The sequence below is a fragment of the Bacillus sp. EKM208B genome (genome assembly GCF_011800725.1).
In the GTDB taxonomy this organism is placed as follows: Bacteria; Bacillota; Bacilli; order Bacillales; family Bacillaceae; genus Bacillus; species Bacillus velezensis.
On record NZ_JAANHO010000004.1, the window covers coordinates 346,028 to 403,698 of the forward strand.

Sequence of the window (57,671 nt, forward strand, 5' to 3'; positions counted from 1 at the left end):
GACACGTGTCGCATCTGGCTGCGGTTCACCGATAGATACAAGCTTCACGATCAGCGTTTTTCCGCGCTCGATTTCCACTTCAATTTCTTCACCGAGCGTCATCCCGTAGAAGAAAGTCGGTGTGTCTAATACGGAAATATCACCGAAGCGTTCAGCCGTTTTAACATATTCAGTAAACACCTTCGGATAAAGAGCATACGCGATTGCGTCCTGATCACTCAATTCCATCTGATGTGTTTCTTTCCATTCTTCTTTAATACCTTCAAAAGATACCGGTTCAAGCAGCTCACCCGGTCTTACCGTGATCGGCGTCTGTCCTTTCAGAACGAGCTTTTGCAGTTTTTCCGGAAATCCGCCGTGCGGCTGGCCGATCTGCCCTTTAAAGAGCTCAACGACTGAATCCGGAAAATCAAGCATTTCGCCTTTATCATAAACATCTTGTTCTGTTAAATTGTTTTGCACCATGTAAAGCGCCATATCTCCGACGACTTTGGAAGAAGGTGTTACTTTCACGACGTCGCCGAACATGCGGTTGACGACGCTGTACATGTCTTTCACCTCATTCCAGCGATCACCCAGGCCGACTCCTTTTGCCTGCTGTTGCAGATTGCTGTACTGGCCGCCCGGCATTTCATGATTATAAATCTCAGTATGCGGAGACTTCATCCCGCTTTCAAATTCACTGTAATACTGACGGACGGATTCCCAATATTGTGACAGTCTTTCCACCTGGCGGACATCCATTTCAGGACGGCGGCTGTTTCCTTCAAGGGCATGATAAAATCCGCTTGCGCTCGGCTGTGAAGTCAGACCCGCCATTGAGCTGACGGCGACATCCACGATGTCCACACCCGCTTCAACAGCTTTGGCATAGAGAAAGACGCCATTGCCGCTCGTATCATGCGTGTGAAGATGAACGGGAATATCAATCGTTTCCTTCAGCGCTGAGATAAGTTCGTATGCGGCTTGAGGTTTCAAAAGACCGGCCATGTCTTTAATGCCGAGAATGTGCGCACCAGACGCCTCAAGCTCTTTCGCCATAGAAAGATAATACTTCAAATCATATTTCGTCCGGGTCTTATCAAGAATATCTCCCGTGTAACAAATCGCAGCCTCCGCCACTTTTCCGGTTTCACGGACGGCATCGATGGCCAGCGTCATCCCTTTTACCCAGTTCAGGCTGTCAAAGATCCGGAATACGTCAATACCTGACTCCGCTGACTGCCGGACAAATTTTTGGATGACATTGTCCGGATAGTTTGTATAACCGACGGCATTTGATGAACGAAGCAGCATCTGGAACAATGTGTTCGGCACTTCCTTGCGAAGATCTTCAAGGCGTTTCCAAGGGTCTTCTTTTAAGAAACGGTACGCTACATCAAATGTCGCGCCTCCCCACATTTCAAGGCTGAACAGTTCAGGCCACAGGGCAGCCGTAGGATTCGCGATTTTTTTCAAATCATTGGATCTGATCCGTGTTGCGAGCAGGGACTGATGGGCATCCCTGAACGTTGTATCGGTCAGGAGCACGGATTTTTGCTCTTTCACCCAGTCTGCAAGCCCCTCGGCGCCTCTTTCATCAAGGATCTGTTTCGTACCGCTTGCCGGCTTTTCCCCGATATCTAACGTAACGGTCTGAGGCTTATCAAATGCAGGTTTTTCTTTTTTCCCGATTCCCGGAAAACCGTTCACCGTGACATTGCCGATATAGGAAAGCATTTTTGTTCCGCGGTCCTTCTGTTTTGGGAAAACAAACAGCTCAGGCGTTGTGTCGATAAACGATGTGTCATATTGGCCCGTCAGGAATTTTTCATGCTTTGCCACGTTTTCAAGAAACGGAATATTGGTCTTAATGCCCCTTATCCTGAATTCCTGCAGGTTGCGGACCATTTTCGCTGATGCCTGTTCAAACGTCAGCGCCCATGTCGACAGCTTGACGAGCAATGAATCATAATAAGGCGTAATGACGGCGCCCTGGAAGCTGTTTCCCGTATCAAGGCGGACGCCGAAGCCGCCGCCTGAGCGGTAAGCCATAATTTTACCCGTGTCAGGCATAAAGTCATTCAGCGGATCTTCAGTGGTCACACGTGATTGGATCGCATACCCGTTTGTAAAAATGTCTTTCTGCTCAGGGATATTGACGGCACGGCTGTGCAGTCCGTGGCCCTGCGCGACGAGGATTTGCGTCTGAACGATATCAACCCCCGTTATCATTTCCGTAATCGTATGCTCCACTTGCACGCGCGGGTTCACTTCAATAAAGTAAAATTCACCGCCCGCTACGAGAAATTCCACGGTCCCCGCGTTAATATAGCCGACATTTTTCGCAAGCGCCACAGCCGCTTCACAGATTTCGTCCCTTAATTCAGGCTGCAAAGATACACTCGGCGCCACCTCAATGACCTTTTGATGGCGTCTCTGAACGGAACAGTCCCGCTCATACAGATGGACGACATTGCCTTCTTTATCTCCGATCACCTGAACTTCAATATGCTTAGGATTTTCGATCAGTTTTTCAACATACACTTCATCGTTTCCGAATGCGGCTTTCGCTTCTGATTTGGCCCGCTCAAACGATTCTTTCAATTCGCTTTCGCTTCGGACGATTCTCATTCCGCGGCCGCCGCCTCCGAGCGATGCTTTAATAATAAACGGAAATCCGTGGACTTTTGCGAATTGTTCGACATCTTTTAATGTTTCAGCCGGTCCGTCACTCCCCGGAATAACGGGGATGCCGGCTTTTTCTGCCTGCTCCCTTGCCTTTACCTTATCTCCGAACATATCCAAATGCGCTGACGTCGGTCCGATAAATACGATGCCCTCTTCTTCACAGCGCCTCGCAAATTGGATATTTTCAGAGAGAAATCCGTAGCCCGGATGAATGGCATCAACGCCGTTTCTTTTTGCGATCTCAATAATCCCTTCAATATCAAGATACGCGTCAATCGGTTTTTTGCCTTCTCCCACAAGATAAGCTTCATCCGCTTTATAGCGATGATAGGAGCCCGAATCTTCTTTTGAATAAACGGCTACCGTTCTGATGTTCAATTCTGTGCACGCCCGGAAAATCCGGATCGCAATTTCTCCCCTGTTTGCTACTAACACTTTTTGGATGGATTGTTGTGACAAACTTTTCTCCCCCTTGGCCTAATAAATATGTAGTTTATAATAAAGGAATATCCGTGCTGTGTATACACTTGTTTTTTAGAGATACACAGATTTTTCCGTCTGCCGTCTTTTTACCCCCTTAGACGGAACGGGCTCCCTCTTTTTCTTCTTTTCTGAGTACTTGACATGCATGCTGACATTCACCAATATACCGGCGCTCGTTAATAACAAAAACATTGATGAGCCCCCGTAGCTGATAAACGGCAGCGGAACACCTGTGATCGGAATTAAACCGCTGACACCGCCGAGATTGATAAAGGTCTGAATCGCAATCATGCTGGATATCCCGATTGCCAAAAGGCTTCCGAACGGATCTTCACATTTTCTCGCAATATAAAAACCTTTTAACACGACAAAAGCCAGCAGTACAATGACAAACAGGACGCCGAAAATGCCGAGCTCCTCTGATATAACCGCCATAATAAAGTCTGTATGCGATTCAGGCAGATAACCGTATTTTTGAATGCTTTCTCCAAGACCGAGACCGAAAAAACCGCCTGAGCCGATCGCATAATACGAATTTATAATCTGCAGGCCTGATGTGCTGGCGTATTTAAAGGGATTTTCAAGACTTTCAAACCGGCTCATACGCCCGGGTGTCAAAATATCGTCCCATTTCAGATAGATGATCGGGCTGACAAGGAGCAATACGATTCCCGCCATGAGAACCAGCTTGAGCAGGGTCCTTCCGCTGAATCCCGAACACATAATGACGCAAAGCGCGATCAGACCGATAATCATCGCCGTTCCGAAATCAGGCTGAATGGCGATAAGCGCACAAATGACTACGGTGACGATCACCGGCGGCGCAACCCCCGTCAAAAGCTGATCGATATAGCTTTGTTTCTTTGCGTATACCGCGGCAAGGTACAGTATCAGGGTCAGCTTGACAAATTCCCCCGGCTGAATGGCCATTCCGCCGATTTTAAACCAGCTTTGCGCGTTTCCGGCAACATGTCCGAAAACAAACAGCGCGCAAAGCGCAGCCACTGACGCAAGCAGTACGAATTTCTGAATCTTTTGATGAGCGAACACTTTGTACGGAAAAACGGCCGCGATAATAAACAGCACAAACCCCGCGATGACGGCGAACAGCTGCCGTTTAAAGAAATAGTCGCTGCTCACGCCGTAACGCATAACGGCGGTAATCATGCTTGAGCTGTATACCATGACCAATCCGAAACTGCACAGCAGAATGATAGCGCATATCAATGAATAATCGTAAGATTTTAACATTCTTTTAAACATAACATCCTCTTTCCTGCTTAAAGCTTACGTTTAATACCTATTGCGTATTATATTTTACTATAATTCATAAACAATTTACGCAGTTTCTTTATAGTTTTTCGGATGAAATGCAGATTAAGAGACCGTCTTACGAAAAGAAGATGCAAAAAAACGGTTTACGGTTATAAAAAAACCCAAACCGTTGAATAGTTTGAGTTTGATCATTTATTTTCCTGTAAACGCGTCATGCAAAGCAGACAGTTCTCTTTCAAGTCTGTCCAGCAGCTCTTTGCCGTCGTTTTCGTCAACTAATCCCAGGCGGACAGCAAAATCGATTTCCCTCGACAGTCCGAACATCTGAGTATCCAAGACCTCTTCATACAGAGGACATTGAGGCATCGTTAAGTTATCCATTTGTACTCGGATCAGCTTCAAAATCTTCTCAGCATCTAACTTCAACAGCTCGAATGCTTTCTGCTGATGGTCAACTATAATCTCTGAAGCCAAAAGTATCCCTCCGTTCCCCAGGCGAGTACCTAATTCTTCTATTTATCATAAAGGGTATCAGGTGAAATTGCAAGAGGATTTAAGCAGATGTTATGATAAAAAATGTTTCAAAAAATACTCAGCCTGTATTTCTCAGACATGATTTCCAAAAGCTTCACACCCGCGATGCTGTTGCCTTTTTCATCAAGCGCCGGGCCGAATATACCGATTCCGAAGTTGTACGGCGAAATGCCCATGATTCCTCCCGAAACGCCGCTTTTAGCGGGAATGCCGACCTTAATCGCGAATTCCCCACTCGCATTGTACATGCCGCAGGTCACCATAAACGTCTTGCAGATTCTCGCCACATCTTTTTTAATGACCTGCTCCCCGGTTTCCGGATGCTTGCCGTCAAGGGCGAATACACAGCCGATTTTGGCTAAATCCAGACTGCTCATCTTAATCGCGCACTGTTTTGTATACAAATCCATGACCCCTTCAACATCGCCTTTAAAAATGTCATACTGCTTCATGTAATAACACATGGCCCGATTAATCATGGAAGATTTGAATTCCGATTCCGCGACATGGCTGCAATATGTAATGTCCTGATTATTCGCAAGTCTTCTGATGAATCCGAGCAGGTAATCCAGGCGGCCTTTCGGCGAATGCCCTTTAATTAAACCCGTAACGACGAGGGCTCCCGCATTAATCATCGGATTTAAAGGCTTGCCCGGATTCATTGTTTCAAGCTTAATCATGGAATTAAACGGGTCGCCGGTCGGCTCCTGACCCACGCAGCTGAACACCTTTTCCTTTCCGTAATCCATCAGTACGAGCGCCAGAGAAAGCACTTTCGAAATGCTCTGCAGCGTAAATGTCCGGTCGGCGTCTCCTGCCGACAGACATGTATTTTCCGCATGATAAATCGTGACCGAAAGGCTGTCTTGTTCAGATTCAGCCAGAGCTGGAATATAGTCTGCCACTTTGCCTTCTTCGGTCCTTTTTTTCGCTTCCTGAACTAATGCGTCCAGCTCTTGGTAATGCCGGCATACCATGTCGATCACCCTCACTTCGCTGCCGTTGTATACATCTAATTTGCGACGCAAAGTGACAATTCATGCGAAAACTTTTATACTTTAAGTAAAGGGGGGCTTCACCATGAGCGTTATTCAAGTAAAAGGCAATGTTACATACCCGATTACAATTGATCCGAGTGTCTGGATTTTCGATGACCGTAAGTTTCCGTTTGAAAAAAATCAGCCCGTTCATCCGGACGGCTCTGCAGAAACCCAGGAGCATACGCTTGATCCGGAACGGGTGATCAGAGAAGGGCGCATTTCGCCGCCGACTTTAAAAAGCGAAAAACGTTATGAAAAAGAAAGACTGATGAACGGCAGCTTCGCCATGAAGCTCGGCGCTGTTTTAGCAAATGCCGAGCCGAAAGAAAGCGCTGTCCTGTGCGCATTTATTTCAAAATCAGAAAGAACCGAAGTGCCGCTCGAAAAGGCGATGGACGCAATCGCGCATTTCAGCGATGCGGGGAAACCCCTTCAAGACGGCGGCCCGGTCCATTTTTACGTGGACGGAGACTTTGAAAAACCAATAACGGGCGTCACAGAAATCGAAGTTTTATAACAAATCGGCGGCAAGCTGTGCAAGGCCGGATCTCTCACCTTTCACAAGCTTCACGCTGCCGGAGACGGTTTGTTCTTTAAACCGTTCTACAACATAAGCAAGTCCGTTGTTTAAACTGTCTAAGTATGGGTGATCTATTTGCTCCGGATCGCCCATCAGGACAATTTTGCTGCCCTCTCCCACCCGAGTCAAAAGCGTTTTGACCTCGTGCCTCGTCAGATTCTGAGCCTCATCAATAATAATAAATTGATCCGGAATGCTTCTTCCCCGAATGTATGTCAGCGCCTCCACCTGAATCGATCCGATTCCTGCCAAAATCGCTTCAAGTTCACCCGGCTTTTTCGCATTGAATAAAAATTCAAGATTATCAAAGATCGGCTGCATCCACGGCTTGAGCTTTTCCTCTTTTTCGCCCGGCAAATATCCGATATCCTTTCCCACCGGGACGATGGGACGCGCGACGATCAGTTTTTTATAAATACCGAGATCCTCCGTCTGCAGAAGCCCTGCCGCGAGAGCAAGCAAGGTTTTTCCCGTTCCCGCTTTTCCGATCAGGGTGACAAGCGGGATATCTTCCCTCAGCAGGAGTTCAAGCGCCATTGTCTGCTGGACGTTCTTCGGCCTGATACCCCATACGTGCTCATCATCGAAAACGAGTCTTTTTACGGTCTCGCCTTTCTTATCTGCCATGCCGACCGCAGACGAAGATCCTCCTAATTCATCTTTCATCAGCACAAATTGATTCGGATAAACCTGATGCTGCTGAAGCTCCTTGACTGAAATTTGTTTGTTTTTATAAAACGAGGCAAACCGCTCTTTATTCATAAATATATCTTTGTACCCGCTATATATTTCATCATGGTCAACGACTCTGTCGTTTAAAAAGTCCTCCGCCAAAAGCCCGATGGCATCCGCCTTTACCCTGACAAGCACATCTTTGCTGACCAGGATGACGAGGCGGCCGTTTTCTTTCGTTTCCTCCTCAAGGCTTAAATTTTTTGCCACCGCCAAAATGCGGTTATCATTCGTTTTTTCGATAAAAATTTCTTGGAGCTGGTGAAATGACCGGTGGTTCAGTTCAATTCTGAGCGTTCCTCCGCTTTCAAGCGGAACTTTCTCGTGCAGCCTTCCTTTCTCCCTGAGCCCGTCTATCAGCTTAGATACGTGCCTCGCATTTCTCCCGACCTCGTCCATATACCGCTTTTTTGAATCGACCTCTTCCAGCACGACGGCGGGGATGACAACTTCGTTTTCTTCAAAGGAAAAAATGGCGTTAGGATCCTGCAAAAGTACATTCGTATCTAACACATAAATTTTACTCAAGTCTCAGCCTCCTGAAATAAGGATCAAAGCCCATCGTGTGCTTCTCTTTCCGCGAAAAACGGGGATGCCTGCTAAAATATATGATTTGGTGAATAAAGATAGAAGGTTAATTCAACAATAAAATAAATGAAAGCATTCAAGGAGGAAATCTGACGTGCGAATTCTTTTCATTATCATACAAGCCTTGTTTATCCTTACCGGCTGCACTGCTGTACAGGACGGCCGCGGCCGCAATATTCAGAACGAATCAGCCGATCAGCGCGATGCAAAACCGATCCATGTGAAAAATACGGCTCCTGAGACAGCTGAAAATCCCGGCCGGACAGACATCGCTGAGCATCTCGTCGAGGTAACCGAAAAAATCCCCGGCATTTCAGATGCCACCGCGGTTGTACTCGGAAGATACTCCGTTGTCGGTATCGATGTGGATGACAATTTAGAAAGAAGCAAAGTGGAGAGCATTAAATACACGGTTGCCCAGGCGTTAAAAAACGATCCTTACGGCGCCAATGCCGTTGTCGTGGCTGATCCTGATACGGTTTCCCGTCTGAGAGGCATGGGCAGCGACATTAAGGCCGGCCGCCCCGTTTCAGGCATTTTGGACGAACTTGCCGCCATCGTCGGCCGCGTCATGCCGGAAGTCCCGAATGATGTGACCGACAATGAAAAAGAATCACCGACTCAATCGAATGATGATCAGCTGAACCAAAGAGACCAGAACAAGCTGCAGAACGAACAGAACGATCAATCGGATCATCATATGAAAAACCGCCGGTAAAAAGCAGCGCCCGCTCCAAAGGAAGGGCGCTGCTTTCTTTCCCTTTGGCAGGAGGGGCATCCATGATATAATGCTTGTCATAGTGAAAGAGGTGAAAAATCAATGAGAGTAAAATGTTCCATTTGCGACAAAATCGAACAAATTGATGATGAAACACTGACAGCCAAACGCCTCCGCAATCGTCCGATTCATACATATATGTGCCGGGAATGCCATGACCGAATCAAAGTCAAAACGGAGGCGCGGCTGAATACCGGACACTTTTCCTTTCATCCCGGACAAAAAGCGAAAAAAGATAAACTGAAAAAATAAACCGAATAAAAAAATGACCCGCCGGAAGGCAAGGTCATTTTTTTATTGCGGTTTAGCTGACTGGCTTTTTTTGGACTGGTGCAGACGGATTTTGTAAACGATCAAAATCAAGGCGGCGACAACAAGCCCTTCTCCGACCGGCAGAAACACACCGAAAAAAGTCAGCACGGTGCAGCCGAGCACGAGAAAGAGATAAACTGCCGCAGCCTTCAAAACCGGCAGCCGTTTGGCAAAGCCGAGTTTAAATACAATCACCGAAAGCACGACGATCGTTCCGTATAACAGCCACATTCCCGTCAGCGGATGCTCATCCACTTGGTAAAGAGCCGCAAAGAACGACAGCCGTTCACTTACTTCATTCAAAAGGATCCCCCTCCCCTTTTCCGTTCGGGTTCTACCTTTTCAAATTCTGCAAGTGATTAAGACATTCCTGCTGTTTTTTTCTTTTTCGCCGCTTTTTCACGTTCGTTTTTATTCAGGATTTTCTTTCTTAAACGGATGGATTCCGGCGTTACTTCACAGTATTCATCCTCGTTTAAGTACTCGAGTGATTCTTCAAGCGACATAATGCGCGCTTTCTTAATCGTAGTCGTTTGATCCTTCGTAGCGGAACGGACGTTTGTCTGCTGTTTCATTTTGCTGACATTGACGACAAGGTCATTGTCACGGTTATGTTCGCCGACAATCATGCCTTCATATACTTCTGTTCCAGGCTCAACGAAGATGACGCCGCGGTCTTCAATACCTTGAATTCCGTAAGATGTCGCTTTTCCGTTTTCCATGGAAACGAGCACACCCTGACGTCGGCCTCCGACTTGGCCTTTTTGCATCGGCTGATAGCTGTCAAACGTGTGGTTCAGGATACCGAAACCGCGTGTCAGTGACAGAAACTCAGTAGAATAGCCGATGAGTCCGCGTGAAGGTACGGTAAAGATCAGGCGGACCTGGCCGTTTCCGTTATTAATCATATCAAGCATTTCGCCTTTTCTCGCACCCATTGATTCCATAACAGAACCGGTATGCTCTTCAGGCACGTCAATCTGTACGCGCTCAACAGGCTCGCAGCTTACGCCGTCGATTTCCTTAATGATAACTTCAGGTTTAGACACTTGAAGCTCATAGCCTTCACGGCGCATGTTTTCAATTAAAATGGACAGGTGAAGCTCACCGCGTCCTGAAACAACCCATGCGTCAGGTGAGGCCGTCGGTTCGACACGGAGACTGACATCTGTTTGAAGCTGCGCGTTCAGACGCTCTTCAATTTTACGGGATGTGACATATTTGCCTTCACGACCTGCAAACGGGCTGTTGTTTACGACAAATGTCATTTGGAGCGTAGGCTCATCAATGCGCAGAACCGGCAGCGGCTCATGGTGTTCAGCCGGACAAACCGTTTCACCGACGTTGATGTCTTCCATGCCCGAAACGGCAACGAGGTCTCCCGCTCTCGCTTCTTCAATTTCCACGCGTTTCAATCCTTGGAAACCGAAGATTTTCGTTACGCGGAATGATTTTACCGTTCCGTCAAGTTTCATCAATGAAACCTGCTGACCCACTTTCATCGTGCCGCGGAAAACGCGTCCGATACCGATACGGCCGACATAATCATTGTAATCAAGCAGCGCCACTTGGAATTGAAGAGGCTCTTCGGCGTTATCTACCGGGGCAGGGACATGTTCAAGAATCGTTTCATACAGTGATTCCATATTTTCGTCCTGCTTTTTCGGATCCAGACTTGCCGTTCCGTTAATCGCAGAAGCGTAGACGACAGGAAACTCAAGCTGTTCTTCGTTTGCGTCAAGCTCGATGAACAAATCAAGCACTTCATCAATGACTTCTTCCGGACGGGCGAAATCACGGTCGATTTTGTTTACGACGACAACCGGATTTAAGTTCTGCTCAAGGGCTTTTTTCAGTACGAAACGGGTTTGCGGCATACAGCCTTCATATGCGTCAACGACTAACAGAACGCCGTCAACCATTTTCATAATCCGTTCTACCTCTCCGCCGAAGTCGGCGTGTCCCGGAGTGTCCAAAATATTAATGCGTGTATCTTTATAGTTAATCGCAGTATTTTTCGCAAGAATTGTAATACCGCGTTCACGTTCAAGATCGTTTGAATCCATTGCGCGCTCGGCAATATTTTCGTTGGCACGGAATGTTCCGGCTTGGTGAAGCAATTGGTCTACCAAAGTCGTTTTCCCATGGTCAACGTGGGCAATAATCGCGATGTTGCGAAGATCGTTTCGAAGTTTCACATTTTCATCTCCTAAAAAAATTAGATAACTTTCATATTATACCACACATCCTCTTTAAAAGCGTTACGTTTTTCTGTAAACTGAAAGTATGACGTTAAAGGGGATGGAAATATGAAAAAATTGAATTGGCTCTTATTATTATTTGCATTCGCAGCAGTCTTCAGCATGATGCTGATCGGCGTATCAATCGCTGAGAAAAGCGCATGGGGCATCATCGGAAGCATTGTTCTCGTTATCGCCATGATGGGAAGCGGTTTCACCGTAAAGAAAAAAATGCGCGAACAGGGACTGCTTGATTAAAAGCATGACCCTTTGCAAAATTCCGTAAACATGAAAAGCACACTATCTAATAAAGCCTGAATCAAAGATTCAGGCTTTTTCACATCCTCAAAACAGGCTTTAGATGTAAGGCTTATCTCCCCCGCCGCTTAGTCAGGAAGCCGGAAATGACAGCTCCCATTCTAGTTACATCAGCAGATTCCCTCAGAAGATGCAGTCTGAAATAGTCCGGCATCGTTATGCAGAAAATACCATACCTCCTATTTCAATTCCATCATTGTCTTTTTATACTTGTGGCTGTAAGCAAATACACATGACAAGGAGAGAACGAAATGAAAACATCTTTTTTGAAGAAAACCGCTGTAACTGCCGCCGCAACCGCCTCAGCCGCCTTGCTTGCATTCAGTCCGCTTGATTCTGCCGGCGCAAAAACGATCCAGGCAAATGAACCGCATATCCTGCAGGCTTCCGCAGAGAAAACACCGGAAGACGCGGCAAAACTCATTGACATCATCAGCCAATCGATTTACGAAAAAGACGGTGTCTATTATTTTGACGGCGAAAAAGCGGTGGAATTGGGATTAGATCAAGAACAAGCCCAGATCATTCAAAAGCTGTGGGACAGTTCAACCGAATTTTTAACCGTCCTTTCCCAATGTATTGAGAAAACGGACGGCGAATATACATTTAATAAAGAAAAAGCGGTGGAGCTCGGCTTTACGGAAAAAGAGGCCCTTATCGTTGATCAGCTGTTCACCGCTTTTTCCCAAAGTCTTCATATCCTTCAATCTGCGCTGATTGAAGAAGACGGTGAGTATACGTTTGATCAGGACCTTGCTGAAAAAGCAGGAGCAGGAAAAAAAGAAGCAAAGCTGTGTGCCGGATTCTTTAATTCACTGCCCCAGGAATTGCTTGAAGGCATTTATACAGCCTTTCATCCGGCTGAGTAAACGGATTAAAACGCCCGGTCATTCAGCCGGGCGTTTTTTTAAATCAGCAGTTTAAGGATCAGCATGATAAAGAAAACAGCGCCGAACAAACAGGCTGCTTTTATCAGCAGCTTCCCGTAATACCGTTCCTTAAACCGCCTTTCTTCTTCTGCATAACAGGCTGGCGCCTTCATCTCAGGGCTGCCGAGGTCAAGCGGCTCCTTCATCATATGATATAAACTCCCGCACTTACCGCATGATTCAAGATGGCGGGAAATAAACCGCTCCGTTTCTGTTTCACAATCGCCTTCAATATATAAAGGGAGTAAATCTCTCACTAAACAGCAAGTCATATCTGTCCGTCCTTCCTTTTTTCCGCCAAGTGCTGTTTCAGCTGCATTCTTGCCCTGTACAGGGTGCTCTTCACCTTCGAAAGACTCCAGTCCAAAACATCAGCAATCTCTTCGTAAGACAGCTCTTGAAATATCTGTCGAAATGCTGAATAAAATGACTGAAAATCTCTGACATCTGAAACAATCCTTTTCGTTTATTAAGGCCTCACCCGTTTAGACAAACGGCTATAAAAAAAGTTTTACAAATCGGAACATTTTTCCCCTATCATTTTTCCCGACTTCATTTGTCATTTTTTTCAGAATAAATCGCATCATTCGACTCATGTCTGATTCAACACGTGCCTCTCGGCTTATACCCCGATGCTGGCCGCCGGAAGCCTTTCCGGGACGATTCTATCAATTCATCAGCGGAGTCTAGTTTTATATTGCAGAATGAGAGAATGCTGGTTTATTATAACAATATAAGTTTTCATTATTTTCAAAAAGGGGGATTTATTGTGGGTTTAGGTAAGAAATTGTCTGTTGCTGTCGCCGCTTCCTTTATGAGTTTAACCATCAGTCTTCCGGGTGTTCAGGCCGCTGAGAATCCTCAGCTTAAAGAAAACCTGACGAACTTTGTGCCGAAGCATTCTTTGGTGCAATCTGAATTGCCTTCAGTCAGTGACAAAGCAATCAAGCAATACTTGAAACAAAACGGCAAAGTCTTCAAAGGCAACCCTTCTGAGAGACTGAAGCTGATTGACCACACGACCGATGATCTCGGCTACAAGCACTTCCGTTATGTGCCTGTCGTTAACGGTGTGCCTGTGAAAGACTCGCAAGTCATTATTCACGTCGATAAATCCAACAATGTCTATGCGATTAACGGAGAATTAAACAACGATGCTTCTGCCAAAACGGCAAACAGCAAAAAATTATCTGCAAATCAAGCGCTGGATCATGCTTTTAAAGCAATCGGCAAATCACCTGAAGCCGTCTCTAACGGCAACGTTGCAAACAAAAACAAAGCCGAGCTGAAAGCAGCGGCCACAAAAGACGGTAAATACCGACTCGCCTATGATGTAACCATCCGCTACATCGAACCGGAACCAGCTAACTGGGAAGTAACCGTTGATGCGGAAACAGGGAAAGTCCTGAAAAAGCAAAACAAAGTGGAGCATGCCGCTGCAACCGGAACAGGTACGACTCTTAAAGGAAAAACGGTCTCATTAAATATTTCTTCTGAAAGCGGCAAATATGTAATGCGTGATCTTTCTAAACCTACCGGAACGCAAATTATTACGTACGATCTGCAAAACCGACAATATAACCTGCCGGGCACGCTCGTATCAAGCACTACAAACCAGTTCACAACTTCTTCTCAGCGCGCTGCCGTTGATGCGCATTACAATCTCGGCAAAGTGTACGATTATTTCTATCAGACGTTTAAACGCAACAGCTACGACAATAAAGGCGGCAAAATCGTATCTTCCGTTCATTACGGCAGCAAATACAACAACGCGGCCTGGATCGGCGACCAAATGATTTACGGTGACGGTGACGGCTCATTCTTCTCGCCTCTTTCCGGTTCAATGGACGTAACGGCCCATGAAATGACACACGGTGTTACACAGGAAACAGCCAACCTGAACTATGAAAATCAGCCGGGTGCTTTAAACGAATCCTTCTCTGATGTATTCGGATACTTCAATGATACTGAGGACTGGGATATCGGTGAAGATATTACGGTCAGCCAGCCGGCTCTCCGCAGTTTATCCAATCCGACAAAATACGGACAGCCCGACCATTACAAAAATTATCGAAACCTTCCGAATACTGATGCCGGCGACTACGGCGGCGTGCATACAAACAGCGGAATTCCGAACAAAGCCGCTTACAACACGATTACAAAAATCGGCGTGAAAAAAGCGGAGCAGATTTACTACCGTGCACTGACGGTATATCTCACTCCGTCATCAAGCTTTAAAGATGCAAAAGCAGCTTTGATTCAATCAGCGCGGGACCTTTACGGCTCTCAAGACGCTGCAAGCGTAGAAGCGGCCTGGAATGCGGTCGGCTTGTAAACAAGAAAAGAGACCGGAGAAATCCGGTCTCTTTTTTATATCTGAAACATTTCACAATGGCTTCACCATGATCATATATGTCTTTTCCCGATCGTCTTTTTCAAGCTTAAGCTGTTCAAAGCCGCATTGGCTTAAAAACAAAATCCATTCCTGCCTGTCCAGGGGAACGGCTGAAAACATCGCTTTATGCTCCCCTCTCAGCCGGCCCGCAATCTCTTCAATGACCGCGCGTCCGATTCCTTTCTCTTTTGCCTCCGGAGCGACGGCCACGGTTCCGAGCCACGGTTTTCCGTTTGAAGGCGCCCATTCCAAATGAAAACTGACGGCGGCAGGAGCGCCGTCAATCTCCCATACGAGCCACGTTCCATTGTACATGGAGTATGCAAGCATAAACTCCGCCGCATTTTTTGTTCCGAACTCTTCGCTTTTCCACACCGGGTGTGATGCCGCCAGCTGCTCCAGAAACCCGAGATCTTCTTCTTCAAAATCTCTACCTGTCAGCATGTAAATAGTCGTCAAAGATAATTTTATGTATTGCCGGATTGCCCGCAAGCACGCTGTGGTTGTCTAAAAACGTAAACGGTTCGCCGTCTGTGGTCGTGTAAATACCCCCGACTTCGTTCAGCAGCACGCACCCGGCAGCGTAATCCCACGGCGCGAGCCTCATCGTAATGTATGCGTCAATGCGGCCGGCCGCAACACTGGCCAGCTCAAGTGCCGCCGAACCGTAGGAACGCGTTCCTCTGACCCGTTTTACGAGCGGCGCCAAAATACTCGGGTCAATCCTTCTGTTTTCCGTCACCCATGTGGCATTAATTGCAATAATGGCTTCTTCAATGGAAGCTTCTTTTAATGGAGCAAGCGGCGTATTGTTCAGATAAGCCCCTTTTCCGCTGAATGCGTGATACAGTTCATCCTGCATCACATCATAAATTAAGCCGATTTTGCCTTTTCCATCTTCAAAGATGCCGATGGAGATCGCGAAATGCCGCTTTTGATGGACAAAATTCATCGTTCCGTCAATCGGATCAATGATCCAGACAATTCCGTCAAGGGAGCGGAGTTTATCCCCCTGCCCTTCTTCTCCGAGAATCCGGTGTCCGGGAAAAGTTCCTTGTATACGGTCAATGAAAAAGCGTTCCGTCTCTTTATCAATATTTGTGACTAAATCATTCGGATTTGATTTTGTTTCAATCGTCAAGCTTTCCTGCATGGATTGTCTGATTCTCGTTCCGGCTTCTTTTACCCATTTTTTTGCGATATCATCAATTTCCGTCCAATTTGTCATACCGTGTACCTCTTTTCTATGTATAGCTTATTCTATAGCATACTGATAAAGGCGATGAAAAAGCAAGGAAAATGAAAAAAATGCCTTCTCACGTAAAAACGAACCATTTCCTGCGGTTCGTTTTTACTATTCTTTATCCGTTAAGCCGAATCCATTCTTTTCTGAGACGTTCCAGTTTTCTTTTGCTGAGATCGATTTGATCTTCATTCTCTTTTTGCATGGCCTCATACAGGGTTGCCAATTCATAATCAACCTCTAGTCTCCAGACAGCTACACGGTTATTTTTTTCCTCCCTGAATCCTTCCTTCACCACTTGCCTCATTGTCTTTCGCCCCTTCCAGAGATCATTTGTTAAAAAAGCATCCCATTTTTCCAATTTATTAATGATACTTCTTATATCGTATGGAAACTTATATTCGGCTGTAACAACATTCTTAAAATTGTGTGTTTACCTATTCGTTTTTTACCCCAATCCTCTCGGCTCAAACGTTCTCAATGTTTTTGCGGCCGGCGGCGGCTGTGGTAAAATATGAATACTTACGATAAGGAGGAAAAAGATGACTCAGATGCGTTTTACAAAAGAAGACTTCGATACATTTACAATAGAAGGTTTAGATCCGCGCATGGAGGTGTTAAAAGAACAAGTCCGTCCGAAGCTGACCTTGTTAGGAGAGCATTTCGCACCGACATTGTCAGCATTGACAGGAGATGAAATGTTCCCGCATGTCGCCAAGCACGCGAGAAGATCTGTCAACCCGCCGGCTGACAGCTGGGTTGCCTTTGCCAACAGCAAACGCGGGTATAAGAAACTCCCTCACTTTCAGATCGGTTTATGGGACACCCATATGTTTGTATGGTTTGCCATCATTTATGAATCTCCGATAAAAGAGGAATACGGCAGATTGCTGGAAGCGAAGCAGGAGGACATCACAAAACAGATTCCCGGTCATTTTGTATGGTCGCCGGATCATACGAAGCCAGGTGCGTACAAGCAGTCCGACATGGATCAGGAGCAGCTGAAAACATTATTTGAACGCCTGCAGACAGTGAAAAAAGCAGAGCTTTTGTGCGGCATTCAGCTGCAAAAAGAAGACGTGATCAACATGAACAACAATGAATTCCTGCAAACCATTGAAGATGCTTTTAGGAAGCTTTCCTTTTTATACACACTGACTCAGAAAGTCTCATAACATAAAAAGCGGGCCGATTGCCGGCTCGCTTTGTCTACATTTTGATAATCGCTTGATCTGATTGTTTCGCCTGTTTCACAGTCCGATACGGGGAATAGGTGCTGTCAGCTTCAAATTGGCTGCAGATTTTCTTTTCTTCCGCTTTCCCGGGAACGATTTCTTTAAAGCGGCGGTACGCATTCAGAAGTCTGTCTCGGTCAACTCCTTTTTCATAGGCGTTTTCCACCTGCTGAAAAAAAGCAATGACATCCACAGCCTCCTCTGTCGTCCAGTCCTCATTCATCGGATATTGATATTCCAAATGTCTTCACTCCTTTATAATCATGCTCAAAATAAGCATCTTCCATAGATCATAAATTGTTCTTTACTTTCTTTCAAGTTCATAATATAATTCATTTGTTTTACGTTTAAAAAACGGGTAATAAAACTGAATGTAATACAAACTAATCCGTAGGTATTATGATAAAGGTGGGAAAACAATTGCCGCAACATGAAACACCCCTGTACAGCGGACTGAAAAAGCACGCGGACAGACAGCCTGTCCAATTCCACATTCCGGGCCATAAAAAAGGCGCGGGAATGGATCCGGAATTCAGACAATTTATCGGAGAAAACGCGTTAAGCATAGATTTAATTAATATCGAACCTCTGGATGATTTACATGCGCCAAAGGGCATCATTAAAGAAGCCCAGGATCTGGCCGCGGAAGCATTCGGCGCAGACCATACCTTCTTTTCCGTTCAAGGGACGAGCGGCGCCATTATGACGATGGTCATGGCCGTATGCGGACCCGGAGATAAAATCATCATCCCGAGAAACGTTCATAAATCCATTATGTCGGCCATTGTATTTTCCGGAGCGGTTCCGATTTTTATACACCCGGAAATTGACGATGAGCTCGGAATTTCTCACGGCATTACGCTTGAGTCCGCAGAGCGGGCTTTGACGGAGCACCCTGACGCAAAAGGCCTGCTTGTCATAAATCCGACGTACTTCGGTGTGGCAGCGGACTTGAGCAGCATTGTAAAGCTCGCGCATTCTTTCGATGTGCCTGTGCTTGTCGATGAAGCGCACGGCGTGCATATTCATTTTCATGATAAGCTTCCTCTGTCCGCCATGCAGGCGGGCGCTGATATGGCAGCCACAAGCGTGCACAAATTGGGAGGCTCCCTGACGCAGAGCTCCATTTTAAATGTGAGAGAAGGTCTTGTTTCCAAAGAAAGAGTACAGTCGATTTTAAGCATGCTGACGACAACGTCAACATCCTATCTGCTTCTCGCTTCACTGGATGTCGCAAGAAAACGCCTCGCTACAGAAGGCCGCGATCTTCTTGAAGATACGATTCTGCTGGCGGATCAGACACGGGAACGCCTCAATCAAATTGAAGGCATCCGCTGTGTCGGCGAAGAAATCACAGGGTCTAAAGCTGCCTTCAGTTATGATCCGACTAAATTAATCATTTCGGTCAAAAACCTCGGCCTGACGGGTCATGACGTTGAAAAATGGCTCCGCGAATCATATAATATCGAAGTCGAGCTGTCCGATTTGTATAATATTTTATGTATTTTCACCCCCGGAGACAGAGCAGGAGATGCCGACCGTCTTGTAAGCGCGCTTACAGACATTTCAAAACAGGCTTCCGCCAATGACTATGCTCATCAGCAAACCGAAGTTCTGCTTCCTGAAATTCCTCTGTTAGCGATGACGCCAAGAGACGCGTTTTACGCAAATACGGAAGTCATTCCGTTAAAAGAATCCGCGGGACGGATCATCGCAGAGTTTGTCATGGTGTACCCGCCGGGAATTCCGATCTTTATTCCGGGTGAGATCATTACTGAAGAAAATATCAGCTACATTTTTAAAAACTTGGACGCCGGCCTTCCTGTGCAGGGTCCCGAAGATGCAACGCTTGAAATGATCAGAGTCATCAAAGAGCAAAAAGCCATCCAATAAATATAAAGAAGCCCGAAACGAAATTGTTTCGGGCCTTTTTACGCTTTTTACTCTTCTTCAAGATGACACTGGCATTGTCCGCAGCATGTTCCGTATAACGTCGTGACCTTCTCATCCTCAAAGTAATGAATCGCTTCGTTACAGTCTTGGCAAACAATTGTACCCATCTGTCATTCCCCATTTCTCAGAATTTGAAAACGCTTAATTTTTACTTGTTGTTATTATATTATTATGTCACATTTAATATGTCAACTGATAAATTGTATAACACATTTATTTTTTACGGTCTTTTTATAGCTCGAGGGTCAATCACGGTATATCCTTTATGACGCAATCCTTTTACAATGTCCGGCATGGCTTCCGCCGTCCATTTGCGGTCATGCATCAATATGTTGGCCCCGTCCCGCAGATAAGGACTGCTCAGTGTGATATCGGTAAGCGCTTTTTTGGATTGATATTTCTGATCCCAATCATACCCGAAGGTCCAGTTCATTTTCACCATACCTTCTTTTTTTATAAGTCTGTCACTGTAGTCCGTATTGCTTCCGAAAGGCGCCCTGAAAAATGCAGGTTTCTCTCCTATTACCTTTTCAACCGCTTTATTGACGCCAATGATTTCTTCCCGTTGTTTTTGTTCGGAAAGATCTTTTAAGTTTTGATGAGTCATTGTATGATTTCCGATCATAAAACCTAACTCATGAATATGCTTAAGCGCTTTCTTATTTTCATCTTTTTTCAAAAAGTGTCCGTTTACAAAAAAGATCGCTGATGCATTGAGATCATGCAGTTTGTCCGCAATCTCAGCGGCATGCTGATCAGGCGCATCATCGATCGTTACCAATGCGATCGGTTTTTTCTCTTTCTGTTCATCCATTTTTTCCACAGAAAAGGTTTTCGGATTGATATAGTAACGAGGCTCCGCCTTCTGTTTTTTCTGTTTTTCCTCTTTTGTATGGTGGTTTTCCCGTTTGGCATGATTGGCCGCGGCTTGAGAATGGGGTTTGTTTGTTTGCATTTTTTCATTTGATTGGCAGCCGGCGAGTAAGCACATACATACGACGGCTGCAGCGGCTTTATACATGACAATCCCTCCTGATATGGTTTTGCCCCCAGTATAACGAAAAAACAGCGCTCTCACGAAAAACAATGTGCCTTTTTTACACATCGGCTGCGCAAGTTGTCACACGTATTATTTCTTCATTAAAAACGGTTTCAATTATATAACAATTCAGTAACAAGCCTTAGGTTTTTCACCTCTCGTGATACACTTGATATAGTCCTTATAAATGGATGAACCAATATATTATATAAAACAGAGGAGTAAGATAGATGCGCTACCGTACGGTGATTCCCTTTTTTTTGATGCTGTTCATTCTGTCAAGCTGTTCGGTTTCTACTGTCAGTCCATTCAAAAAAAACCGGATCGACAGCATTCATCACACTCAAATCTTGTTTTTTTCCGATGAAAATCATATAGATAAAGAAGTGCCTTATTACGATGCGATCCTTGATTTAGAAAAGAAATATCCCCATCATGTCGATCAAATGAAGGTTTATGACAACAGAAAGGGATGGGAAGAGGAAATCAATACGTTCCCTGCGCTGATGGTGATCAATCATCGGCATGTGGTCATGAAGATTGAGGGATCCGTAAAGAAAAAAGAGGATATCATCAAACCTATGCAGCATGTGCTTGCACAATAAAAACAGCCCCCGCTTTTACAAACGGGGGGCTGTTTCTTTGTTACATTATTATTTTACGATATGGATCGGGCTTCCGATTGCTACTTCGGCAGCTTCCATAGTGATTTCGCCCAATGTCGGGTGAGCGTGAATTGTCATTGCGATATCTTCAGCAGTCATTCCGCCTTCGATCGCCAGGCTCAATTCAGAAATCATGTCAGAAGCGCTTGCGCCGGCAATTTGCGCACCGATTACAAGACCGTCTTCTTTACGAGTGATCAGCTTCATGAAGCCGTCAGTTTCGTTAAGAGACAGCGCACGTCCGTTTGCTGCAAACGGGAACTTAGCTGCAACGACTTCAATGCCTTCTTCTTTCGCCTGTGCTTCAGTGTAACCGACAGAAGCCAGTTCAGGCTCAGAGAATACAACCGCCGGAATACCGAGGTAATCGATTTCAGCCGGCTCTCCTGAAATAGCTTCCGCAGCGATTTTACCTTCGTAAGACGCTTTGTGAGCCAATGGAGGTCCGTCAATGATGTCACCGATTGCGTAAATGTTCGGTACGTTTGTGCGGCACTGCTTGTCTGTTTTAATGACACCGCGGTCAGTCATTTCGATACCGACTTGCTCAAGGCCGAGCTCGTCAGTGTTCGGACGGCGTCCGACAGTGATTAATACGTAATCAGCATCAACCGTTTTTTCTTCGCCTTTTACTTCGAATGTAACTGTTACGCCGTCAGGTCTTTCTTCAACGCCTTTAGCCATAGCGCTTGTATGGATTTCAACGTTGCCTTTTTTCTTCAGTCTGCGGGTAACGAGAGAACTCATTTGTTTTTCGAAGCCAGGAAGAATTTCATCTCCGCCTTCTAAAATAACCAATTCAGTTCCGAAGTTCGCATACGCTGTTCCAAGCTCAGTACCGATATATCCGCCGCCGATAACAACGAGCTTTTTCGGAATTTCTTTAAGCGCAAGTGCGCCTGTAGAGTTCAGAACGCGTTCGCTATATTTGAAGTTTGGCAATTCGATAGGGCGAGAACCGGTAGCAATGATTGCGTTTTTAAATGTGTATGTTTGTGCAGAGTTCTCATCCATTACACGGACAGAGTTGCTGTCTACGAAATAAGCTTCCCCTTTTATAACGTCCACTTTATTTCCTTTTAAAAGACCTGCAACACCGCCGGTAAGCTTATTTACAACAGAAGCTTTCCATTCTTGGACTTTTGTAAAGTCAACTGTTACGTTCTCAGCAGTGATTCCCATGTCATCTGAATGTTTTGCATTCTCGTAACGATGGCCTGCATTGATGAGCGCTTTTGAAGGAATACAGCCGACGTTCAGACAAACGCCTCCAAGAGTTGCTTTTTCAACGACTGTTACTTTTTGTCCAAGCTGAGCAGCGCGGATGGCAGCTACATAGCCGCCAGGTCCCGCACCAATCACAAGAGTATCTGTTTCAATAGGGAAATCTCCTACTACCATAACATTACGCCTCCATTAAAATAAGTTGTGGATCGTTCAGTAAACGCTTGATGTGGTTTAACGCATTTTGTGCAGTTGCTCCGTCAATCATACGGTGGTCAAAGCTGAGAGAAAGAGCTAAGACAGGAGCAGCTACAATTTCACCGTCACGGACGATCGCTTTTTCAGCAATACGGCCGATACCGAGAATCGCAACCTCTGGGTGGTTGATAACCGGTGTGAACCATTGGCCTCCGGCAGAACCGATATTTGTGATCGTGCAAGAAGCGCCTTTCATTTCCGCAGGTGCAAGCTTGCCTTCACGCGCTTTTGTAGCAAGGCTGTTGATTTCATCAGAGATTTCGAAAACGGCTTTACGGTCGGCATTTTTCACTACCGGCACAAGCAGGCCTTTTTCGGTATCCGCTGCAATTCCGATGTTGAAGTAATGTTTTTGGATCACTTCATCTGTTTTATCATCAATAGATGTGTTTAAAACAGGGAATTTTTTCAAAGCGGATGTTAATGCTTTGACGACGTAAGGCAGATAAGTCAGCTTGATGCCTTGATCAGCAGCAACTTGTTTGAACTGTTTGCGGTGAGCAACAAGATTTGTTACGTCAACTTCATCCATAAGAGTTACGTGCGGTGCAGTATGCTTAGAGTTCACCATTGCTTTCGCGATCGCTTTACGGATACCGCTCATTTTTTCGCGTGTTTCAGGGAATTCGCCTTCAGGAGCCTGAGCCGCTGCAGGTTTAGCTGTTTCCTGAGGTGCAGCTGTTTCTTGCGGTGCCGCTTCTTGAGCCGCTCCTCCATTTGCAAAGCTGTCGATATCTTCTTTTACAACACGTCCGTTATTGCCTGAACCTGTTACTTTACGGATATCCACGCCTTTTTCACGGGCATATTTGCGTACGGAAGGCATCGCGATCACGCGTTTGTTCGGATCAGCTTCCGCTTGGTCCTGCTGTCCTGCGCCGGTTTCTTTTGCAGGCTCTTTAGGAGTCTCTTCTTTAGCGATATCCTGCCCTGCTTCAGCAGACGACTGAACTTGAGCTTCAGTTTTCGCATCTCCTGAATCATGGCTTCCTTTAAATTGAAGATCTTCGTAACCAGGTGCGTCAAACGTAATAATCGTTTGTCCAACAGTTGCAACTGTTCCCTCTTCAACTTTTAATTCTAATACTTTTCCTTTAACAGGTGAAGGAATTTCTACCACTGCTTTATCATTTTGCACTTCAGCCAGAACATCGTCTTCTTCTACCTCGTCGTTCGGCTTAACAAACCATTTTACGATTTCGCCTTCGTGGATACCTTCCCCGATATCCGGAAGTTTAAATTCAAATGCCACAGTTTTCGACCTCCTAGTTGATTAAGCAAATTTTAGTTATGCATTCGCAAGCATTGAACCTAGTAAACAGACTCCTTCATATAGAGAAAAGGACTCTCTTTACCGTCTTTTATGATGCCTGATTAAAATTCAAGAACTTTTTTCGCAGTTTCAAGAACGTCTTTATGGTTTGGAAGCCATACGCTCTCAGCAAGCGAGAAAGGAAATACTGTATCAGGCGCCGCAACACGCAGAACCGGAGCTTCCAGGCTCAGAATCGCGCGGTCATTGATTTCAGCTACAACGTTGGCAGCGATGCCGGCTTGTTTTTGAGCTTCTTGCACGACAATTGCGCGGCCTGTTTTTTCAACAGAAGCAATAATCGTATCAATATCAAGCGGACTTACAGTGCGAAGGTCGATAACTTCAGCAGAAACGCCTTCTTTTTCAAGCTCTTCAGCAGCCTTAAGCGACTCATGAACCATCGCGCCGTATGTGATGATAGAAAGGTCAGTACCTTCGCGTTTCACATCAGCTTTGCCAAGCTCGATTGTGTATTCCTCCTCAGGAACTTCCTGACGGAAAGAACGGTAAAGTTTCATATGCTCTAAGAAAACAACCGGATCATTGTCTCTGATAGAGGCAATCAGCAGTCCTTTTGCATCGTAAGGAGTGGAAGGGATAACAACTTTAATACCCGGCTGCTGAGCGATAAGGCCTTCCAAACTGTCAGCGTGAAGTTCAGGTGTATGAACCCCTCCGCCGAATGGAGAACGGATTGTCACCGGAGAAGTCCAGCGTCCGCCGGAACGGTAGCGGAGACGAGCCATTTGTCCTGAGATTGAATCCATTACTTCATATACGAATCCGAAGAATTGGATTTCCATAACAGGACGGTAATCTTGCAGGCCTAAACCGAGAGCGAGACCGCCGATACCGGATTCAGCAAGCGGCGTGTCAAATACGCGGTCCTCACCGAATTCTTTTTGAAGGCCTTCAGTTGCACGGAATACGCCTCCGGCAACGCCTACATCTTCCCCGAAAAGCAGAACGTTTTCATTGTTTTTCAGTTCTGTGCGTAACGCATCAGTGATCGCTTGAATCATTGTCATTTGCGCCATGGCTTACTTCGACTCCTTCGCTTTGTAAATTTCAAGTTGTTCTTTTAAGTTGAACGTCGGCTCTTCAAACATATTCTCAATCAGCTCTGTTACTTTCGGTTTTGATTCGCCGTCAGCCTTTTTGATAGCTTGTTTGATTTCTTCTTTGGCCTGTTCAATCACTTTGTTCTCTTCTTCTTCAGACCATAGTCCTTTGTTTTCCAAGAACTTGCGGAAACGTACGAGCGGGTCTTTTTGCTCCCATTCATTTTCTATTTCTTTCGTACGGTATTTAGTCGGATCGTCACCGGACATTGTATGAGGTCCGTAACGGAATGTAAGAGTTTCGATCAGAGTCGGACCTTCACCGTTAATTGCGCGCTGGCGTGCTTCTGCGGTTGCAGCGTATACGGCAAGTGCATCCATTCCGTCTACTTGAACACCTGTAATACCGACGGCAACTGCTTTTTGGGCAATTGTCTGTGCGGATGATTGCTTTTCTACAGGAGTTGAAATCGCATAGCGGTTATTCTGAACAACGAAGATCGCTGGCGCTTTAAATGCTCCGGCAAAGTTCATTCCTTCATAGAAGTCACCTTGAGAAGCTCCGCCGTCACCAGTGTAAGTAATAGCTACCGCTTTTTTACCGCGCTTTTTAAGACCTAAAGCTACACCTGCGGTTTGAATAATTTGAGCACCGATAATAATTTGAGGTGATAAAGCATTTACTCCCTCAGGCATCTGATTACCTTTAAAATGGCCTCTTGAGAACAGGAATGCCTGATGTAAAGGAAGCCCGTGCCAAATCAGCTGAGGAACGTCACGATAACCCGGAAGGATAAAGTCGTCCTGTTCAAGCGCGAAGTGTGATGCAATTTGAGAAGCTTCCTGGCCCGCTGTCGGTGCATAGAAACCTAAACGTCCTTGACGGGAAAGAGAAATTGAACGCTGGTCTAAAATGCGGATATACACCATTCTTCTCATTAATTCCTTTAACTGATCATCTGAAAGATCAGGCATTGCGTCTTTATTTACGACTTCTCCTTCAGCATTTAAAATTTGGAACGTTTCAAACTGCTTATGAATAGCATCAAATTGTTTTTTGCTATCAACAATTGAAGTTTTTGTCTTTGCAGCCATTTTTTAAACCACCTCTTCTTTTGATTTAACAGGGTTAGGATACCGTTTAGCCATCCGTATTAAAAACAGTCTTATCATGCTCTGCAATTCTAAAATTAATCATTCAGAAATTCACATAGCGCTTAAGCAAAGATAATGACGTTTAAACTGTACTAATAAAAAAAGATTTTTTATTAGTACAATATGATCAACAACCATAGTTTACAGTAATTAAACAAAGCCGTCAATCATTTATAACCTCATTTTGAAACCGCTTATAAAACTTAAGATCATATTGCGCCAAACTGTACTATAAAAGACTTTAAACTGTATTATAAAAATGCTCTACTGTACTATAATTAAAAAAAATTACAAAGAGTAAATTAAGTTATTTAACTTAGGGGCGGGCTTTTAAAAGATGCCGCGGGATAAAAACGGGCAGTTAGCAATCGTCCCGCCTGCCGAACAGACGGGACGATGCTTTTGTCTAATTATTCAATACCCGCCCACACGATATTCAGCGGCGTCAGCACGGCATGAGGATGAAACTCGGAAATCGGAGTGAAAAATACATACGTAAAATCTTCGGCTGGATCAGAAAACATGCCGCACCAACCCATTCCAAGATGTGAGAAGGTGCCTTCTGTCATGAAATAATGGTCACCGGCCGGCCACAAATTAACGCCTAAACCAAAGCCGCCTTCCTCCCTGGGCGCTCCGAAGAAGTAAAAAGGAAGACCGGGCTTTATTTGATTTCTCAGCATGGCCTCGACTGTTTTTCTTCCAAGCAGCTTCTTATCTTTCAATCTGCCTTTATTTCTAAACATTTCAGCCAACTTCCAAATATCCCGCAACGAAGAGTACAGACCGCTTGTCGCTTTATTCGGAAAATACGGGTGATGACTTTTTTCCAGCTGTACGCACTCGTGTTCATTGATCACACAAACTTCTTCTTTTAAAGCATCAGGCACATAAAAATACGTTCTTTCTAATCCGAGCGCTTCAATAATATGCTTTGTTACATACTGTTCGTAGGATACGCCTGTTACTTTTGAAATAATGATGCCAAGTATAACAAAACCGGTTCTGGAATAGTTCCATGCTTCATCCACTCCGTACTCCAAAGGCGTACTGACCAGATAGTTTATCCATTCTTCCTCATTCGTTAAGTCAATGCCTTCAGCCTTTTGAATATCCAGCTCAAAACTTAATCCCGCCGTATGAGTCAAAAGGTGCAAAATTTTAATTTCTCCGAAACCCGGTTTATCAAACGCAGGCAAAATGAGCTTGACCGGCATTTTCAGATCGAGCAAACCTTTTTCGACGAGCTGCATGACGGCTACAGCGGTAAACACTTTTGTCAAAGAACCGATTTCTCTGATTGTATCAAGCTGAAATGTTTGCTTTTCGTTTTGTCCGCCGGTAAATTCCCCTAACGACTCAGCTGCAAAAACCTCACCTCCTCTTGACATCATATAACTCGCACATTGCAGATCTCCATTGTCTATCATCGTCTGATAATGGCTGTTAAGAGCGTTAATTTGTTTCATATCAAATGCCGGATTGCTTATTGTTTGTTTCATTGTTTTCTCCCCCTGTACTGTATGTATCGTTTTCATCCTTTACTTACCGATTTCTTGATGAATTCTGACACCGCTTTATTAAATTCTTCCGGATGTGTGATGTTCGGAAGATGCCCCGCTCCCTTAATTTTCTTTAATTCTGCATTGCTCAGCAGTTTCTGCAGCCTTTTTGTTTCTTTCTGATCAACTACGCTTTCCTTCTCACCCGTAAGGATAAGCGTTCTTGTATGAATGTCTTTTAAAAAGCCGATCGTAGAATAGCCTTCTTGTTGATGTATCTTCATAAAACGTTCAATAGAAGCATTTAAAAATTGATTACTGTATAAACTTTCATATTCATGCGATTTTCCTATAGCTATAAAATCATTTTTCAGTTTTTCCTCGACACTGCTTTCAGGGTCTTCTTCGTATTCGGTGTAACTTCCGGAAAGAATGAGTGTTTTTACTTTTTCAGGGTATTCATAGGCTATCCTCTGCCCTATCATGCCTCCCCAAGAAGCTGCCGCAATGTGGATCGGCCACGCAACCCCTATCTCGTTCAGCACTTCGATAAAAGTCTGAGCCAGCCCGCTCAGTGTAAAATCGGCGCTCCCCTCACTCAGCCCGTAACCCGGTGTGTGTATGACAATTACATTAAATTGATCTGCCCACTCTTTCATTTGTTCTTTCCACATGTAAGCAGTGGTAGCAAAACCGCAAATCAGTAAAATTGTTTCGCCCTTACCGCTCATCAATATCTCCATATGCCGGGCATTTTCTGTGTTTGCCAGAAAATGAACGGTTTCCGTTTCTTCTGTCTGGTAAAAAGCGATGAGTTTTTTTGCGGCATCGCTTTGATTGTGCTGAAGGGCTCCTTTCTTCAGTCTGCTCCAATAATGCAAATAATCGTCGAGATGACGATTGGAAGCCGTGCCGAGTATCCGGAAAGGACTTTCAGCTTCCGTAACGATTGACGAAGCATCAAAATCGGCTGCAATCGCTGAATCTCTTACCAGAGGCGGTGCTGAACGGGCGGATAACGGCTTGAAATCGTTTTGTATTTTTTCTTTTTCTCCGTATAACACGATCAGCTGGTGGCCTTGGCCGAGAAGCGAGTGTTCAAAAGCTTTGATTCCGGCAGTATTTTCTAATGGGTGAAGTCCGTACTCCCTTTTCATAATATCTTGGATGCCGGGATCAACTGACATGCCTCCGTCTTTCCAGAAAGGCCAATTTACAGCGATGGTTTTTCCTGATCTTCCCCCCGCCTTTCTCATACATTCCCTCCACTCGGCAAAATGCTCCAGAAAACGATTGGCGTAGGCATAATCGGCTTGACCCAGACTTCCGATTTCTGAGGAGATGGAAGAAAACAAAACAAAAAAGTCTAAAGGCATATCTCTGAGCGCTTCATCCAAATGAATCACACCATTGACCTTTGATTGCAGCACCGCTTGAGCTTCCGCGTCTGTTTTGTTCATAATGAGAGAGTCTTTTAACACGCCTGCACTGTAAATGACCCCGTTGATTTCGGAATAATCAGCACGAATTTTTTCCGCTAACTTGATGACCTGCTGCTTATCTGACATGTCAGCCTGGATATAAGAAATGCTTGCCCCGTCATATCGGATGCTGTCTAATTTTTCTTCCATGTCTGCTGTCATTTTCGATCGCCCGGCAATGATAACGCTGGCTCCGTGATTTGCATAAAGAAACGCTGAAATAATCCAGCCGATGCCGCTTAACCCTCCGATGATGAGATACACCCCGTTTTTTGCAAACTTTGCGGCCTTTTGTCCTGTTTGCAGCGAAGCGTCTCTATATGCTGTCACCCACCTTTTTTGATCGCCGTCATATTTCACAGCCTGATGATGTCCGGCACTTAATTCATTGAGAAGCAAAGGTGCTTTTTCAATGGTTTGTCTTGAAGAAATCTCAACCGTTTTACACTTTATATTCGGCTGCTCCGCATTCAGCGTTTTAAAAAAGCCTCCAATCGCGGCGTAAACCGGATTTGTATATTGATCCTTGTCATGTACGTACAGAATGTTGATGTTTTCTTTTGTTTTTTGACGGATCAAAGCTTTACTTAAATAAAGAATTGAATAAAAGCTGTGAGTCAGGTCTAACGCCGCTTCAGTATAAGCTTTTTTTGACAGGTAATGAATGATTGACGCCGGAAACGCTCCGGACTTTTTCATATCATCTAACAGTCTGGTGTAATGAGCAGACTGCTCCGGGTTAAATTTATAATGCTTTTCATTTACCATTTCATATTCAGCGGCGGCTTCCGCATAAATAACATTTTCACTCCCAGTGTAGTTGCGGATTTCATCACTCAATGAACTGTCGAAATCGAAAATCAAAGTATTTTCCTTAGACACTTCTCCGGACTTTAATGGCGACTCAATCCATTCTTTTTGTAAATACAAAGATTCAAGCATCGGCTTTTCAGACGGCTCTTTCGTTTGCGTTTTTTCTTTAAAAGCTGCAGCCGGTGTATTACGCACATCATATTTTTCTTCTAAATAAACCGCTAAATCATGAATATTGTTATAATCAAAAAGCAATGTCGGATACAATTGTGTATCTAATCTTTCCTCGAGCATTTTCGATATATGCAGCAGCTGTTTTGAGTCAAGACCCAGTTCGTAAAAAGATTGGTGTTTGTCCGCTTTATTTGGCGGTGTGTTTGTAACCTCTCCAATAATGGATGACAGCTCATCTGTTAATGTTTTTTGACTGTCTTGGTGCAAAACTGTATCAGAGATAGAGTCTGTAATGTCAGCTCCGTATTTCTCCTGCAGATATTCCGTCAATTCACCGATTGTGGAGTAATCAAATAATAAAGTCGGGTACAGCTTTGTATCTAACATCAGTTCTAATTTTTTGGACAAGTCTAATAATTGTTTAGAATCCAAGCCCATCTCGTAAAAGGAAATATCATTCTTCACTGTTTCAGCAGGTTTTTCAATCATGCCGGCTATCTCTTGGATCAAATTATTTCTGATCATTTCTTTATTGTTCATTGCGCTGCCGACTTCTTTAGCTTTTTGGGAATGCTCCAGCCTTTGTATTGATTTTTCATTTCTGACTCTTTTCACACCGAATCGCTCATAATAAAAAGCGAGCTCTCCATCAGGCCTGTATACTTCTATGTCCGCATATAAAATGTCTTTAGAAGGCGGCTGCGTTATACTGTTTTTATCAATATACACAAAACAAGACCCAGTTGTTTTATGCAGTGCCCGGAATGTCTCAATATATATAGGGATAAACGCATTTGTTCCTTCATCCGGCAAGTCTGATGTAAGGATTCCCAACAAGCTGAGAGACCCATCCAAAAATGCGGGATGCATGTAAAAGTCATCTGTATATTCTTTTGAAAGTCCGCTTAAACTGACCTCTCCCAGAATATAATTTTCACCTTCATATACCGTACCTTCCAATTTCATAAAATCTTTATGAATCAGGCCGCCCCTGCGCAAATTACGATAGGCGGATTCAGCATCCGAAATCCGGACGGCTCCTTTCTTTAATTCTTCGATTGAAATTGTCTTTTCGTTTATCGCATTTTTTCTTATGATTTCCGCCTGCAAGTTGACTGACGCTTCACCTTCCGCCTTTTCAGCGACCCATTTCCTGCTTGTTGTTTCAACAAGCCAGCCGTTTTCTTGTTCCGTAAACTGGAAGGTGACTTTTTTATCAAAATGGACTGACGTCGCAACAGGTTCACGGAATAAAACATGTTTGATTTCAAAACTTCGGGGGGATATCCCTTTCTCAGCTAAAAATCGTGTTATTAAATCCAGATACGTTACGCCGGGTATCGTACGCACTTGATGAAGGACATGGTCTGAAACAATATAATCGTCATGTTTGACTAATACGCTGAACCTCATGCAACTCGACAACCTTTCTTCTTTTACAAAGTAAAGAAACAGAGCAGGTGCTACTCTGTTTCATCAATAATTTCAAGAAGCCGTTTTTTATTCTGTTTGATTTGTTTTTTTCGATTTGAATCCGGCCAGTACTCTTTTCTGACAAACTCGGCAGGCGGCAGCGGAGTTCTGACGGCATGATATGAATCATCCAGGCCGCTTACCAAAAGGTGGGCGTTTGTTCCGCCAAAACCGAAAGCGCTGATGCCCGCCCTCCGTTTTCCATCCTTCCAGCTTCTCAGCTCTGTATTCGGATAAAAAGGCGACTTTTCAAATTCAAAGCGGGGATTTGGCGTTTCACAATTCAATGTAGGCGGAATTTCCTTATGCCATATTGATAAAATCACTTTAATGAAACTTGCCGCTCCGGCAGCGCTTAATAAGTGTCCGATATTGGTTTTTACACTTCCTACTCCGCAAAATTGCGTTTTGTTTGTGTCTCTTCGGAATACTTTTGTCAGAGCCTGTAGCTCAATCGGATCTCCAATCATCGTACCTGTGCCGTGAGTTTCGACGTAGCTGACTGATCCGGGAGTGATATCGGCTTTTTCAAATGCATCTTGAATAACCTGCTCTTGAAGCTTAGGATTCGGGGTCGTAATTCCCATTGTCGCACCGTCGTTATTAATAGCTGATGCTTCAATGATACCGTATATCCGATCTCCGTCCGCTTTCGCTTTCTCGAGCGGTTTTAACAGAACAGCGCCAAAACCCTCTCCGGGTACAAAGCCGTTTGCCCTTTCATCAAAAGTAAAACACTGACCGTCCGGCGAAAGAGCTCCTCCTTCTGTTAACATCAGGTAAGGAATTTCATCCAAAAGCAGATCCGCCCCTCCTGCCAGCGCCATCTCTGAATCACCGTTTTTTATGCTTTGGCAGGCTAAATGAATGCTGACTAATGAAGAAGAACAAGCGGTATCAGAAACCATGCTTGGACCGTGAAAATTAAAGAAATGCGACACATGTGAAGCAATAAAGTTTTGACTAAGCCCGACGATGTGGCTGCTGCTTTCTTTCGGCAGTTTGTGACCGTAGCCGCCCATTCTGGAACCGACAAATACGCCGACTTTTTTTCCCGATAATTCTGTTTCTTCATAACCGGCATCCCGTACAGTCTGTACACTCGTTTCTAAGAAATGTCTTATCAGCGGGTCCGTTTGGATGGCTTTCTCCTCTTCCATGCGGAAATACTCCGGATCAAAGCTGCCGATTCCATTGATAAATCCTCCCCATTTGCTGATGCTTTTTCCCTTTTGCTGCACCGGAGAGTAATTTTCTTCTATATTCCACCGGGAATCAGGTACTTCTTTAATATGATTCTTCCCTTTTCTCAGATTGTCCCAAAATTCCTCTTTATCAGCCGCTCCAGGGAACTTACATCCGATTCCGATAACAGCTATCTTTGCAGAGGAAGCCGTCTGCGGTTCTGTATTTCGGCTCGTCACAGACTGCATATCATGCTGATTGCTGCTTTGAGAATCAGTCTGTTCGATTTGTTTTTTCAACGGCGGCGCCGTCTTACCGATATATTCCGCAAGACCATGAATCGTGTTGTGTTCAAGAAGCACAGTAGGGTCAATTTTTTTCTGAATCATTGCTTCTATACGATGTATAATGCTGACAAGTAGTATAGAATCCACACCGTATTCCTGAAAATCCGTATTTGGGTTAAGCTTTTCAAGGGGAATGCTCAATTCCTCGGCAAATACGGCAGAAAGTTCACTGACAAGCCCTTCTGAATGATCAAAAGTGTCGGGAGTCTCCTGTCTTCGCACTGGAAATGAAGCCTTGCCGGTTTTATTGATATTCAGGAGACTGTCTGCATGAAACACTGTTCCTTTTTTCACGATAGGAATGATATTGGCCGATTTTCTCTCCAGTGCATGATACAAAATCGCCAGTCCTTCCCGTGTGGAAAGAGAGTCCAATCCCAATTCATCATATAAAGGACTCGTCACAGTACCCATTCCGACTTCTTTCCAGCTCGGCCAATTGATGGACGTGAAATACGTTCTCCCCTTTTGAAAATGATAAGCCGCGAAATAGTCCATATATGCGTTTGCAGACGCGTAATCAGTCATTCCTTTCGACAGTTTGGGTGACTGTGCAGCAATTGATGAAAATAGAATAAAGAAATCCAGCGGCCTATTATTAAAAATCCGCTCCAAATTCTGAAGTCCAGTGACTTTCGGGCCGTACACCGTCTTAAATTCACTCATTCTTTTATGAATAAAGGCCGGATTTCCGCCGCTGTGCAGTCCGGCACAGTGTATGACACCGCTTATATCTTTAAATTCAATGCTTACTTGGTGAAAGAATGAACGCAGCCTCTCTTCATTTGTGAGAGAACCGCTGTAATACAGATAGTTGACACCTTTCTCTTCAAAACTTTGAAACAGTTTGATATTGCTGACTGTCTTTTCGCCCTGTCTGCCCTCTTTCAGCAAATGATCCCATTCACTTCGCAAAGGTAATGGACGCGTCCCCGTCAGCACGAGTTTTTTCACTCCCCGTTTCACCAAATCTTCAGCTATTGCTCTGCCAATACCCCCTGTCCCGCCGGTAATCACGATGGCTTTATCCGCAGGAAATGAAACAGGCCCGCCGGTATGGATTCTTTCTTCTTCAAAATACGGAACATATCTGACGCCGCTGCGGTAGCATACTTCATTCTCTCCGGTACATTGCGCCCTTTCATTCTCAAAGATTTGTTTCAGCTCATGCGTTTCTTTCATGCTGTCTATATCTATTGTTTTCACATGAACAAAGCCGTATTCCGCAGAAAGGGCTTTCAGAAAAGCCGCTGATTCCGCCCCCGTCAGCTTTGGTTTTTCCGCTTTAAATACCTGCAAGCCATTGGTGATTTGTAAAATGGATAATGGTGTTTCCTTTTTACTCCGCTTAATTATTTCTTGTATAAATAAGAATTTACCATATGGGATGCCGTTCTGATTGTCACTCTGGTTTCCGACATCTGAGAAATCAAATATATTTTCGACCTGCCGCTCACCGCCCGAGAAGATCTCACGGATAACGTCGTATGCGTGGTTTTCATCTAATAAAGAACACTCAAACATTTGATCAGAGTGTTTTATAAATGAAGAGTGATGTTTTATGACAATCAGATTCTCCTGATCTATATCCGAACAAATGGTGCGGGCAATTGATTCTGTGTCTTGATTTACAAATGCTACTGTCAGTCCGTACTCTTTTGTTTCGGATGGATTTACAAAAGGATTCTCCCTCCATTTTTTTTGCAAATGATGTTGAAAAGAATGCTGAGGGATCTCTGCCTTCTCAGTCCTGGACGGAACCCAATAACGTTCTTTCGCAAACGGATAAGTCGGAATTGAGATCCGTTTACCCGGCTGCTGTAAATGTTGATGAACAGATTTCCAGTCGATATCCGCCCCCCAAACCCATAATTGAGCCAGCTTTTCCTCTTCACCGTTCTCAATAATGGTCTTTACAAACAATTCACCTGCTCTGCCTTCCGTTAACGCCTTCATTTTTTCAGCAAATGCATCTGCTGATTGCTGATTAACATATACGCCTGGAACTTGCTTGTCACCGCGGCAAAACTCAAATAATTTATCCTTAATTTCTTTAAGAGAGGTACCGGTAATCGCCGCTCTGGCCTCCATCGCTTCTCTGCCCGATTGTGTAGTGTATGCCAGATCCCGTAAAAAGACGCTTTCCGATTGGCCGGCTTCCATCACTTCATTCGGGAACATGTTTCTTATCGCTCCGGCATATTCCTTCAATAAGTATTCAGTAACCGCTTGAATGGAGGCGCAATCAGTTAATTCATACATCGTGAGTTCAATATGAAACATTTCGTTAATAAAATCCGCCATCCGGCTTAATTCCAAAGGCCCTACGCCAAATTCACTCAGGTGATCAGCAATATTAATTTCTTCCGGATGGATATGAAGCAATTCCGAAACAAACGGTTTGAGTACTTCATTCACCTTTTCTTTCATATCAGGCTGTTTATCCTTTACTTCAGGACTTAGTGAACGTTGAATAAAATCTTTCATGTTTTCGGCATACTCAAGAAGACGTTCATTGTCTTTGGCAGATAACAGGACAATATGCGGTTCGTTCTCAACATGTTCTGTTGAGACGTTTGTTTCTTCATATTCTTCTATAATGATATGAACATTCGTTCCTCCGGCTCCGAATGAGCTGATCCCCGCTCTTCTCGGAACAGTTACTGTTTTTCCGTTTTCCTGCAGTTTCGGTTTCTTCCAGTCTTGCAATGACCGCTGTACATAAAAGGGAGATGCTTTAAAATCAATATTTGGATTCAACGTCTCCGCATGTATGGAGGGAAACAGTTTTTTCAGTTTCATTTGCAAAAGAACCTTTGTCAAACCGGCAATTCCCGCTGCGGCCTCAAGATGGCCGATATTTGATTTGACAGAACCGATTGAACAATATTGAGTGTGCTCCGTAAATTCCCGAAACGCTTTTGTTAATCCGGTGATCTCAATCGGGTCTCCCAGAGAAGTTCCCGTTCCGTGAGCTTCAATATAACTAATTGTACGAGGGTCAATACAAGCTTTCTGAAGCGCGTCCTGTATCAGTTCAGACTGACCATTTGGATTAGGAACCGTAAAACCGTTTGTTCTCCCTCCGTGATTGACCGCTGTCGCTTTAATCAGCGCATAAATATGATCTCCGTCCCTTACCGCTTCCGCCGCCGGCTTTAAAAGTACGGATCCCACTCCTTCTCCCGGTACATAACCGTCACCGCCCTCGCCGAATGTACGGCACCGGCCATCACTTGCAAAGAAGCGGCTTTGATTTAATAATGTATATTTATTCGGATGAAGCGTAAGATTGACCCCGCCCGCAACAGCAAGGGTGCTTTCTCCTCTTCGTATACTTTCACAGGCTAAGTGAATGGCGTTAAGAGAGGATGAACACATTGTATCAACCGCCATACTCGGCCCCTTAAAGTTAAAGAAATATGATATTCTGTTTGCTATTGCAGAAAATGGAGACCCGACGGCCAGTTCATTTCCTTTAAGTGATTCTTCAACGCCGAAAAATTGATAGCTTCCATATGTGACGCCTGCAAATACTCCGACCTTTTTGCGGGTCAGATCTGAAGGTTTATAACCCGCATCCTCTATGGTATTGTACACTGTCTCTAAAAAGAGGCGTTCCTGAGGATCAAGAAAAGCCGCTTCTTTCGGTGATATCCGGAAAAATAAAGGATCAAACCGGTCTGGATTTTTCAGAAAACCTCCCCACTTATAGCAGCTTCCCTCCAGCATTTCCTTCCGGTCATCAGGAATTTCGCTTACGCAATCCCGTCCATTCATCAGCACATTCTGGAACTCCCTGATGTTTTCCGCACCCGGGTATCTGCCGCTGACACCGATAATCGCTATATCAGCAGAAAGGGGGTCGGCCGCAATGTGCTCTTTTGAATCTTCTCCTTCAGAGCGTACCGGCGCTTTTGTTTCCACTGGTTTTCTTTTTGGCTTTTTTTGATATGAAACAAGTTCAGATGTGCCGGCCGGGTTCAGCAGTTTCATCATTCGTTCGCTGTGATGACTCAGGAAATATTCGGCTAACTGCGATATTGAATGATATTCAAAAAATAATGTTTTCGACAATCTGCCGATACTTTGCTCCAGCTTTTTGGTCAGACGCATGATCATCACTGAATCAATGCCGTATTTCTCCAGATATTGTTTTTCATCTATGAGTGAGGCCGGTAATTTCAATTCCTCTGACATTATATTTTTCAGATAACTGATTATATTTTGTCTTAATTCATCGTTTTGCAAATCAGCATCTTCCTGCTGCTCTGAATGAAAGCTGATTGTGCCGGCACGCTTCAGCACATCCTCAATCTTTTCTTTACGGCCTTTCAGGGCAATCAGCTGTTCAGATGATTGACACAAGCTGTTCTCCAGAGCCTGTATTCCGTCACTGTCATCTAACGGGTCAAGACCGAGTTCCTGTTTCATGTAGGATACTCCTTCATCGTCAATATTCATCCCGCCGGAAGTCCATAGCGGCCAATTGACTGACACTACCCTTTCGGCAGACTCTGTCGCGGTCATAACTGCTGCATACTGATCCAGAAAGGCATTGGCGAAAGCATAGTCACATTGGCCGGCTGAGCCGAAGACTGCCGATGTGGATGAAAACAAGACAAGTAATTCAACTTTCATTTTTTTAATTTCTTCCGCCAGCCACAGCGTGCCATAAACTTTCGAACCTGTGACTTGATCAATTTCTTCTTTTGTCTTTCTTAAGATAAAAGAGTCACGGAGTACGCCGGCACTGTGAAATACTCCATGTAAGGTGCCGAACTGCTCTTTTGCAAAAGCAAATATCCGTTCAGCATCACTTTGTTTTGAAACATCAGATCGGATATATTCAACTGTTGAACCTGAACTTCTTAAATATTCGATCTTTTTCTCCTGCTCTTCAGTTAAATCAGAGCGCCCCGTTAATATGAGATTCGCTTTCCATTTTTCCGACAGATGTTTTGCCAGAATATAACCGAGACCGCCCAGGCCTCCTGTAATCAGATAATTCCCATGATGTTTCAGCGGCTGGGTTAAATCGAATGAGCCGGCTTTATTATAGCTTTTCGTAAAACGTCTGCCGTTTTCATAGCGCACTTCAAAATGGATATCCCGTTTTTCGTCACACTCTCTCTGATATATGTCCGCTATTGCTGGAAGAGCGGCTCCCGCACCCTCTGATTGCGTGATATTGATAATCTGATAGTGAAAATTGGGGTGTTCCTGGTGAACGGTTTTCACCAATCCGCCGAGCGCATGATGCAGCGGCAGTTGTTCTTTATTCTCAGTTTGAAAAATATGCGTCAGCTTTATTATCTTTTTCCATTTTAGTTCAATCAGCGCCTGTGTAATATACAGAAGAGAAAACAATCCGTTTTCCAATTGTTTCTGTATACCTCCTTTACTCATGTCAGCCTGAGAATCAGACCACAAGTGAAGAATCTTTTCGGGCAGCTGATAATGATCATGAATGTATCGGAACAGCTTTAGATAATCGTCTTTTTTCACGTGGTTCATACAAATCGTATCATCATGTAAAACAGCAAATTCTTTTCCGCGGATGACAAACAAGAGAGTACAGCCCTTAAACAAACCGCTCAATTCTTGTATTTGCCGTTCATTTTCTGCAAAAATCAGGAGCAATCCCGTCAAGGGTACGCTCTTCTTATTCGGAATGAACGATTCTGCCCATTCCGGCTTGTAATAAAAAAGCGGATGGTTCGATGCCCGTGATTTTTGATTCTGAATGGATGTCACACGGGCATAGCCTTCGTCAGCCGACATTTGTCCTGTTTGAATCAGATCAAGAATATCGCTGATTTGTTCACGTTTTCCGTTCATCATTCTTCCCCCATTAATTGTTTCAATACAGCCTTCTGATCAATATCATTGGTTTCCAATTGACGCAGGAGACGAATGAGTTCATCGTCCGTCTGAACAGTGTCTTTTTCATGACCATACCTGAATCTCACATCTCTGCACTCTGCCAGAATGCTTCCGTTTCCATCTGTAAATGTCATATGACACGTTACATCACGGCTGTTCTGCCGGTTCTCTTTTTGAGTATAGACATAAAAATTTTGAGCGAGAGGCTGATAGACATCCGCCGCTCCCATTCCGATCAATTCCGGGAAGGTTTCTCCGCTGACAAAAAACGCACTGGCTTGAATCGCGGACTCAAGCGCTTCAGGAGAGATCGTAAAATTCTCTCTTTTTGCATAAAGCTCATCCGGCAATGAATGAAGCGACAGCATTCCGTCACTGTTTTTCGCTGCTTCAATGACAAAAGGCGCTTCAGCCGGATGTTCAGTCATTTCTGATTTGACTTCAGCAATATCAAGCGCTTCAGGAAGCATACCGCTTTCAGGCTTAACAATATGCGCATTTCCCCTGGCAAGACGTACTTTATTCTCATTTTTTGTGTTTGCATATATCTCAAATCGCGCAAAGCCGCGCTCAGGCGTCAGCGTAATCATCAGTTCCCGTATATCAGTCATTCCGTTCATGCTTTCGGTCCACAATAAATCAGTTAATGTATGAACTGGTTGTCCAAATGCCTCCGCTGCATTGACGATAGCCATTTCAGCCAAAGATGCATAAGGGAAAAAGGACACGTTTCCTTCAGACAGACTTAGTGCAAACGGATGATTACGGCTGATTTTTTTCGTGAAACTGAACTGATTAAAATCGGACGTGTTACTCCCCAAGAAAGGGTGACCCGGCTTACTCACATCCGCTGAAGCAAGTGCGTCCCCTTTTTCCGCTATCCAATACCGCTGTTTGATCAGCGGTTGTCCCGGAATAGAAATCCTGCGAGCATTCCGATTCACCTCAAAAGTCTCCCAATCTATCTTTCTTCCATTTACCCATTTGGATGCTGCTTCGGCGTAATTTGAACAAACGTGAGGCATTTCATTGTGAACTTCTGATTCGAATGTATGACCGGTATAGCTCAAGCTGCTTTTTTCACCCCTGATATAAGCTGAAAGCTCTTCAGCAATGACCTGCCCGGAATCTGCCACTATCGCCAGCCGTTCTTCCATATGATCTCGTCCCGTCTGAAGTGTATAGGCAATATCCTGAAGACGCAGTTTATGATTGTTATCCTTCGATTCATTTTCTGATAGAAAATCAGCCATAACCTTTGCATATTTTATCAGCCGTTGTTTGTCTTGAGCCGATAAAACAAAGATCACTCGGCCGCTTTGATGATCAAAAGCTTTTGGCGGCTCATACGCTTCCAATATAAGATGCGCGTTTGTCCCTCCTGCCCCAAAAGCGCTTACCCCGGCTCTCAAAGGATGTACAGCATTGCTGTTTTGCGGAATATTCCATTCAGCCGCTTTCCGCTGCACTTGAAAAGGAACCTGATCAAAATCTATAAACGGATTAACAATATCGGAATGCAGAGAAGGAACAAGCTGCTTATTCTTCATTTGGAGAAGCACTTTCGTTACCGCAGCGATTCCTGCCGCAGATTCTAAATGTCCGATATTTGATTTCACCGAACCGATGGCGCAAGGATGGTTCAATTGATAGGAATCTTTCAGTCCTTGAATTTCAATCGGATCGCCTAATGACGTCCCTGTTCCATGCGCTTCAATATAATTGACGGTGTTCGGATCAATGTCAGCTTTACGAAGCGCTTCTGAAATGACCTCCGCCTGCGCATCCGGATTCGGTATGGAATACCCGCTCGCCTTTCCTCCATGGTTAACGGCGCTTCCCTTAATCACGCCATATATTTGATCTTGATCTTCTATTGCTTTTTTCAATGGTTTTAACAATACGGCTCCGACTCCCTCACCGGGAACATAACCGCTTCCGTCTTTTCCAAAACTCCGGCATCTGCCGTCACTTGATAGAAACTGTCCCATACTGAGGAACTTATATTTATTCGGATGTATTGACAAATTCACTCCGCCGGCTAATGCCATATCGCTCTCTCCGCAATGTATGCTTTGGCATGCATAATGAATAGAGGTCAGTGATGAAGAGCACATTGTATCCAGAGCCAAACTCGGACCTTTTAAATGAAAATAATAAGACACCCGATTGGCTATTGAAGAATAGACGGAAGCCGGCGAGAAAGCCACTCCATTTTCTTCCCCTTCAAATAGTTGATATTGGCCCCACATTGCACCGACAAATACACCGACTTTCATCTTTTCCAGCATGTTTCTCGGGTACCCTGAGTCTTCAAAACAATTTTTGGCCGTTTCTAAAAAGAGCCTTTCCTGGGGATCCATAAGTTCTGCTTCCCTTGGGGAAATATGAAAGAAAAGCGGATCAAATTGATCGGCTCCGCTGATAAAACCTCCCCACTTGCTGTAAGACTTCCCTTTCATATCTCTGTCTTCGCTGAAGAAATCATCCATATTCCAGCGGTCAGGCGGGACTTCTGTAATACAATCTTTTCCGCTCTTTAAATTCTCCCAAAATTCAGGTAAGTCTTCAGCCATCGGATACTTTCCGCTTAATCCGATAATGGCAATGTCCTCATGCCTTGTATCAGCTGTTTCATTTATTTGGATCTCACGACTTTCATCCTCCATGAAGGTATCTTGAAGTGCAGATTTCAATTTTTCTTTGTCACCTTCAAACACGATCAGCTGTGATGCGTTCAGAGAGAGTGAATCTTGAAAAGCTTTGATCCCATTGGTTTTACTAAGGGGAACCATACCGATTTTTTGTTTCATCCATTTTTCAGTTTGTTTATCCACTTTCATGCCGCCGTCTTCCCATAGCGGCCAGCCGATGGCTACTGAGACGCCGGAGCGTTCTTTTTTCCGCCTCATTCCTTCACGCCACTCAGCGAAAAGATCAATGAACCGGTTGGCCAATGCGTAATCCGTCTGTCCGATATTCCCGTACATCGAGCTGCTTGATGAAAACATCACAAAGAAGTCCAAAGGTTCGGTTTGCAGCAAGCTGTCCAATAAGACCGTCCCATTTATTTTCGGAGCGATCACTTCCTGAATTTCATCTTTTGATTTTTGAATCAATAAAGCGTCGTGCGTCACACCGGCACTGTGTATCACACCGTTGATTTCTCCGAATTGCCTTTTAATGGTTTTTATGATTCGCTCTGCATCGCGGCTATCTGAAAAGTCACCTCTTATATATTGAACCGAAGAACCGCCTGCTTTCATTCGGCTGATTTTGTTCTTTTTGTCTTCCGTAAGTTCAGAACGGCCCGCTAAAATAATATTGGCTTTCGTTTGGGCTGCGATATGTTCTGCAAATATAAGGCCTAAGCCGCCGGCCCCTCCTGTAATCATGTATACTCCGTTTTCTTTAAAGGAGAAACCTGAGTTTTGAGACGGTTCCGCTTCCCGTAAGGCTCGGACCCAGCGCACATTTCCTTCATAATAAAGATCGGTTTCTCCCGGATGCGCTTCTGTAGATTCGACTCTGATGATTTCAGCTGTAAGTTCCGGCAACGATGACTTGTCTGAAACTGATATCCCGATTGTCTTAAGGGCCAGTTTCGGGTTCTCAAGCAAAATAGACTGCCCTGCGCCATGGACTGAAGCATAAAGCGGCTGATCATTTTTATGATCCGCCGGATAAAGGAAAAGCGATACAACCTTTTTTTCCGCCTTGCTGCGCATCAATGCCCGGCTGAAAAAGAATAGCGGGTAAGCCCCCTTAGAAAGCTGTTCACTTATTTTTTCCGGGCCGGCAAATGACCCTTCCGGCCACCCGTAAACCACGATGTCGGGCATTTGCCCCCTTTTTTTCAGATCAGCTGCAAGCCTGTCAAAGTGAGCTTCCTCCCTGTGATCTATCTCATAAACACCGTCTCCGTGATAGGAGAAACGATTCCCTGATAAAACGAGAATGATCTGTGTATTTTCGAATCCATCTTCAGCATTTTCCCGCATAAAATGAAAAAGCTCTCTGTCATATTGAAACAGCAGACATGTTCTTTTCTTTTTATTTCCGCAATGCGGGTCCCAAGCGGCCGTCTTTTGTCTCCAATACGGCGTTAAATAGGTCAGAGCCGTATGATTCTCTCCATGATGAAGAGGGCGGTCTTTTTCAACGAAAGTCTTTTCGCCGCTCTCTGCAAAATAGTTTGCAAGTTTTTGAATCGTCGGATACTCAAACAATAAAGTAGGGTACAGTTCCCTGCCTGTTTTCTCTTCCAATGCCTTTACGGCTTGCATAAGTGTTACGGAATCGAGACCTTGTTCATAAAAACCTTTTACAACAGAGAGTGTTTCAGGGGCAGTCCCTTTGATATCTGCGATCAGCTGCTGAATGTCTCCTTCTGTTATAAGAGCGGAACGATTTTCGTTCTTACTTTCTTTCATGTCAGGCTTTTCAGCCGGTTGATTTCGCGTTAAGAAATAACTGGACATTTTTTGATTTTCTCTAATATACGCGGCGAGTTCCCGGATCGTTTTCTGCTCAAACAGGAGTGTAGGATACAGCTGTTCCCCTGTTTTGTTTTCAAGTTCTTTGACAATGGCAAGCAAAGAAGCTGAATCCAGGCCCTGTTCATAAAAACCAATGTCTGTCCTTATGTCACGCAGATCTATATTTGAAACCCCGGATATTAATTCTTTAAGGTGTGTCTCGATGCTTTCGCTTCGATTTATGATTGAATCTTTTCTGATCAGGCTGTCTTTTGGCTGAGAAGCCGCTTCAGTTTCCAAACGAGTCTGCTTCAGGTTTTCAATTAAATCTTTTGAGCGGATATGTTTCACAGACAGCCGCGTAAAATAAGCGATCATCTCCCCGTGTGCATCGTACAAACCGTAACTTACTTGGATGACATCCCCTGAATCATGATTTTGGTCTTGCTTCTCTATGTACACATAACACCTGTCTTCCAGGCGCTTCGTCATACGGAAAGATTCAATATGAATGGGAATATACGTTTTCATCCGGCTTGCCGGAGATCCTTGTGTAAAATATTCGGGACATGCCTGATAAAGGATCGATATGATGGTAGACGCATCAAGAAAAGTGGGATGCAATTGAAAATAGCCGGTATATTGATTGGCAATTTGGCTGAGCGTCAACTCTGCAAGTACAGAATGGTCAGACGCATAAACCTTCCCCAGACTCTTCATAAATTCAAAATGCTCTATATCGACCTTTTTTAAATAGTCATAACATATCTCCAAATCGGCTTCACGGACGGAGGCATGTTTGATTTCATCAATATTGATTGAACTCATGCTTTCCGGGATTTTCGGCATGAGCCTGCAGTTCATATTCTCATCCCAGCTTTCATCCAGAATGCGGTCATCTTTTACTTTTCTGCTCTTCGCCTGAATTTCCCATCCCTGTTCCAATCCCTGAAAACGGATGCGGATTTCTCTGTCAAAGGTATCCGATGTTGCTACAGGTTCCAAATACAAAATATTCTGACACTCGAGTTCTTCAATAGGCAAACCTTTGCTCAGCGCCATACGGTATATCATATCTAAAAATGTGACACCGGGTATAATCCGGGTGCCATGCACCCGGTGATCCCTGACAATATAGTCCGTATGTTTAATTGTTAATGTGAACTGATAGTTTTGATTACTGGCCACCTGTCTCATTCCTTTTCTTTTCTTTTCTTTATAATTCTTTGAAATCAAGTAAAGGAATCAGCAATTCTGACTCTTCCTTTTCTGGAGTTTCTCCATTGTCGATCCAGCATTGTTCCTTATTGAATATAACCGGAGAAAGCGGGTGTCTTTTTGTCTCTCCATATCCTAATGTGAGATGGCTGTCGCTCAATATCATATGTGCGTTCGTGCCCCCGAATCCAAAAGAACTGATTCCGGCTCTCAAAACCCCTTTTCTGGGACGCCATTCTTTTAAGGACGTGTTCGGAAAGAATGGTGACTGATCAAATTTAAAACGCGGATTTGGCGTTTTACAATGTAATGTCGGCGGGAGCATCTGATTTTTTATGGATAAGGCAACCTTTATAATACTCGCTATCCCCGCTGCGCTCATTAAATGTCCGAAATTCGTTTTTACGCTGCCTACTCCGCAAAATTGCGTTTCTTCCGTAACCTCCCGGAACACTTCAGTCAGCGCTTTTAATTCAATCGGATCTCCTATCATCGTACCGGTGCCATGCGTCTCGACATAACTGAGAGTATCTGCATCAATTCCGCCTTTTTTCAGGGCTTTTTTTATCACTGCGCTTTGCGCTTTCGGATTAGGTGTTGTCATTCCCATTGTCTGTCCGTCATTATTAACCGCGGATGAGTCAATTACCGCGTAAATTCTGTCACCTTCGGCAAGAGCGTCATCAAGTCTTTTCAAAAGGACTGCGCCGCATCCCTCTCCCGGTACAAATCCATCTGCCTTCTCATCAAATGTATGACATTTTCCTTCAGGTGAAAGCGCCCGAGCCTCACTCAGCATGACGTAAGGCTTTTGATCCAGCAAAATGTCAACCCCGCCCGCAATCGCCATATCTGACTCTTTTGACATCAGGCTTTGACAAGCGAGATGGACGCTGACCAATGAAGAAGAACAAGCCGTGTCTACAACCAGATTCGGTCCTTTCAGATTAAAAAAGTGTGAGATATGCGCGCCTATGAAATTTTGTCCTATACCCACGATCGTATTTTTTGAAGGGGAACCTATTTTGGACATAAACGTCCCGGTCCGCGAACCGATGAAGACGCCGACTTCTTTGTTCGATACTTCTTCTTTTGTATAGCCGCCGTCTCTCAATGTCTGGACGCTGACCTCAAGGCATTTTTTGATTAACGGATCAAGCTCTGATGCCTCACTTTTGTTCATATTAAAAAACGCGGGATCGAAAGACTCAATATCTTGAAGAAATCCGCCCCACTTACTGATACTTTTTCCCTTTTCATAGGTGTCAGAGTAGTATGAAGAAATATCCCATCGCGACGCCGGGACTTCGCGGACACTATTTTGTCCTTTCTTCAAATTTGTCCAGAACGTTTCTGTATCCGGAGCATCCGGAAACTCACAGCCCATTCCGATAATAGCGATTTGGTTCAGACTGGTTTGTTGTATTTGTGATCCGTTGTCCCGTATTTCGGAAGCATTTTGATTTATATGTTGCTCTTTTTTCCGAACCTCAATGTTTTCCGAATCAATTTGAGGACTGATCCCCTCACTTGCAAATAACTCGTTCAAATAGACGCCCAGTTGTGAAAAACTCGGATACTCCAGAAAAGCTGAAGGTTCAATTTTTATTTGAAATACATCTTCCGCTTTTTTGACAAGCTGAACCAGTAAGATTGAATCAACTCCGTAATCCGCAAAAGACGTATCCTGATCTAAATTCCCGTAAGGTATTTTCAGCTCCGCGGAAAAGATCTCCATTAACTTCCTGATAATGGATTCATTGTCTCCCTGACCAGAAATCACTTTTTCCTCAGCATCCGGGTTATTTTTAGCAGCTTGAATTCTTGTCTGAAGCAGCTGCTGCAGCATGAATTTCTCCGGATGTGTCTTTGCCGGTATAAGGCAGGGGTATCCGTTTATCGTCATCATTTCATCCAGCATGGCAATACCTGATTCTGTTGAGTGTGAAAGTAAACCAAGTGCCTGATATGATGGACTTGTCACCTCGCCCATCCCAATGTCCTTCCAGCTCGGCCAGTTAATTGATTGATAATATGTTCTGCCGGCTGCATGCTGATACGCCGCAAAGTAATCCATAAAAGCGTTCGCCGCGGCATAGTCACTTGTTCCGGCGCCTAATAAAGGAAAAGCGCTCGCAACAGATGAAAACAAAATGAAGAAATCAAGTTCGTCATCAATAAAAATGTCATGAAGTACCTGCATCCCCTGCACCTTTGGCTCAAATACTTCTCTTATTTCTTTATCAGATTTATGAATAAAAGCCGGATTCGAATGATTGGCTGCACCAGCGCAATGAATCACCCCGCCGATTTTGCCGAACTTCAGTCTCACCTCTGAAAAGAAGCGATGTAATGTTTCTTTTTCCGTGAGCGGCCCGGAATACACTTCCACCTGAACTCCCTTTTGATCCAACTCATGCAGCAGTTGTAATTTCGAATAAAGAGGTGACTTTTCATCGGTGTCTTTTAACATGCCGGCTATTTTATCAGATTCCGGAAGGTCGGTTACTCCCATCAACACAAGTTTTTTGACTCCCTTGCCGGCATAATGTCTGGCAAGTTCTGCTCCGATCCCTCTTGTTCCCCCTGTAATAACCAGGGTTTGATCCGTACGGCATACTGGCAGACCGGATCGTTTCCGGTTTATTTCCGCTGCATGTAATTTCTCGACGTATGGAATATAACGTTCACCGTTCCGGTAGCAGATTTCACTATACAGACCGTCAGCGCAAGCTTCATCTGTGATTACCTGTCTCAGTTCCGCCGCAGTCCCGACATGCCCGTCTACATCTATTGTTTTTGATTTTATCTTTTGATACTCCGCACTCAGCATTTTATATAGTCCGGCTGTTTCGGCTCCGGCTAACGACGGCTTGTCATTCAGAAATGTCTGCAGCCCTCTGGTCACATGTAAAACAAAAAGCTGTTTACGTGTCTTTATGATTTCCTGCAGCAGTGTCAGCTTCCCGATTGTGCCGGTGCGTGCCCCGTTTTGATCACTCCGCAAATCTGACAGGTCAATCATGCCGATGATTTCCGGATTTTCTTCTATAACCGCTAAAGCCGTTTTTTTGGCTTCCCAATCCGAATGATCCCAGTTATCTGCGCAAATGACAGCGGCTTCAATCATAGGATCTGAATCAAACAATTCGAATGCAAGCCGCTCACTTTCACTATTAGCCAGGATCATCACCTGTCCTTTCGTAAAAGCGGAAGGCGCAGCCTTTTGTTTTTTCCACGATTTTTTTAATACATCAAATGATAAGTCAGTCGGTGCGTGTGGCAAACTCTGCGGTACGCCTGTTTTTTTCTGTTTCTGTGCAGCTTTTGCGGCAGGCACCCAATATCTGTTCCGTTCAAAAGGATATGCAGGAAGAGAGATAAGCTTCGGCAATTCCGAAGTGTACATCTCTTCCCATTGAACGTCTCCTCCGTTCACCCAGTGAATGGCCATTTCTCTTGCACTATTAAAGTGAGCGGCTGACATGGCATCCTTTTGACCAGAGCCTCGGCGGGCCTTTCCCCTATATAAACCGTTTAACTTATGATCTGAACGCAAATACATCGTCAGCTTATTGCGAAGATCGTCAATGCTGCTAACCTCAACAGCGAGCCGCTCTTCCATAGCGTTTCTCCCGGTCTGCGAGGTGTACGCAGCATCAGCTAGTGACGTTTTTGGCTCCAGTTCTTTTATATATGCATCAATCAAGAGTCTGAGCCGTTCTTCATTTTTGGCAGAAAGCAGAATAATTTGCGTCTTGTTGCTCTGTAACGTTTCCATCTTTTCTTCATTCTTATACTCTTCGATGATAATGTGGGCATTAGATCCTCCAGCGCCGAAAGAACTGATGCCTGACCTTCTGGCTTGATTTTGCGGCGTCTCCCAATCGGTCAGTTCAGACTGCACGTAAAACGGTGTTTCCCCAAAATCAATATTAGGATTTAAGTGATCGGAATGAAGGGAAGGAGCAAGCTGTTTATACTTCATTTGCATCAGCACTTTTGTAATAGAAGCAATTCCCGCCGCAGCCTCTAGGTGTCCGATATTTGACTTAACCGAACCAATTGCACAACGATAATCGCTTTTCGAGCTGTGCAAAGCTTTGGTTAATCCTGAAATTTCAATCGGGTCTCCCAAAGATGTCCCGGTGCCATGCGCTTCAATATAACTTATGCTGTCTGCATCAATCCCCGCCTTATCAAGAGTTTCACTGATGACGTTTGCCTGCTCGCCCGGATTTGGCACAGTGTATCCGTTTGTTTTTCCGCCGTGATTTACAGATGTTCCCTTAATCACACCGTAAATCCTGTCCCCGTCAGCCTTCGCGGCAGAAAGCGATTTCAAAAGAACGGCCCCGACTCCTTCTCCCGGCACATATCCGTCTCCTCCCGCTCCAAAGCTTCTGCAGCGCCCATCGCTTGAAACAAAATGATTTTGTGAAAGCAAAGTATATTTATCAGGGTGTAAGGATAAATTCACTCCTCCGGCAATAGCGAGGGTGGATTCTCCCCTTTTTATACTTTCACATGCAAAATGAACAGCAGAAAGTGAAGAAGAACACATTGTATCAATTGCAAGGCTGGGTCCGTGCAGGTCAAAGAAATATGACACCCGGTTTGCGATAGACGAATAAGAAGACAGGAGCGCCTGACGTTCCTCATCATCTGAAGCACCGGCTGCAAATAACTGATAGTGGCTGTAGGTGACGCCGACAAATACACCTGTCTTATGCCGTTTCAACTTTTTCTTTGTGTAACCCGCATCTTCAAACGTGTGCCACGCTGTCTCTAAAAATAACCGTTCCTGAGGATCAATTAACTCGGCATCACGGGGCGAAATTGAGAAGAACAGCGGATCGAATTTATCAGCGTCTTTTATAAAACCTCCCCATTTGCTGTCATGACGGGCATTGTCACCTGTGTGATAATATTTCCGAAAATCCCAGCGCTCTTTCGGTATTTCCGTTATACAATCTTTTCCGGAAGAAATATTTTCCCAAAACTGTTCCACATCCTTCGCCATCGGGTAGCGGCCGGCTATACCGATAATTGCAATATCTTCCTCGGAAGGTGCGGATGGTATGCGGGAAACGGAAAGCTTCTCCCGTTTCGCCGGCGCCGAATGATCAATTCGCTGTTCGGCTGCCGGTAAAAACGCCTTCTTCAACTCATGATGATAGTGTTCAAGAAAATACTCTGACAGCTCTTCAACACTGCTGTATTCAAAGAAAAGAGTCTTAGACACTCTTCCAAAATATTTTTCCAGACGGGAGTTAAGACCTAAAATCGTGAGAGAATCAATTCCGTAACGGTCAAACGTATCCTCGGGTAAAATACTGTCCGCCGGTCTTCCCGTTTCCGCACCGACGATCTCTGTCAAAAGACGGACCGTTTGCTTTTTCAGATCTTTTTCATTTAATTGCGGCAGATTACTGTTGTTTTCAGGCACAGTCTCTATTTCTTTATGATCAGTTGAGAGTAATTCACTTATTCTATCTTTGTCTCCGCTGATAACAGCCAGCTGAGAAGCAGAGCGGCTCATACTGTCCTGAAAAGCGGCAAGCCCTGCTTGGGCGGATAAAAGTTCCAGCCCTGCATGTCTTAAAGCTTGCAGCTCTCCCGGCCCGACTGTCATATTACCCGCATCCCATAACGGCCAATTAATAGAAAGTGTTTTCCCGGGACGTCCTTTAATGCTTCGATACTGAGTGAATCCATCCATACATCCGTTAGCGAAGGCGTAGTCGCTTTGACCCGCATTAGGCAGAACGGCCGAAAGGGACGAAAACATAACGAAGAAATCAAGAGGCTCTTCTTCAGCTGCTTTATCCAGCCAAACGGTTCCGAATACTTTAGGCGCTATAACTTCTTCTATGCTTTCTTTCGTTTTTTTTATGATAAATGCATCCTTAACAAGTCCGGCACTGTGCAAAATTCCGTTTAATTCTCCGAATGTCTGCTTAATGTGCTTAATCAAAGCGTCCGTCTCTTTTTCCTTTGAAATATCTGCCGGGACATATAAGGCTTCAGCGCCAAGATTTTCAAGAGCGCTCAATTTTTGCGCCGTTTCACGGGAGGCCGGGGAACGCCCGGTTAATACCAGCTTGACTTCTGCCTGTTTCGCCAGATATTCAGCAAACAGATACCCGAGACCGCCGGCTCCTCCCGTAATTAAATACACACCGTTCTTTTTTACACTGAAACTATGTTTCTCCCCATCTTCTTTTTTTACTCTTTGAAGCTGCCTTTTATAATAATGCCTCGGCTCATAGCAGGTAAAGTGGTCCGTTTTACATTGATTGTTCCATTCAAAAGAGATGACATCTGCAATATGCTGCTTTGTAAACGGCTCGTCTAACATTGATTTCAGCTCTGCAGCCTTACATGTGAAATTCGGATTTTCGGCCTGTACGGTCTTAAGAAAACTTTCAACCGCGTTATAAATCGGCTGAACCTCGCCCTCGGTATTTTCATACAGGTACAAAATTTCTGCTTTCGGACAAAGTTTGTTCGCCATGAAGGCCTGAAACATGTGAAACAAGGAATACAGACTTTTATTGAGCTGCTTTCTCATTGCATCTTCTGTATTTTTGAAGATCCCGGCAGCCAAAAAATGAATAATATGGCGGGGTCTTATATTTTGAGAACGCAGAACCCCGCATAACGCATCATAATCCTCACCTTTTGTAAAGTTCATTGTAAAACGACCGTTCCGGCAATCTTCGAAACGCTCGCCGGAAGTCACGTAAATGAAAGGTGCCTCATAGCCTTCAAGCTGTCTCTTCATTACGGTATACATGCTGTCGTCTTCGCAAAAAAATAAAATTGGCTCTTTCGTATGCGGGAATTTTTTACTGCCTTTAAATTCATGTCTATCCCATACCATTTCATATAGATGGGTTTTCCCCAAGCTCTTAATGAATTCCAGCCCTTCTTCAGGCGTCAGGCTGCCTTCTTTCACCTTTTTCACGATTTGCTCAATTTGCATCGTTTTTTCATTCATGGAAAAGCAACTCCTCTATCAGCTCTGACGTCTCTTTCGTATTCATCTCACCTGTTTGTGCTTTTTCAAGAAGCGACATGATTTCTCCATCTGCTGTATCTTTATTTGAGTTGTGAAGCTCAGTGTTCGAGAAAGCCTCAGCCTTCTGCGCTTCATCTTTATTTAAATGAATCCAATGTCTGTTCTTGCTGAAAGGATAAAGAGGAAGAGACAGTTTAACCGGTTTGAGTTCCTCCTCATACAAGTCTTCCCAGCTGATTTCACAACCGATCGTCCACAACTGAGCCAGTTTGGCCGGCTTGTTTTGCTGAATTAGTGATTGAACATATGCATGACCTTCGGGGCCGCCGAATAAAGGAGCGTACAGACTATCAAAATCCGTTACATTTCCTTCATAAACACCTTGCAGCCTGCTCCCCTGGATGTAACCGTTTAATTTTTCAAGAAGATCTCCGGCATTCGAACAAGTGATCGCAAGGCGGCATTCAAATGGTTCCCTTCCGGTTTGCAGCGTATATGCTATTTCTTCAAGACCGAATCCGGACTTTTCTCTAAAATTGCCGTTATGCGGTTTATCAGCTGATTGATTCCGGATGCGGCTGATATAGCGGCACAGCTCGCTCAGTGTCTTTAATTCCTGAAATATGTCAAGTGATATTTCTGTGCCGTACATTTGGTTTATAAAAGAGATTAATTCGGAATAAGCCAACGGATCAAATCCGAATTCCGAAAGAGGTGTCTTTGCATCTATATCTGCGGTATCTAAACGCAGGATACCCGCTGCCGCTTCCCGAACCGCCTCTTGTAAATCACGTTCCTGCACCTCTTGCTGACTGAATTGAACTGATCGTTCTTCATGTAAAAATGTTGTTAACTCTTTGGCTTTAACCATCAGCCTTTCCTTTGTTTTGGCCGATAGAACAATGATTTGTTCCCGCTCGGCAGTTACTGCTTTATCTTGGCCGTATTCAAATTCTTCCACGATGACATGAGCATTTGCCCCGCCGAATCCAAAGGAACTGACTCCGGCACGGCGCGGAATTTCATTTCCTTTTCGATCTTTTAATCTGGCCCACTTCATCGTTTTATTGACAATATGAAACGGTGTTCCGCTTAATTGAATGTAAGGGTTCAGCTCCTTGACATGAAGTGTGGCAGGCAATGTTTTATACTTCATGGATAGTAATACTTTAATCAGCCCCGGCATTCCAGAGGCGGGCTCTAAATGACCGATATTCGTTTTTACTGAACCGATGCCGCAATATTGGTCATGATTCTTTCCTGGATGCGGCTCAAAAGATCCAAACGCTTTTTTCAAGCCTTCAATCTCAATCGGATCTCCCAGTTCTGTCCCGGTTCCGTGTGCTTCAATATAAGATATCGTATCAACAGGAATACCGGCATTTTTGTAAACAGACGTTAACAGTTCAGCCTGAGCTTCCGGGTTCGGAGCGGTCAATGAAGCAGATCTTCCTCCGTGATTTTCTCCGGTTCCTCTCAGGACTCCGTAAATATTGTCTCTGTCATTCATTGCCGCTTGCAATGGTTTCAATAACAGAACAGCTGCACCTTCACCGCGGACATAACCGTCGGCAAGTTTATCAAACGTCTTACACCGGCCGTCCCTAGACAAAATACCGAGTTTATCAGTATACATATGCGTGACTGGATCTAAGAGCAGCGAAACCCCGCCTGCTACCGCCAGCTCACTTTCGCCATTTTGAATCGAGCGCACAGCTCTGTGGATTGCTACAAGACTGCTTGAGCAGGCTGTATCAATGGACTCACTCGGACCTCTGAAATTAAAATAGTGGGATACACGATTGCTGATGAGCGCCTGGCTGTTTCCGGTTCCCGCAAACGCATGCGCCCCGTCCGAATGCCTCATCAGCAGCTGGCGGTAATCATTAAATTGAATGCCCGTAAACACCCCGATATTTTTTCCAGACAGCTTTGAAGCTTTGTAACCCGCATCTTCTATCGCTTTCCAGGTTTCCTGCAAATAAATTCTGTGCTGAGGATCCATGAGTTCTGCTTCCCGCGGATTAATATTGAAAAACGCCTCATCGAATTTATCGGCATCTGTGATAAAGCCGCCCCATTTCGAATGTACTTCGCTGCTTCCTTTGCCTTCGGCGTATTTTTTCCAATCCCAGCGATCCGGGGGAATTTCCTGAATCAAATCTTTTTCATTGATTAAATTGATCCAAAACTCATCTGCATTTTTTGATCCCGGAAAAACACAACTCATCCCGATAATGGCAACTGGCTGCTTCTCTGGATGATGGTCAGCCTGTCTTGTTGTCTTTTTTTCAAACGGAAAACTTCGCGGCGGCTTCACGGTTTTCCCGGCGGTTTTCCCAGCGTGCACTACTTTCCTTTTTTCAGAAATGTTTTTTTCTGCATCTGTATTCCCTTTTGCAACAGTACGCAGTTCACTGTTTAGAAATTCTGAAAGAGACTTAATATGGCTGTAAGTAAAGAAAACGGCAGGTGTCAGCTTAAGCTTGTATTTTTTATTCAGCCGGACAGCTAATGTTTTCAAACTGATAGAATCAAAGCCGAGATTGCCGAAATTCTCTGCCGTATCCAGCTGTTCAATGTTAATTTTCAATAATTCCGATACCATTTGCTTCAGTTCTTCCAGGACATTGTCTGTATAAGCCGGTGCTGTATAAGAAACTTCCTCTTGACGAACCGGAAGCGTATTTACTTTTTGATGCGGCAGATCTTTTTTTGTTGGTGTCGTTTCGGCATCCCCGGTAACAACCGAAATTTGCGGACAGTCACTTGCCAAAATCGTCTCAAAAGCCGCTATCCCTTCTTCCGTTTCCAAATAATCAAACCCGGATGCGGAAAGATATGCTTCTTCAGCTTCTTTGTTTAAATGCATTCCGCCTTTACGCCACAACGGCCAGTTAATCGAAATGCTCTTGCCTTGTCTCTCTTGCCGGCGGCTCTGTTCGGATCTCCAATTTATATATTGATCTTGAAAATAATTGCCCAACGCATAATTAACCTGTCCAAAATCTCCGAAGACCGAAGAAATAGAAGAAAATACGATAAAGAAATCAAGCAGCTCATCTTTCGTTAATTCATCTAAGCATACCGTTCCTTCAATTTTAGCAGTCATGCCTTCTGAAAAATCAGTCAGATTCATCTCTGTAAATAACCGATCATCGGCATGACCAGCTGAATGAATAACACCTTGAATGGAGCCCCAAGTCCGTTTCGTTTCTTCTATGACCCGTCCCATCGTCTTTTGATCTGCGGCATCAGCTTGATAATATACCGCATCTCCTCCAAGCGCCTGCAGCCGGTCAATGTTATGTCGTTTATCAGCTGTTAACGGTGACCTTCCCGTCAATACTAATTTTGCTTGATACTGAGAGGCTAAATATTTTGCGAAAATCAGGCCCAGACCGCCCAAACCGCCCGTTATGAGGTAAATCCCTTCCTGTTTCAGCTGATGAGAGTGCTCTGTATGATTGAATACATACTCCTTTAATGTCTTAACATACCTCTTGTCATTTATATATTTAACTTCTTCCGCCTGCCGTTCCACGCCTGAAACCATTTCGTTAAGACAAAATTCAGCCATTTTTTCAATTGATATACGTTCTGAAAAACCGATTGACTTCACATTCTCTGCGGATGGCACCAACATATTTGCCGTTTTTAAACAGCCTGCAAGAGCGCCCGTATACGGATCATTCACGCCTTCTTTAAAAGAGTGAACAAGAAGCAGAGAATGAAGATAAAGAGAGGCGTCACTGCGGGCGTTCAGCGCTTTTAATAAATAAAAAATTGATTCCAGGCCGCTGAGAAGGCGGTCACCCGCGTAAAATGTTTCTCCCGTGTGCAAGATGACATCAGGAGAAAACCCCTTTTTCTCCAATTCTTCGAATAAACGAATGTAATCTGACGTCACTTCCGGGTTTATACAGAATGTCAGCAGATTTTGATCGGTCTGCCGCTGATCCGGCGTGACGAGAATGACACGGCTGTCTGATTGATTTTTCAGAGCTCCAGCCAATGCTTCATCTTTTGCAAAGACCAGAATTGTTTTTGGCTCCCTATCTTTCATTTCAATCAGAGGGTTTTTTTGATCCCACTTATGCTCATAAAAACGTACATTTTTATTAGGCTTTCCGCCAAAAACCAGTCCGCTCAGTTCCATCAAAATCCCGCCGGCATTGTCTAATACATACACATCATAAGCCGAATCGCTTTCTTCAGTTTGTTCTGCATATACATAAACGGGTTCAGTCTCATGATCAAAAATCGTACATTCTTTAATATTTTCCGGGAGCTCTCCGGCATTTTCCCCCGCAAGGTATATGACGGCTTGATATACGCTCTCAATAACTTCCGGTTTGATTATGCACCCTTTCGGCCCGGCCTTTGCTTTTATCTTTAAAAGTACCTGTCCGTTCCTGCTGACGCAGTGCTCTGCGGCTTTCAGACTGTCACTGCAGCTGTATCCGAATTCGGCAAGCCGCTGATAAAACGCTTCATACGGTATGCGGTCTGCGCGCTGAGACAGGAACGGCTCAAGATGAATATTTCCGTTCTCGTACGCCCCGCCTTCTAATTCGAGCCGCCCTGAGGAATAAATGGATGAGTCGCTCTGTTTTTCTATAGAATACGATGCACCCTGATTATCCGGGGTTAATACAATCCGGATCTGCTCATTGCTTCCGCTTTGTACCATCGGTTCTCTAAAGGAGAGCTCTGTTAATTTAATAATCGGATTCCCTGAAGCCATTGCTCCGGCAGCTCTCGCCATTTCAATCTGGCTGAGAAACGGAAACATTTCCTTGTCTCGATACTTTGTTTTTATATACAAATCGGTATCGCTTACATTGATAAGAAACTTCTGTGCTTTAAAATCAGATATATTGCATGAAATGTAAGGATGCAGATCGTTATTACCGTTCATCCGGCGGCTTCCCGTATTTTGCGCATCTATTCTGCATAGCTCTTTGGCAAATGGATATCCGGGTGCTGATACCCGTCTCAGAGTAACATCTTTATAAAGTGACGGCCAATCTACCCCGTTACCGCCAACCCAGTATTCAGCAATCTTCACAAGATCCCTGTTTGCGGCTGCTTCTTCAATCTCAGCTTTGTTCATCCTTTTTGCTTCTGTTGTGTCTTTGCCGCTTGTAAAAATATGATCCATCGCGTTTCCGAGGGTATAGTCTGTCAGTCCTTTAAGCAATTCATCTCTTGTGGAGGCGATAACAGCCAATCTGTGCGGCATTTCTTCTCTGCCGGTTTGTAAAGTAAATGCTGTATTTCTAAGTGTTTCTAATGGATAATCTCTGGCTGCTATATGTTCTTTTGCGCGTTTTGCATATTCTGCCAGCCTGTCGGCATTTTTTGCAGAAAAAACAAATAAAAGCTGTTCAGGTTCTTCAGCCGCGAGAGGAGAGATAGCTTCATCCGCAAATTCTTCTAAAATAACATGGGCATTAGCTCCTCCTGCCCCGAAAGAACTGATTCCGGCACGCTTGGGAACGGATGACTCCCATTTTTCGGCACTGTCCGGTACATAAAAAGGTGTTTTTTGAAACGGTATATTTTCATTCAATTCAGCAGAATGAGTCAGTGACGGAACAATTGTTTTATGTTTCATTTGAAGAATAACTTTCGTAATGCCCGCTATGCCTGCAGCAGCCTCAAGATGTCCGATATTTGATTTAATCGACCCGATCGCGCATGTCTTCTTATCGCGTTCGGCACCTGAAAATGCTTTGGTCAGACCGGTGATTTCAATCGGATCTCCTAACGCGGTGCCTGTTCCGTGAGCTTCTATATAGCTGATGCTGTTTGGATCAATAAACCCTTTTTTTAAGGCTCTCGTAATGACCTCACTTTGAGCTTTGGGATTCGGCACGGTATATCCATTCGTCTTAGCACCGTGGTTGATGGCTGTTGCCTTAATAACTGAATAAATCTGATCACCGTCGGCAATAGCCTTTTTTACGGGTTTCAGCAGCACGGCACCTGTCCCTTCTCCCGGCACATAGCCGTCTCCTCCTGAACCGAAGCTTCTGCACCGGCCATCACTGGATAAAAATCCG

Annotated in this window: 33 protein-coding genes and 1 pseudogene (2 of these 34 running past the window's edge); 9 read left to right on the forward strand and 25 right to left on the reverse strand. The window is 44.5% G+C overall.

What is annotated here, in order from left to right; all coding sequences use genetic code 11:
- From pyc to glsA, 4 genes are all read right to left on the reverse strand, one after another.
- Nucleotides 1-3,129: the 5' portion of a pyruvate carboxylase gene (pyc, locus tag G9F75_RS09655; RefSeq protein ID WP_167409073.1), read on the reverse strand. The gene continues 318 nt to the left of window position 1, outside the view; the window shows 3,129 of its 3,447 coding nt (coding positions 1-3,129); its start codon is at nt 3,127-3,129; its stop codon lies beyond the left edge, outside the window.
- A gap of 75 nt (nt 3,130-3,204) precedes the next feature.
- Entirely contained in the window at nt 3,205-4,416 is a 1,212-nt protein-coding gene (locus G9F75_RS09660) for an FtsW/RodA/SpoVE family cell cycle protein (RefSeq protein WP_017417718.1), read from the reverse strand.
- A gap of 204 nt (nt 4,417-4,620) precedes the next feature.
- Complete coding sequence (locus G9F75_RS09665; RefSeq protein ID WP_003154494.1) at nt 4,621-4,902, reverse strand: Fpa/YlaN family protein; 282 nt, start codon at nt 4,900-4,902, stop codon at nt 4,621-4,623.
- 107 nt (nt 4,903-5,009) lie between these two features.
- On the reverse strand, nt 5,010-5,939 hold the full coding sequence (glsA, locus tag G9F75_RS09670; RefSeq protein ID WP_167409087.1) for a glutaminase A: 930 nt from the start codon (nt 5,937-5,939) through the stop codon (nt 5,010-5,012).
- 103 nt (nt 5,940-6,042) lie between these two features.
- On the opposite strand from glsA, the gene G9F75_RS09675 reads away from it, so the two are divergent.
- The gene (locus G9F75_RS09675) at nt 6,043-6,519 is read left to right on the forward strand and encodes a hypothetical protein (protein ID WP_007409680.1); all 477 of its coding nucleotides are present in this window, start codon (nt 6,043-6,045) and stop codon (nt 6,517-6,519) included.
- On the opposite strand, the gene G9F75_RS09680 is transcribed toward G9F75_RS09675, so the two are convergent.
- A complete protein-coding gene (locus G9F75_RS09680; RefSeq protein WP_014417660.1) occupies nt 6,514-7,842 on the reverse strand; it encodes a PhoH family protein in 1,329 nt (442 codons plus the stop codon). The two genes, G9F75_RS09675 and G9F75_RS09680, sit on opposite strands and share 6 nt — an antisense overlap.
- Before the next feature lie 154 nt (nt 7,843-7,996).
- Here G9F75_RS09680 and G9F75_RS09685 point away from each other — a divergent pair, with 154 nt between their 5' ends.
- Together G9F75_RS09685 and G9F75_RS09690 are read left to right on the forward strand one after the other, a co-directional pair.
- Nucleotides 7,997-8,620 (forward strand): YhcN/YlaJ family sporulation lipoprotein, encoded by a 624-nt coding sequence (locus tag G9F75_RS09685; protein WP_121984763.1) that lies wholly within the window; start codon nt 7,997-7,999, stop codon nt 8,618-8,620.
- A gap of 102 nt (nt 8,621-8,722) precedes the next feature.
- Nucleotides 8,723-8,932: a YlaI family protein gene (locus tag G9F75_RS09690; RefSeq protein ID WP_007409677.1), complete on the forward strand. Its 210-nt coding sequence runs from the start codon at nt 8,723-8,725 to the stop codon at nt 8,930-8,932.
- Between the two features lie 42 nt (nt 8,933-8,974).
- Here G9F75_RS09690 and G9F75_RS09695 read toward each other — a convergent pair whose 3' ends face one another.
- The gene (locus tag G9F75_RS09695; protein WP_007611192.1) at nt 8,975-9,295 is read right to left on the reverse strand and encodes a YlaH-like family protein; all 321 of its coding nucleotides are present in this window, start codon (nt 9,293-9,295) and stop codon (nt 8,975-8,977) included.
- A 56-nt stretch (nt 9,296-9,351) separates the two neighbouring features.
- On the reverse strand, nt 9,352-11,190 hold the full coding sequence (gene typA / locus G9F75_RS09700) for a translational GTPase TypA (protein ID WP_014417657.1): 1,839 nt from the start codon (nt 11,188-11,190) through the stop codon (nt 9,352-9,354).
- A 111-nt stretch (nt 11,191-11,301) separates the two neighbouring features.
- Here typA and G9F75_RS09705 point away from each other — a divergent pair, with 111 nt between their 5' ends.
- On the forward strand, nt 11,302-11,490 hold the full coding sequence (locus G9F75_RS09705) for a YlaF family protein (protein WP_003154504.1): 189 nt from the start codon (nt 11,302-11,304) through the stop codon (nt 11,488-11,490).
- 311 nt (nt 11,491-11,801) lie between these two features.
- On the forward strand, nt 11,802-12,419 hold the full coding sequence (locus tag G9F75_RS09710; RefSeq protein WP_095060006.1) for a hypothetical protein: 618 nt from the start codon (nt 11,802-11,804) through the stop codon (nt 12,417-12,419).
- Nucleotides 12,420-12,457: 38 nt separating this feature from the next.
- Here the strand turns inward: G9F75_RS09710 and G9F75_RS09715 are convergent, their stop codons facing one another.
- Both G9F75_RS09715 and G9F75_RS09720 read right to left on the reverse strand, forming a co-directional pair.
- Complete coding sequence (locus G9F75_RS09715; protein ID WP_007409673.1) at nt 12,458-12,751, reverse strand: anti-sigma factor family protein; 294 nt, start codon at nt 12,749-12,751, stop codon at nt 12,458-12,460.
- Nucleotides 12,748-12,882, reverse strand: a pseudogene (locus tag G9F75_RS09720) (RNA polymerase sigma factor); the annotation flags it as partial. The gene G9F75_RS09715 and the pseudogene G9F75_RS09720, both read right to left, overlap by 4 nt.
- Nucleotides 12,883-13,248: 366 nt before the next feature.
- Between G9F75_RS09720 and G9F75_RS09725 the strand changes: the two are divergent.
- The gene (locus G9F75_RS09725; RefSeq protein ID WP_017417711.1) at nt 13,249-14,814 is read left to right on the forward strand and encodes a M4 family metallopeptidase; all 1,566 of its coding nucleotides are present in this window, start codon (nt 13,249-13,251) and stop codon (nt 14,812-14,814) included.
- Between the two features lie 51 nt (nt 14,815-14,865).
- Here G9F75_RS09725 and G9F75_RS09730 read toward each other — a convergent pair whose 3' ends face one another.
- The 3 genes from G9F75_RS09730 to G9F75_RS09740 all read right to left on the reverse strand — a co-directional run bounded on the left by G9F75_RS09730 (nt 14,866) and on the right by G9F75_RS09740 (nt 16,424).
- A complete protein-coding gene (locus tag G9F75_RS09730) occupies nt 14,866-15,318 on the reverse strand; it encodes a GNAT family N-acetyltransferase (RefSeq protein WP_029973699.1) in 453 nt (150 codons plus the stop codon).
- Nucleotides 15,305-16,102, reverse strand: coding sequence for an inositol-1-monophosphatase (gene suhB / locus G9F75_RS09735; protein WP_017417710.1), 798 nt, complete (start codon nt 16,100-16,102; stop codon nt 15,305-15,307). The genes G9F75_RS09730 and suhB overlap by 14 nt, the downstream gene beginning before the upstream one ends.
- A 133-nt stretch (nt 16,103-16,235) precedes the next feature.
- The gene (locus tag G9F75_RS09740; RefSeq protein WP_003154513.1) at nt 16,236-16,424 is read right to left on the reverse strand and encodes a hypothetical protein; all 189 of its coding nucleotides are present in this window, start codon (nt 16,422-16,424) and stop codon (nt 16,236-16,238) included.
- A gap of 235 nt (nt 16,425-16,659) precedes the next feature.
- Between G9F75_RS09740 and G9F75_RS09745 the strand changes: the two genes are divergently transcribed.
- Nucleotides 16,660-17,292, forward strand: coding sequence for a DUF1054 domain-containing protein (locus G9F75_RS09745; RefSeq protein WP_007409668.1), 633 nt, complete (start codon nt 16,660-16,662; stop codon nt 17,290-17,292).
- 34 nt (nt 17,293-17,326) lie between these two features.
- On the opposite strand, the gene G9F75_RS09750 is transcribed toward G9F75_RS09745, so the two are convergent.
- Complete coding sequence (locus G9F75_RS09750) at nt 17,327-17,593, reverse strand: UPF0223 family protein (RefSeq protein WP_072177550.1); 267 nt, start codon at nt 17,591-17,593, stop codon at nt 17,327-17,329.
- Between the two features lie 179 nt (nt 17,594-17,772).
- Here G9F75_RS09750 and G9F75_RS09755 point away from each other — a divergent pair, with 179 nt between their 5' ends.
- On the forward strand, nt 17,773-19,245 hold the full coding sequence (locus G9F75_RS09755) for an aminotransferase class I/II-fold pyridoxal phosphate-dependent enzyme (protein WP_061861433.1): 1,473 nt from the start codon (nt 17,773-17,775) through the stop codon (nt 19,243-19,245).
- Nucleotides 19,246-19,292: 47 nt separating this feature from the next.
- Here G9F75_RS09755 and G9F75_RS09760 read toward each other — a convergent pair whose 3' ends face one another.
- Together G9F75_RS09760 and G9F75_RS09765 are read right to left on the reverse strand one after the other, a co-directional pair.
- Complete coding sequence (locus tag G9F75_RS09760) at nt 19,293-19,412, reverse strand: GapA-binding peptide SR1P (RefSeq protein WP_003154518.1); 120 nt, start codon at nt 19,410-19,412, stop codon at nt 19,293-19,295.
- A gap of 113 nt (nt 19,413-19,525) precedes the next feature.
- Nucleotides 19,526-20,326, reverse strand: a complete 801-nt coding sequence (locus tag G9F75_RS09765; RefSeq protein ID WP_061862158.1) for a polysaccharide deacetylase family protein — start codon at nt 20,324-20,326, stop codon at nt 19,526-19,528.
- Nucleotides 20,327-20,574: 248 nt separating this feature from the next.
- Between G9F75_RS09765 and G9F75_RS09770 the strand changes: the two genes are divergently transcribed.
- The gene (locus G9F75_RS09770; RefSeq protein ID WP_167409074.1) at nt 20,575-20,949 is read left to right on the forward strand and encodes a hypothetical protein; all 375 of its coding nucleotides are present in this window, start codon (nt 20,575-20,577) and stop codon (nt 20,947-20,949) included.
- Between the two features lie 48 nt (nt 20,950-20,997).
- On the opposite strand, the gene lpdA is transcribed toward G9F75_RS09770, so the two are convergent.
- The 10 genes from lpdA to G9F75_RS09820 all read right to left on the reverse strand — a co-directional run.
- Nucleotides 20,998-22,410, reverse strand: coding sequence for a dihydrolipoyl dehydrogenase (gene lpdA, locus G9F75_RS09775; protein ID WP_007409663.1), 1,413 nt, complete (start codon nt 22,408-22,410; stop codon nt 20,998-21,000).
- A gap of 4 nt (nt 22,411-22,414) precedes the next feature.
- A complete protein-coding gene (gene pdhC / locus G9F75_RS09780; protein ID WP_014417649.1) occupies nt 22,415-23,743 on the reverse strand; it encodes a pyruvate dehydrogenase complex dihydrolipoyllysine-residue acetyltransferase in 1,329 nt (442 codons plus the stop codon).
- A 122-nt stretch (nt 23,744-23,865) separates the two neighbouring features.
- Nucleotides 23,866-24,843 (reverse strand): pyruvate dehydrogenase complex E1 component subunit beta, encoded by a 978-nt coding sequence (pdhB, locus tag G9F75_RS09785; protein WP_003154528.1) that lies wholly within the window; start codon nt 24,841-24,843, stop codon nt 23,866-23,868.
- Between the two features lie 3 nt (nt 24,844-24,846).
- Nucleotides 24,847-25,962, reverse strand: a complete 1,116-nt coding sequence (gene pdhA / locus G9F75_RS09790) for a pyruvate dehydrogenase (acetyl-transferring) E1 component subunit alpha (protein ID WP_007611171.1) — start codon at nt 25,960-25,962, stop codon at nt 24,847-24,849.
- A 470-nt stretch (nt 25,963-26,432) separates the two neighbouring features.
- Entirely contained in the window at nt 26,433-27,524 is a 1,092-nt protein-coding gene (locus G9F75_RS09795) for a serine hydrolase domain-containing protein (RefSeq protein ID WP_014417648.1), read from the reverse strand.
- Between the two features lie 32 nt (nt 27,525-27,556).
- Nucleotides 27,557-31,405: an alpha/beta fold hydrolase gene (locus G9F75_RS09800; RefSeq protein WP_167409075.1), complete on the reverse strand. Its 3,849-nt coding sequence runs from the start codon at nt 31,403-31,405 to the stop codon at nt 27,557-27,559.
- 50 nt (nt 31,406-31,455) lie between these two features.
- The gene (locus G9F75_RS09805; protein ID WP_167409088.1) at nt 31,456-38,838 is read right to left on the reverse strand and encodes an SDR family NAD(P)-dependent oxidoreductase; all 7,383 of its coding nucleotides are present in this window, start codon (nt 38,836-38,838) and stop codon (nt 31,456-31,458) included.
- Nucleotides 38,838-44,549, reverse strand: coding sequence for a type I polyketide synthase (locus G9F75_RS09810; protein WP_167409076.1), 5,712 nt, complete (start codon nt 44,547-44,549; stop codon nt 38,838-38,840). The genes G9F75_RS09805 and G9F75_RS09810 overlap by 1 nt, the downstream gene beginning before the upstream one ends.
- A gap of 28 nt (nt 44,550-44,577) precedes the next feature.
- Nucleotides 44,578-51,582 (reverse strand): SDR family NAD(P)-dependent oxidoreductase, encoded by a 7,005-nt coding sequence (locus tag G9F75_RS09815; protein ID WP_167409077.1) that lies wholly within the window; start codon nt 51,580-51,582, stop codon nt 44,578-44,580.
- A protein-coding gene (locus G9F75_RS09820) for a type I polyketide synthase (RefSeq protein ID WP_167409078.1) crosses the window boundary here: on the reverse strand, nt 51,575-57,671 show its 3' portion. The gene runs 2,615 nt beyond the window's last position; the window shows 6,097 of its 8,712 coding nt (coding positions 2,616-8,712); the start codon falls outside the window, past its right edge — the gene reads right to left on this strand; it ends in the stop codon at nt 51,575-51,577. The genes G9F75_RS09815 and G9F75_RS09820 overlap by 8 nt, the downstream gene beginning before the upstream one ends.

Excerpts from the sequence above, each read along its gene's own strand:
- G9F75_RS09715 (WP_007409673.1), bottom strand. The coding sequence starts at position 12,751 with ATGACTTGCTGTTTAGTGAGAGATTTACTCCCTTTATATATTGAAGGC.
- G9F75_RS09710 (WP_095060006.1), top strand. The coding sequence starts at position 11,802 with ATGAAAACATCTTTTTTGAAGAAAACCGCTGTAACTGCCGCCGCAACC.
- suhB (WP_017417710.1), bottom strand. The coding sequence starts at position 16,102 with ATGACAAATTGGACGGAAATTGATGATATCGCAAAAAAATGGGTAAAA.
- G9F75_RS09815 (WP_167409077.1), bottom strand. The coding sequence starts at position 51,582 with ATGAATGAAAAAACGATGCAAATTGAGCAAATCGTGAAAAAGGTGAAA.
- G9F75_RS09740 (WP_003154513.1), bottom strand. The coding sequence starts at position 16,424 with ATGAGGCAAGTGGTGAAGGAAGGATTCAGGGAGGAAAAAAATAACCGT.
- glsA (WP_167409087.1), bottom strand. The coding sequence starts at position 5,939 with ATGGTATGCCGGCATTACCAAGAGCTGGACGCATTAGTTCAGGAAGCG.
- G9F75_RS09765 (WP_061862158.1), bottom strand. The coding sequence starts at position 20,326 with ATGTATAAAGCCGCTGCAGCCGTCGTATGTATGTGCTTACTCGCCGGC.
- lpdA (WP_007409663.1), bottom strand. The coding sequence starts at position 22,410 with ATGGTAGTAGGAGATTTCCCTATTGAAACAGATACTCTTGTGATTGGT.
- G9F75_RS09690 (WP_007409677.1), top strand. The coding sequence starts at position 8,723 with ATGAGAGTAAAATGTTCCATTTGCGACAAAATCGAACAAATTGATGAT.
- G9F75_RS09805 (WP_167409088.1), bottom strand. The coding sequence starts at position 38,838 with ATGAACGGAAAACGTGAACAAATCAGCGATATTCTTGATCTGATTCAA.
- pdhA (WP_007611171.1), bottom strand. The coding sequence starts at position 25,962 with ATGGCTGCAAAGACAAAAACTTCAATTGTTGATAGCAAAAAACAATTT.
- G9F75_RS09675 (WP_007409680.1), top strand. The coding sequence starts at position 6,043 with ATGAGCGTTATTCAAGTAAAAGGCAATGTTACATACCCGATTACAATT.
- G9F75_RS09800 (WP_167409075.1), bottom strand. The coding sequence starts at position 31,405 with ATGAGGTTCAGCGTATTAGTCAAACATGACGATTATATTGTTTCAGAC.
- G9F75_RS09760 (WP_003154518.1), bottom strand. The coding sequence starts at position 19,412 with ATGGGTACAATTGTTTGCCAAGACTGTAACGAAGCGATTCATTACTTT.
- pdhB (WP_003154528.1), bottom strand. The coding sequence starts at position 24,843 with ATGGCGCAAATGACAATGATTCAAGCGATCACTGATGCGTTACGCACA.
- G9F75_RS09770 (WP_167409074.1), top strand. The coding sequence starts at position 20,575 with ATGCGCTACCGTACGGTGATTCCCTTTTTTTTGATGCTGTTCATTCTG.
- G9F75_RS09705 (WP_003154504.1), top strand. The coding sequence starts at position 11,302 with ATGAAAAAATTGAATTGGCTCTTATTATTATTTGCATTCGCAGCAGTC.
- G9F75_RS09795 (WP_014417648.1), bottom strand. The coding sequence starts at position 27,524 with ATGAAACAAACAATAAGCAATCCGGCATTTGATATGAAACAAATTAAC.
- G9F75_RS09730 (WP_029973699.1), bottom strand. The coding sequence starts at position 15,318 with ATGCTGACAGGTAGAGATTTTGAAGAAGAAGATCTCGGGTTTCTGGAG.
- G9F75_RS09745 (WP_007409668.1), top strand. The coding sequence starts at position 16,660 with ATGACTCAGATGCGTTTTACAAAAGAAGACTTCGATACATTTACAATA.
- G9F75_RS09660 (WP_017417718.1), bottom strand. The coding sequence starts at position 4,416 with ATGTTTAAAAGAATGTTAAAATCTTACGATTATTCATTGATATGCGCT.